This window comes from Pseudomonas sp. PsB, assembly GCF_043658375.1.
Classification (GTDB): domain Bacteria; phylum Pseudomonadota; class Gammaproteobacteria; order Pseudomonadales; family Pseudomonadaceae; genus Aquipseudomonas; species Aquipseudomonas putida_Z.
This window is the reverse complement of record NZ_JBIGLU010000004.1, coordinates 224,713-279,028: the sequence shown is the minus strand read 5'-3', so window position 1 is coordinate 279,028 and position 54,316 is coordinate 224,713. Positions and strand designations below refer to the sequence as shown.

The 54,316-nt window shown below is 63.6% G+C and carries 57 protein-coding genes and 1 pseudogene (2 of these 58 running past the window's edge); 35 read left to right on the top strand and 23 right to left on the bottom strand.

Translation table 11 applies throughout. From position 1 onward, the window contains the following. The 3 genes from ACGLHT_RS09025 to ACGLHT_RS09015 all read right to left on the bottom strand — a co-directional run. Nucleotides 1-348, bottom strand: partial view of a potassium transporter Kup gene (locus ACGLHT_RS09025; protein WP_249352881.1) — the start only. Its footprint begins 1,494 nt before the window's first position; 348 of the gene's 1,842 nt are visible here — the first part of the coding sequence; the start codon lies at nt 346-348; its stop codon lies beyond the left edge, outside the window. 302 nt (nt 349-650) lie between these two features. Further along, nucleotides 651-1,907 carry an MFS transporter gene (locus tag ACGLHT_RS09020; protein ID WP_274119990.1) on the bottom strand — a complete coding sequence of 419 codons (1,257 nt, stop codon included), beginning with the start codon at nt 1,905-1,907 and terminating at the stop codon, nt 651-653. Nucleotides 1,908-2,108: 201 nt separating this feature from the next. Next, nucleotides 2,109-2,954, bottom strand: coding sequence for a DMT family transporter (locus ACGLHT_RS09015; protein WP_084785337.1), 846 nt, complete (start codon nt 2,952-2,954; stop codon nt 2,109-2,111). A 107-nt stretch (nt 2,955-3,061) separates the two neighbouring features. Between ACGLHT_RS09015 and ACGLHT_RS09010 the strand changes: the two genes are divergently transcribed. Beyond that, nucleotides 3,062-3,538: an Lrp/AsnC family transcriptional regulator gene (locus ACGLHT_RS09010; RefSeq protein WP_137164279.1), complete on the top strand. Its 477-nt coding sequence runs from the start codon at nt 3,062-3,064 to the stop codon at nt 3,536-3,538. Between the two features lie 242 nt (nt 3,539-3,780). Here the strand turns inward: ACGLHT_RS09010 and ACGLHT_RS09005 are convergent, their stop codons facing one another. The 3 genes from ACGLHT_RS09005 to ACGLHT_RS08995 form a co-directional block, all read right to left on the bottom strand. Beyond that, nucleotides 3,781-4,656 carry a universal stress protein gene (locus tag ACGLHT_RS09005; RefSeq protein ID WP_137164277.1) on the bottom strand — a complete coding sequence of 292 codons (876 nt, stop codon included), beginning with the start codon at nt 4,654-4,656 and terminating at the stop codon, nt 3,781-3,783. 206 nt (nt 4,657-4,862) lie between these two features. After that, nucleotides 4,863-5,165, bottom strand: a complete 303-nt coding sequence (locus ACGLHT_RS09000) for an AzlD family protein (RefSeq protein ID WP_025339581.1) — start codon at nt 5,163-5,165, stop codon at nt 4,863-4,865. Further along, nucleotides 5,162-5,881, bottom strand: a complete 720-nt coding sequence (locus tag ACGLHT_RS08995; RefSeq protein ID WP_274119987.1) for an AzlC family ABC transporter permease — start codon at nt 5,879-5,881, stop codon at nt 5,162-5,164. The genes ACGLHT_RS09000 and ACGLHT_RS08995 overlap by 4 nt, the downstream gene beginning before the upstream one ends. 119 nt (nt 5,882-6,000) lie before the next feature. On the opposite strand from ACGLHT_RS08995, the gene ACGLHT_RS08990 reads away from it, so the two are divergent. From ACGLHT_RS08990 to ACGLHT_RS08975, 4 genes and pseudogenes are all read left to right on the top strand, one after another. Next, a complete protein-coding gene (locus ACGLHT_RS08990) occupies nt 6,001-6,465 on the top strand; it encodes an Lrp/AsnC family transcriptional regulator (RefSeq protein WP_081742284.1) in 465 nt (154 codons plus the stop codon). Between the two features lie 25 nt (nt 6,466-6,490). Continuing rightward, nucleotides 6,491-6,683 (top strand): annotated as a pseudogene (locus tag ACGLHT_RS08985) (MFS transporter); the annotation flags it as partial. Between the two features lie 244 nt (nt 6,684-6,927). Continuing rightward, nucleotides 6,928-7,713 (top strand): 2-keto-4-pentenoate hydratase, encoded by a 786-nt coding sequence (locus ACGLHT_RS08980; protein WP_085663352.1) that lies wholly within the window; start codon nt 6,928-6,930, stop codon nt 7,711-7,713. A 108-nt stretch (nt 7,714-7,821) separates the two neighbouring features. Next, entirely contained in the window at nt 7,822-8,055 is a 234-nt protein-coding gene (locus tag ACGLHT_RS08975) for a hypothetical protein (protein WP_085588058.1), read from the top strand. A gap of 375 nt (nt 8,056-8,430) precedes the next feature. On the opposite strand, the gene ACGLHT_RS08970 is transcribed toward ACGLHT_RS08975, so the two are convergent. Beyond that, entirely contained in the window at nt 8,431-8,808 is a 378-nt protein-coding gene (locus ACGLHT_RS08970; protein WP_025339576.1) for a hypothetical protein, read from the bottom strand. A gap of 290 nt (nt 8,809-9,098) precedes the next feature. Between ACGLHT_RS08970 and pstS the strand changes: the two genes are divergently transcribed. From pstS to ACGLHT_RS08915, 11 genes are all read left to right on the top strand, one after another. After that, nucleotides 9,099-10,130 carry a phosphate ABC transporter substrate-binding protein PstS gene (gene pstS, locus ACGLHT_RS08965; RefSeq protein WP_025339575.1) on the top strand — a complete coding sequence of 344 codons (1,032 nt, stop codon included), beginning with the start codon at nt 9,099-9,101 and terminating at the stop codon, nt 10,128-10,130. Nucleotides 10,131-10,202: 72 nt separating this feature from the next. Further along, a complete protein-coding gene (pstC, locus tag ACGLHT_RS08960) occupies nt 10,203-11,168 on the top strand; it encodes a phosphate ABC transporter permease subunit PstC (RefSeq protein ID WP_023661148.1) in 966 nt (321 codons plus the stop codon). Continuing rightward, nucleotides 11,168-12,061, top strand: a complete 894-nt coding sequence (gene pstA / locus ACGLHT_RS08955) for a phosphate ABC transporter permease PstA (protein WP_024086822.1) — start codon at nt 11,168-11,170, stop codon at nt 12,059-12,061. The genes pstC and pstA overlap by 1 nt, the downstream gene beginning before the upstream one ends. A 75-nt stretch (nt 12,062-12,136) precedes the next feature. Then, complete coding sequence (gene pstB / locus ACGLHT_RS08950; protein WP_031324478.1) at nt 12,137-12,898, top strand: phosphate ABC transporter ATP-binding protein PstB; 762 nt, start codon at nt 12,137-12,139, stop codon at nt 12,896-12,898. 93 nt (nt 12,899-12,991) lie between these two features. After that, entirely contained in the window at nt 12,992-13,690 is a 699-nt protein-coding gene (locus tag ACGLHT_RS08945; protein WP_085588069.1) for a hypothetical protein, read from the top strand. Beyond that, a complete protein-coding gene (locus ACGLHT_RS08940) occupies nt 13,690-14,289 on the top strand; it encodes a hypothetical protein (RefSeq protein WP_025339573.1) in 600 nt (199 codons plus the stop codon). The genes ACGLHT_RS08945 and ACGLHT_RS08940 overlap by 1 nt, the downstream gene beginning before the upstream one ends. 161 nt (nt 14,290-14,450) lie before the next feature. Beyond that, nucleotides 14,451-15,005, top strand: coding sequence for a helix-turn-helix domain-containing protein (locus ACGLHT_RS08935; protein ID WP_013972148.1), 555 nt, complete (start codon nt 14,451-14,453; stop codon nt 15,003-15,005). A gap of 27 nt (nt 15,006-15,032) precedes the next feature. Next, nucleotides 15,033-16,379 carry a glutamine synthetase family protein gene (locus tag ACGLHT_RS08930; RefSeq protein WP_061550788.1) on the top strand — a complete coding sequence of 449 codons (1,347 nt, stop codon included), beginning with the start codon at nt 15,033-15,035 and terminating at the stop codon, nt 16,377-16,379. A gap of 84 nt (nt 16,380-16,463) precedes the next feature. Then, nucleotides 16,464-17,237, top strand: a complete 774-nt coding sequence (locus ACGLHT_RS08925) for a gamma-glutamyl-gamma-aminobutyrate hydrolase family protein (protein ID WP_085692963.1) — start codon at nt 16,464-16,466, stop codon at nt 17,235-17,237. A gap of 69 nt (nt 17,238-17,306) precedes the next feature. After that, nucleotides 17,307-18,665, top strand: coding sequence for an aspartate aminotransferase family protein (locus tag ACGLHT_RS08920; RefSeq protein WP_274119986.1), 1,359 nt, complete (start codon nt 17,307-17,309; stop codon nt 18,663-18,665). A gap of 252 nt (nt 18,666-18,917) precedes the next feature. Next, entirely contained in the window at nt 18,918-19,472 is a 555-nt protein-coding gene (locus ACGLHT_RS08915; RefSeq protein ID WP_013972152.1) for a helix-turn-helix domain-containing protein, read from the top strand. Between the two features lie 26 nt (nt 19,473-19,498). Here ACGLHT_RS08915 and ACGLHT_RS08910 read toward each other — a convergent pair whose 3' ends face one another. Continuing rightward, nucleotides 19,499-20,269 carry an SDR family NAD(P)-dependent oxidoreductase gene (locus ACGLHT_RS08910; protein WP_274119985.1) on the bottom strand — a complete coding sequence of 257 codons (771 nt, stop codon included), beginning with the start codon at nt 20,267-20,269 and terminating at the stop codon, nt 19,499-19,501. A gap of 158 nt (nt 20,270-20,427) precedes the next feature. On the opposite strand from ACGLHT_RS08910, the gene ACGLHT_RS08905 reads away from it, so the two are divergent. The 3 genes from ACGLHT_RS08905 to ACGLHT_RS08895 are packed head-to-tail and all read left to right on the top strand — an operon-like array spanning nt 20,428 to nt 22,698. Further along, the gene (locus ACGLHT_RS08905) at nt 20,428-20,949 is read left to right on the top strand and encodes a chalcone isomerase family protein (protein WP_023661871.1); all 522 of its coding nucleotides are present in this window, start codon (nt 20,428-20,430) and stop codon (nt 20,947-20,949) included. Between the two features lie 43 nt (nt 20,950-20,992). After that, complete coding sequence (locus ACGLHT_RS08900) at nt 20,993-22,519, top strand: cryptochrome/photolyase family protein (protein ID WP_274119984.1); 1,527 nt, start codon at nt 20,993-20,995, stop codon at nt 22,517-22,519. Next, a complete protein-coding gene (locus tag ACGLHT_RS08895; protein WP_082810517.1) occupies nt 22,516-22,698 on the top strand; it encodes a DUF2256 domain-containing protein in 183 nt (60 codons plus the stop codon). The genes ACGLHT_RS08900 and ACGLHT_RS08895 overlap by 4 nt, the downstream gene beginning before the upstream one ends. On the opposite strand, the gene ACGLHT_RS08890 is transcribed toward ACGLHT_RS08895, so the two are convergent. The 7 genes from ACGLHT_RS08890 to ACGLHT_RS08860 all read right to left on the bottom strand — a co-directional run bounded on the left by ACGLHT_RS08890 (nt 22,636) and on the right by ACGLHT_RS08860 (nt 28,141). Then, nucleotides 22,636-23,124, bottom strand: a complete 489-nt coding sequence (locus ACGLHT_RS08890) for a DUF2878 domain-containing protein (RefSeq protein ID WP_274119983.1) — start codon at nt 23,122-23,124, stop codon at nt 22,636-22,638. The genes ACGLHT_RS08895 and ACGLHT_RS08890 overlap by 63 nt on opposite strands. Further along, complete coding sequence (locus ACGLHT_RS08885; RefSeq protein ID WP_015270035.1) at nt 23,124-24,386, bottom strand: cyclopropane-fatty-acyl-phospholipid synthase family protein; 1,263 nt, start codon at nt 24,384-24,386, stop codon at nt 23,124-23,126. The genes ACGLHT_RS08890 and ACGLHT_RS08885 overlap by 1 nt, the downstream gene beginning before the upstream one ends. Next, nucleotides 24,361-25,170 (bottom strand): DUF1365 domain-containing protein, encoded by an 810-nt coding sequence (locus ACGLHT_RS08880; protein ID WP_274119982.1) that lies wholly within the window; start codon nt 25,168-25,170, stop codon nt 24,361-24,363. Before ACGLHT_RS08880 ends, ACGLHT_RS08885 begins: the two co-directional genes overlap by 26 nt. Continuing rightward, nucleotides 25,167-26,414 carry an NAD(P)/FAD-dependent oxidoreductase gene (locus tag ACGLHT_RS08875; RefSeq protein ID WP_013972159.1) on the bottom strand — a complete coding sequence of 416 codons (1,248 nt, stop codon included), beginning with the start codon at nt 26,412-26,414 and terminating at the stop codon, nt 25,167-25,169. The genes ACGLHT_RS08880 and ACGLHT_RS08875 overlap by 4 nt, the downstream gene beginning before the upstream one ends. Before the next feature lie 6 nt (nt 26,415-26,420). Beyond that, the gene (locus ACGLHT_RS08870; protein WP_013972160.1) at nt 26,421-27,173 is read right to left on the bottom strand and encodes an SDR family oxidoreductase; all 753 of its coding nucleotides are present in this window, start codon (nt 27,171-27,173) and stop codon (nt 26,421-26,423) included. Further along, nucleotides 27,170-27,592, bottom strand: a complete 423-nt coding sequence (locus tag ACGLHT_RS08865; RefSeq protein ID WP_015270038.1) for a nuclear transport factor 2 family protein — start codon at nt 27,590-27,592, stop codon at nt 27,170-27,172. The genes ACGLHT_RS08870 and ACGLHT_RS08865 overlap by 4 nt, the downstream gene beginning before the upstream one ends. A 102-nt stretch (nt 27,593-27,694) precedes the next feature. Next, nucleotides 27,695-28,141, bottom strand: coding sequence for a PAS domain S-box protein (locus tag ACGLHT_RS08860; protein ID WP_013972162.1), 447 nt, complete (start codon nt 28,139-28,141; stop codon nt 27,695-27,697). A 154-nt stretch (nt 28,142-28,295) separates the two neighbouring features. Between ACGLHT_RS08860 and ACGLHT_RS08855 the strand changes: the two genes are divergently transcribed. From ACGLHT_RS08855 to ACGLHT_RS08840, 4 genes are all read left to right on the top strand, one after another. Next, nucleotides 28,296-29,183 carry a MerR family transcriptional regulator gene (locus ACGLHT_RS08855; protein ID WP_137164266.1) on the top strand — a complete coding sequence of 296 codons (888 nt, stop codon included), beginning with the start codon at nt 28,296-28,298 and terminating at the stop codon, nt 29,181-29,183. Nucleotides 29,184-29,400: 217 nt separating this feature from the next. Continuing rightward, entirely contained in the window at nt 29,401-30,585 is a 1,185-nt protein-coding gene (locus tag ACGLHT_RS08850; RefSeq protein ID WP_003257627.1) for a porin, read from the top strand. 269 nt (nt 30,586-30,854) lie between these two features. Continuing rightward, nucleotides 30,855-32,018: a nitric oxide-sensing protein NosP gene (gene nosP / locus ACGLHT_RS08845; RefSeq protein WP_137164264.1), complete on the top strand. Its 1,164-nt coding sequence runs from the start codon at nt 30,855-30,857 to the stop codon at nt 32,016-32,018. Beyond that, complete coding sequence (locus tag ACGLHT_RS08840) at nt 31,987-33,882, top strand: NahK/ErcS family hybrid sensor histidine kinase/response regulator (RefSeq protein WP_274119980.1); 1,896 nt, start codon at nt 31,987-31,989, stop codon at nt 33,880-33,882. Before nosP ends, ACGLHT_RS08840 begins: the two co-directional genes overlap by 32 nt. A 172-nt stretch (nt 33,883-34,054) precedes the next feature. Here ACGLHT_RS08840 and ACGLHT_RS08835 read toward each other — a convergent pair whose 3' ends face one another. The 6 genes from ACGLHT_RS08835 to ACGLHT_RS08810 form a co-directional block, all read right to left on the bottom strand. Further along, complete coding sequence (locus tag ACGLHT_RS08835; RefSeq protein ID WP_013972165.1) at nt 34,055-34,720, bottom strand: response regulator transcription factor; 666 nt, start codon at nt 34,718-34,720, stop codon at nt 34,055-34,057. Nucleotides 34,721-34,777: 57 nt separating this feature from the next. After that, on the bottom strand, nt 34,778-35,338 hold the full coding sequence (locus ACGLHT_RS08830; protein WP_137164261.1) for a PQQ-dependent catabolism-associated CXXCW motif protein: 561 nt from the start codon (nt 35,336-35,338) through the stop codon (nt 34,778-34,780). Between the two features lie 292 nt (nt 35,339-35,630). Further along, complete coding sequence (locus ACGLHT_RS08825) at nt 35,631-36,422, bottom strand: ABC transporter permease (protein ID WP_013972167.1); 792 nt, start codon at nt 36,420-36,422, stop codon at nt 35,631-35,633. Beyond that, nucleotides 36,419-37,159 (bottom strand): ABC transporter ATP-binding protein, encoded by a 741-nt coding sequence (locus tag ACGLHT_RS08820; protein ID WP_274119978.1) that lies wholly within the window; start codon nt 37,157-37,159, stop codon nt 36,419-36,421. Before ACGLHT_RS08820 ends, ACGLHT_RS08825 begins: the two co-directional genes overlap by 4 nt. After that, nucleotides 37,156-38,145, bottom strand: coding sequence for a YVTN family beta-propeller repeat protein (locus tag ACGLHT_RS08815; RefSeq protein ID WP_137164258.1), 990 nt, complete (start codon nt 38,143-38,145; stop codon nt 37,156-37,158). The genes ACGLHT_RS08820 and ACGLHT_RS08815 overlap by 4 nt, the downstream gene beginning before the upstream one ends. A gap of 30 nt (nt 38,146-38,175) precedes the next feature. After that, the gene (locus ACGLHT_RS08810; protein ID WP_137164257.1) at nt 38,176-39,369 is read right to left on the bottom strand and encodes an ABC transporter substrate-binding protein; all 1,194 of its coding nucleotides are present in this window, start codon (nt 39,367-39,369) and stop codon (nt 38,176-38,178) included. A 152-nt stretch (nt 39,370-39,521) separates the two neighbouring features. Between ACGLHT_RS08810 and ACGLHT_RS08805 the strand changes: the two genes are divergently transcribed. Next, nucleotides 39,522-40,796 (top strand): histidine kinase, encoded by a 1,275-nt coding sequence (locus ACGLHT_RS08805; RefSeq protein WP_137164256.1) that lies wholly within the window; start codon nt 39,522-39,524, stop codon nt 40,794-40,796. After that, nucleotides 40,796-41,434, top strand: a complete 639-nt coding sequence (locus ACGLHT_RS08800; RefSeq protein WP_087500778.1) for a response regulator transcription factor — start codon at nt 40,796-40,798, stop codon at nt 41,432-41,434. The genes ACGLHT_RS08805 and ACGLHT_RS08800 overlap by 1 nt, the downstream gene beginning before the upstream one ends. 180 nt (nt 41,435-41,614) lie before the next feature. Here the strand turns inward: ACGLHT_RS08800 and ACGLHT_RS08795 are convergent, their stop codons facing one another. Both ACGLHT_RS08795 and exaA read right to left on the bottom strand, forming a co-directional pair. Beyond that, nucleotides 41,615-42,274 (bottom strand): pentapeptide repeat-containing protein, encoded by a 660-nt coding sequence (locus tag ACGLHT_RS08795; RefSeq protein ID WP_274119977.1) that lies wholly within the window; start codon nt 42,272-42,274, stop codon nt 41,615-41,617. 189 nt (nt 42,275-42,463) lie between these two features. After that, nucleotides 42,464-44,359 carry a quinoprotein ethanol dehydrogenase gene (gene exaA / locus ACGLHT_RS08790; RefSeq protein ID WP_025339558.1) on the bottom strand — a complete coding sequence of 632 codons (1,896 nt, stop codon included), beginning with the start codon at nt 44,357-44,359 and terminating at the stop codon, nt 42,464-42,466. A 254-nt stretch (nt 44,360-44,613) separates the two neighbouring features. Here exaA and pedF point away from each other — a divergent pair, with 254 nt between their 5' ends. From pedF to ACGLHT_RS08740, 10 genes are all read left to right on the top strand, one after another. Further along, entirely contained in the window at nt 44,614-45,075 is a 462-nt protein-coding gene (pedF, locus tag ACGLHT_RS08785; RefSeq protein WP_013972175.1) for a cytochrome c-550 PedF, read from the top strand. A 5-nt stretch (nt 45,076-45,080) separates the two neighbouring features. Beyond that, nucleotides 45,081-45,956, top strand: coding sequence for an ABC transporter substrate-binding protein (locus ACGLHT_RS08780; protein WP_274119976.1), 876 nt, complete (start codon nt 45,081-45,083; stop codon nt 45,954-45,956). A 178-nt stretch (nt 45,957-46,134) separates the two neighbouring features. Next, nucleotides 46,135-46,902: a quinoprotein dehydrogenase-associated SoxYZ-like carrier gene (locus ACGLHT_RS08775; RefSeq protein WP_274078468.1), complete on the top strand. Its 768-nt coding sequence runs from the start codon at nt 46,135-46,137 to the stop codon at nt 46,900-46,902. A 40-nt stretch (nt 46,903-46,942) separates the two neighbouring features. Next, nucleotides 46,943-47,875 (top strand): quinoprotein relay system zinc metallohydrolase 1, encoded by a 933-nt coding sequence (locus ACGLHT_RS08770; protein WP_274119975.1) that lies wholly within the window; start codon nt 46,943-46,945, stop codon nt 47,873-47,875. Between the two features lie 268 nt (nt 47,876-48,143). Then, entirely contained in the window at nt 48,144-49,928 is a 1,785-nt protein-coding gene (gene pedH / locus ACGLHT_RS08765) for a PQQ-dependent alcohol dehydrogenase PedH (protein ID WP_025339553.1), read from the top strand. Nucleotides 49,929-50,092: 164 nt separating this feature from the next. Beyond that, the gene (locus ACGLHT_RS08760; protein WP_025339552.1) at nt 50,093-51,613 is read left to right on the top strand and encodes an aldehyde dehydrogenase family protein; all 1,521 of its coding nucleotides are present in this window, start codon (nt 50,093-50,095) and stop codon (nt 51,611-51,613) included. A 287-nt stretch (nt 51,614-51,900) separates the two neighbouring features. Beyond that, the gene (gene pqqA / locus ACGLHT_RS08755) at nt 51,901-51,972 is read left to right on the top strand and encodes a pyrroloquinoline quinone precursor peptide PqqA (RefSeq protein WP_003253598.1); all 72 of its coding nucleotides are present in this window, start codon (nt 51,901-51,903) and stop codon (nt 51,970-51,972) included. Nucleotides 51,973-52,024: 52 nt separating this feature from the next. Further along, a complete protein-coding gene (pqqD, locus tag ACGLHT_RS08750) occupies nt 52,025-52,297 on the top strand; it encodes a pyrroloquinoline quinone biosynthesis peptide chaperone PqqD (RefSeq protein ID WP_025339551.1) in 273 nt (90 codons plus the stop codon). 89 nt (nt 52,298-52,386) lie between these two features. Continuing rightward, on the top strand, nt 52,387-53,550 hold the full coding sequence (gene ercA / locus ACGLHT_RS08745) for an alcohol dehydrogenase-like regulatory protein ErcA (RefSeq protein WP_025339550.1): 1,164 nt from the start codon (nt 52,387-52,389) through the stop codon (nt 53,548-53,550). After that, a protein-coding gene (locus tag ACGLHT_RS08740; protein ID WP_137164251.1) for a NahK/ErcS family hybrid sensor histidine kinase/response regulator crosses the window boundary here: on the top strand, nt 53,534-54,316 show its 5' portion. It continues 945 nt past the right edge of the window; the window shows 783 of its 1,728 coding nt (coding positions 1-783); it begins with the start codon at nt 53,534-53,536; the stop codon falls past the right edge of the window. Before ercA ends, ACGLHT_RS08740 begins: the two co-directional genes overlap by 17 nt.

Genomic DNA, 54,316 nt, shown 5'->3' with positions numbered 1-54,316 from the left:
CACGGAAATCGCCGGGGTGATCATGCTGTCGCCGTAGAACAGCGCGGCGCCGAACAGGCCGAGCAGCACCAGTATCCTGCCCAGGCGCTGGTAGGGCGCCGCCGCCCGATGCGCCAAGGCGGTCAGGGCCATGATGCCACCTTCGCCCTGGTTGTCGGCACGAAGGATGAACAGTACGTACTTGAGCGACACCACCCAGAGCAACGACCAGAACACCAGTGACAGCACACCCAGTACGCCGGCGGTGTTGGCCTGCACGCCGTAGTGCCCGGCGAACACTTCCTTGAGGGTGTACAGCGGGCTGGTGCCGATGTCGCCATATACCACGCCGACAGCGGCGACGAGCATGCCGATGGGGTTGGACTTGCCGGGAACGGATTGATTTGCGATGACGGTGGACTGGCTCACGAAGGGCTTCTCTGGACTGGCGGGTAGAAATGCATGCCATCCCTGAGCATCGCGCGCCCAGTATTCCTTCTGTCTGTCGGCTCAGCCGTAAAAAGAGCGTAAAAAATCAGCCAGCGCCCCACTGCCTGTCAGTCAGGCAATTCGGGGCCGCTTTGCGGCCCATCGCCGGCAAGCCAGCTCCCACAGGTACAGCGCAGACTTCAAGAGTTACGCGGTCCCTGTAGGAGGCCGGCGATGGCTGCTCAGCCAGGTTGCGCCGCCAGGCTGTTGCTGACATTACGCCCCAGCACCAGCACCGTAGCGAAACCGCAGCCCACCAGGGCCGTGGCCAGGCTCAGCAGCACCGAGCTGCCCAGCTGGTCGACGATCCGCCCGCCGAAGAACGAGCCCAGCGCAATGATCACCTGGAACATGGCGACGAACAGCGGCATGCCGCGTTCGACATCCTTGGGCGCGACGACGAACATCCAGATACTGGCGCAGGCCGGGAACGCGCCGAAGGCGAAGCCCCACAACCCGATCAGCATCGCTGCACCGGTCATGCCGGTGGCGAAATGAGGGAACAGGGCAGTGCTGGTGCCGAAATGAGGGAACAGGGCAGTGCTGGTGCCGATCATCAACGCTACCAGCAGCAGGGTGTGACGTACGCTGCGGTTGGCGGCGAAACCGGCGAAGATATTGCCGAATACCCCGGCCACGCCATAAAGCAGCAGCAACGACCCAATGGTCGGCCCATCGAAGCCGGAGCTTTGTTTGAAGAAGGGCGCGACATAGGTGTACGCGGCAAAGTGCGCCAGGCCAATCAGCAACACGGCAATCAGGCCAACCCGCGCCTGTGGGTTGATGAACAGGGCCGGCAGGTCGCTGATGCGAATGGCCTTGTCCGGGTTGAGCCGCGGGAGCAACAGGATCTGCGCCAGCAGCACCGGTACGCCCAGTAGCGCGGTTACCAGAAAGGTCATGCGCCAGCCCATCAGGCCGCTCAACCAGGTGCCTACCGGCACGCCCAGCACGGTGGCCAGGGTTACACCGACCATGATGATCGAGGTGGCCTGGGCTACGCCCACGCCCTTGGGCGCCAGGCGGCCGCTGAGGGCAATGGCCGTCGCCCAGAAGCCGCCGATACTCACGCCCAGCAGCACGCGGCCGAACAGCAGCAGGTTGAAGTCACTGGCGTAGGCCACCACCGAGTTGGCGATGATCATGATCAGCGTCAGGCCGATCAGCAGGTAGCGACGGTCCAGGGCGCCAATGCCCACCGACAGTAGCGGGGCGGCGAGGGCGGCCATGATGCCGGGCAGGGTAACCATGAGGCCGGCGTGGCCTGCACTGATGCCGAGGTCGCTGGCGACATCGTTGAGTACACCCACCGGCAGGAATTCGCTGGTCACCAGGGCGAAGGCGCCGACGGCGACCGAAAGGATTGCCAGCCACTGCTGGCTGACGCTTTGTTGATCATGTTCGGGGAGGCCGCTAGGGGCCTGGCTGGCACCTGGCATGGTATTGGATTCCAAGAGAGGGATGTCGCCTGAAGCAGGCGCAAGGAGCGGGGGAAATTTGCTGGCGATTATAGGGGGCGCTTTTGCCAGGCCAACATGCGGGTCGCTCGATAGTAATCATCAGCGCAATCGATGAAACGCCTTGCGCAGAGCGCCCGCTGTTGGAGGGAGAGTAATGCTGCAGGTTCCGCAAGCAAGCGTTCAGCGGCGCTGGCCAACCAGCGCAGCGCCTGCGCAGGCCAGGGCAATCGCTGCAATGCCCAGCCACTGGAGCAGCGTCAGCACCTCATTGAGGATCAGCCAGCCGGCTATGGCCCCGGCGGCGGGTGAAGCGCTGAGCAGCACGCCAAAGATGCTCGGCGGCAGGTGCCGCATCGCATACATGTCGAGCAGGAAGGGCACGGTGCTGGAGAGCAGAGCGACGCCCAGGCCTACCGTGAGCACCCAGGGCGCCAGCAGGTCGGTACCTGCCTGGTCAACGCCAAGTGGTACCCCCAGCAGCGCTGCGAACAGCATCCCGGTGGCGACCGCCTGCTTGCCGTGAACCGCCACCTTGCTGCCGAGCATCACATACAGCCCCCAGGCCAGTGCAGCGGCGAGCGAGTACAACACCCCGCGCGGGTCCAGGCCATGGCTATCCGTACCCCAGGGCAGCAAGGTGAGGCCGGCGACCGACAAGGCAATCCAGAGCAGGTCGATTCGGCGTCGGGAAGACAACAAGGCAGCCCCCAGAGGGCCGATCACCTCGATGGACACCGCGATACCAACCGGGATGTAGAGAAATGCCCGATAGATAAGCAGATTCATCAGCCCCATCATCACGCCGTAGCCCAGCAGGTGAAGCATGTTCGCCTGCTGCCAGATGCGCCAGGGCCGCAACACGGCCAGCAGGATCACGGCTGACAGGCCTAGGCGCAGCGCAGCCACGCCCTCGGGGCCGACCAGTGGGAACAGGGTCTTGGCCAAGGCAGCACCGGTCTGCACAGACACCAGGGCGGCGATGGCAGCGCCGACAGGAGCGAATGCTCCAACACTTTTCGAGTCCACGCTCGTCTCCAGCGACATACGAGACGCAATTTTAGGGCTCGGCGTTCGAAGGAATTACTGTGAAAATAGCCCCCTGATGAGCGAACTGCTTTCTTTGGAACCCGAAAATGAGTGACTCCACCAGCCGCCCGCTTGACGGCTTCGATCATGCGATTCTGCGGTTGCTTCAGCGCGACAACAAAACCTCCCAGCGAGCGATTGCCGAGGAAATCGGCCTGTCCACGCCTGCTGTACAGCGGCGTATCGCCCAGATGGAGGCAAGCGAGGTGATCGTCGCCAACACTGCGGTGATCGCCTCGGAGAGCGTCGGCCAGATGATTACCGCCATTGTCGAATCGCGCTTGCGGGACGACCGATCTCTGGTGATGGACCGCGCCAAGCGGTACTTCGCCAATGTCGAGGAGATACAGCAGTGTTACTTCGTCAACGGCGGGGTTTCGTTCATCATCGTCATGCTTGCCCGTGATGTGGCGCATTTCGAAAAGCTGGTCAGGCTGCATTTTGCGGATAACGAGGACATCCTGACCTACCGGACGCTGATTGTTCTGGACAAGGTCAAGGTCGGGTTGTCTGTTCCGGTCTGACCCGCGAAGCAGGCGCCGCGGTGGATGGCACGGGCTTCGCCCGTGTTCGCGGGTGAACCCGCTCCCACAGGTTTTGCGTGGCGCTTGAAGCCAGAAAAAAACTGAGGACGCAACAGTCGTGCCCACAACCTGAAGGCCAGCGCGATCCATGTGGGAGCGAGTTTACCCGCGAAGCAGGCGCCGCGGTGGATGGCGCGGGCTTCGGTGGAGGACACGCAAGCGTCCTCCACAACACCTGCATCCTATGGCGACACCAGCACATCGCATTGGGATTCGTTAAGCACATGCTTGGTGACGCTGCCTATCAGCAGTTCTTCAAGTGCGCTTTCCCCTTGCTTGCCAACCACGATCAGGTCGCATTCCAGCTCTTGTTCCTGCTCGGCAATCCGCCAGCCAGGGTCGCCATGCACCACTATCTGCCGAGCATCTGCCACTCCGGCGGTTTCGCTCAAGGCCGCGAGCTGCTTCACCGCATCCTTGCGGATGACATTGCGGTAGTGTGCAAGCGTGTCATGGTCGATGTGGGCGAAGCGCATGCTGCCTTCGAACGGCGCCTCGTACACATGCAACAGAATGATCTCGGCCTGTGGGGCAATGGCTTTTGCCAGTTCGATGGAGCGCAGTGACGAAGGCGAAAAATCAACTGCAACCAGCAAGGTCCGGTACGCATCGCGTGGCGCCTGCTTGACCACCAGCAAAGGGCAGGGCATGCGGTTCAGCATCTTTTGCACAGTGGAGCCCAGCAGCAGGCGCCGCGCCACGCTCTGGCCCTTCGCCCCGCACACCAGCAGGTCGCTGCGTTTATCCTGCACCACACGGGTGATCTCCGTGCTCACCGAGCCGTGCGCGACCTGCACGCCAGCGGCGATGTCATGGCGCTGGAACAGCATTGCAGCCAGTGCGCGAATTTTTTCGCCTGCGGTATCCAGCACGCGCTTCAGCAGGTCGTCACCCGGTGCCACCAGCTGTTTCAGGCGCTCGAAGGGGGCCGGGTTGGCAACGTACAGCAGGTCCAGCGACGCCTGTTGCTCCTGGCTCAGGTACGCAGCGCGCTCTGCCGCGTTGCGGGCGGAGGCAGACAGGTCGGTGGCTACCAGTACGTGGTTCAGCGGGCTCATGTGGGGCTCCTTGTCCAAAGCCGCGCACGGTGATCGATGGCGATGGCCCTTGAGCACAATGCGCATGGCGGTTTTCGATTCGTTCCTTGCTGACAGCCATCGTCGCGCGAACCAGGGGCGGCGGCTTGATTTGCGTCAATGGAGTGAGGGTGACGAGGTGAGTACCGTCACCGCTCTTGAGTTGACCGCATCCATGTCCAGGTGAGTCACCCTGGCAACAGCCCCCGCAACACCCCCGTCACGACAATGGCAAACACCACCACTGGCAGGATGGAATACCGTGAAGCCGCATACACGGTAAGCCCCAGCGCAATCAGGTCAGCCGGATGGCCGGAAACGAACTTGGGTGCGATCACGGCGATCAGTACGCAGCCTGGCGCGGCGTTCAGCACCTGGGTCAGTTGCGGCCCTGGCGTTCGGTTGCGCAACAGCAGAAAGCCCAGCGCACGGGTGAGGTAGGTGGCCACCGCCATGCCCACAATGGTGACCAGCGTAGCGACGTCGATCATGGCTTGGCCCACAGGTAAGCGCTGACCAGGCCAGCCACGGTGCCCGCGAGCACGTACCATCCGCCGGGGATCAGCAGGTAGAACAGCGCCGCGGTGACCAGGCTGAACAGCCAGGGCAGGGCGGCGTGCACGCCTTTCCACATGCCTTTGAGCAGCACCAGGAAGACGGCGGCGAAGGCCATGTCGAAGCCATAGCTGCGCAAATCGCCAAGCAACGGCCCGACCTGCGCGCCAAGGCTGGTGAAGCCGACCCAGGTCACCCACAGGCACAGCGACACCCCCATGAAGTAGCGCAGGCTGAAACTACCGCGCTGGCGCGCATCGGCCAGGCCCATGGCCCAGCTCTCATCGCACATGAAGAACAAGGCACCGAGCGCTTTTGGCAACGGCAGGTGGCGCAGGTACGGCGCCAGGGTCGCGCCCATCAGCAGGTGGCGGCTGTTGACCAGCAGGGTCATGGCGACAATCACCAGGACCGCCGGCGGCGAGGTCCATAGCTCGATGGCGGCGAACTCCGAGCCACCGCCGAAGTTGAGCCCGGTCATCAGCGCCACTTCGCCTGCCGCGAGCTGCTGCCGGGAAGCCTGGGCGCCGAGCACCAGGGCGAAGGGGATGAAACCCAGCAGCACCGGCAAGGCGGCCGTGGCGCCACGACGCAGTTCGCTTTCCGGCGTGGCGGTGGGGGGATCGTTCAGTACAGGTTCAAGGGTATTCATGGGCACCTCCAGTGGAGGTAAATTATTCCAATGTATTGCTGGAATTGGCTTGCGTAGTTGCACCGGAGCTTGGAAGATTTGGCATCTGCTACTGGCAACTGGCAATTTGAGGTTCTTCAATGCCAATCAAGCTCGACGCTATCGATCGACGTATCCTGCGAGCACTGCAGCGCGATGGCAGGCTACAGAACCAGGAACTGGCCAAACAGGTTGGGCTGTCTGCCTCGCCGTGCCTCAGGCGGGTGCGCCTGCTGGAAGAGGCCGGGGTGATCGAGCGCTACGTGGCGCTGGTGGACCCGGCCAAGGTGGCGCTGGGTCTGACCCTGTTCGTGCGGGTGTGGCTCAAGCGCCAGGACCAGGAAACCACCGACGAGTTCGTCGAGGCGGTGCGCCAGTTGCCCGAAGTGGTGGAGTGCCATGTGATGGCGGGTGACTGCGACTTGCTGTTGCGGGTGGTGGCGGCGGACCTGGAGGCCTATCGGCGCTTTCAGATCGCGCACCTGACCAGCCTGAGCGTGGTGCAGAACGTCAAGACCGAAGTGCCGATGGAGAAGATCAAGCTGACCACCGAGCTGCCGGTGTAGTAGCCAGGGCCGCTCGCATCACGACCCCGCGCTGTTCGGCAGCGGCTTCATGCTCAGCGTGGCCCTGCTGTGCTGCGCGTTGTTCAGCGTGAACATGGCCAGCTCCACCGCAGACCGGGTCGTTTGCCTCGGCGTTCCTGATCAGTGCGGCGGTCGCGGCGGTGGCGGCGATGGCCTACGTATTGCTGCTGAAGCAGCCAGTGTCTGCTGACAGGTAATCCTGTAGGAGCGGCCTTGTGTCGCGATGGGCCGCAACGCGGCCCCGGGGTTTCAGCGCAAATGCACACATTGCCGGGGGCCGCTTTGCGGCCCATCGCGACACAAGGCCGCTCCTACACGGGATTGCGTCAGGCAGGGTCATAACGGTTTGTGATGCCAGGCATCATGACAATTTATTTATCCTTATCAATGCCACGCTCTAGCATCTGTTGCCCGCCATCGCCCATCAATCACGAGGTCTTGATGAACAATTCGCTCTTCATTCCCCAGCGTACCGCGGCATTGTTGCTGCAGCACTGGCTTAGCGGTGAGCTGCTGGCGGAACTGCCCGCCAGCCTCAAACCCGAGACGTTGAAACAGGGCTATGACAGCCAGGACGAGTTGTTTGCGGCCGCCGCAGGCCAGCGTGCCGGGTGGAAGCTGGGTGTCGGCAGCCCCGCAGCCATGCGGGCGGCCAATTTGTCCCGGCCCTTGATTGGCCAGTTGGAGGCGGGGCGCTGTCATGCTGGTGGTGTGCACATTCGGTTGCCGGCCGTTACGCCGGTAACCATCGAATGCGAGGTCGCCTTCGTGCTGGATCGCGATATTCCACCCCAGGTTGGGCGGGTGCCGGCCAGCGAAGATATTCGCGCTACCTGCGTCACCTTCGAAGTGGTGCGCTCGCGCTTCGTCGATCGCAAGATTGTTGGGTGGCCAAGCTTCGTGGCGGACAACGTTGGGTTTGAAGCGCTGGTGATTGGCAACAGCCTGGCAGCAGGCATCGATGTGCCGTTGCTGGCTGACCTGGCCGAAACCACCGAGGTATACGTAGACGGCCAGTTGCGGGCGCGGGGCTTGTCTGGCGATGCGGCGACCGACCCGTTGGCATCGCTGGCCCACCTATATGCGCATGCCGCCGAACGTGGCCAGACCCTGAAGGCAGGCGATGTGGTGACTACAGGGGCCATGTGCCAGCCATTCGACCTGAACGAAACAGGGCATCAGGTTAGCGCCAGGTATCTTGGCCAGGAGCTGTTGTTTACGCTGTAGCGATGCCCCAGCCTTTTCGCGGGTAACCACGGCGTTGCGATTGTTTGTATGAGTCACCTTGATGCTTTCCCTTAGCGGTACTAATACTAAGAGACTGCCGGGAGGGGGATGAACATGCAGACGCGCTTTGTTGTGGTTCCCGCTGTGCCGCTCAAGAAAGAGATTTACCCGCGTAGTCTTGGCTTTCCCGCGACGTTAGGGGAGGGTTATGACCTTTATGACACACAAGAAAAGCTGCGCCTGACCTTCAACTACCCGACACGCGCCGAGGCGGAGTTCGTATGCGCGTCCCGCAACAGTTGCCGGGATGCCGATGCGGCGGATATCGCCGGGATTGGTTGATGCAGTTAAAGCTTCGCGGACCATGAGTGCGATGCGCTCCCACAGGGATCGCGCTTGGTTCAGGGTTGGCGCCATTCCTGTAGAGGCCATGGCCTTGCCCAAGGATCGTGAAGCCTGCACGGGTCGATGTAGGAGCGGGCGTGCCCGCGAACACCGGCGTAGCCGGTGCCATGCACCGCGTTGCATTCTTCGCGGGCACGCCCGCTCCCACAGGAATCGCGTCTGGCCCAGGGTTGGCGCCATTCCTGTAGAGGCCATGGCCTTGCCCAAGGATCGTGAAGCCTGCACGGGTCGGTGTGGGAGCGGGCGTGCCCGCGAACACCGGCGTAGCCGGTGCCATGCACCGCGTTGCATTCGCCGGGCCGGGGGCTTGTGTCATGCGTGTTTGAGCGCTTCCACCAATTGCGCCTTGGTCATGGTGGAGCGCCCCTTGATGTCTTTGCTGCGCGCTTCCTTCATCAGGCTTTGCTTGCTCTGGGTTTCCAGGGAACTGCCCGATGTGCGGGAATGACCCTGGCGTGACTTCGCCGCCCGTTTGGCCGAGTCCGAGCGGGCAGTTTTCTTCTCGCTGGAAGAGGTGGCCTTGCCCGAGCCGCCTTTCTTCTCGCCACCCCCGGACTGTTTGTTGACGGTGGCCCAGGCGCGCGCTTCGGCCTGGTCTTTCGGCACGCCTTTGTGCTCGTAGCTTTCCTCGATATGTTCGGCCTTGCGCTTCTGCTTGTCGGTGTATTTGTCCTTGTCGCCGCGTGGCATGGCATTCACTCCCGTCTTGGTTTGCATGAACGGTTGAATGCCGCGGCAACGCCCGAGTGCCCGGTAATCGACCAGCGGTGCCAGGAAACCTGTCGCCCACTCGAAACAGTCATTCAACCGACACATCGAGGCCTTAGGGTTGAGACAGGAACCCGTCCAGAGCTCTGCTCACTGATGTTGCCGTGATGGCGCCGCCAGACGGCTCTACCGTGCGGCTTGCCATTCATTGGTCACAAAGCTGTAACATTGCTGCTGCAAAGTGTGCCGGCCATCACACGGAGCGCTTTTCGATGATACGCCTGATGAAGTCTGCTGCACTCGCCGTTGCCGTTTCGCTTTGCGCCACTTCGGCATCCTTCGCCGCAGAGAACGTCCGCCTGACCGGTTCCGGCGCCAGCTTCCCGGCACCGATCTACCTGACCTGGTTCAAGGCCTTCAGCAAGGAAACCGACGGTGTCACCGTTGACTACCAGTCCAAGGGGAGCGGGGCGGGTGTTCAGGACTTTCTGAACAAGACCGTCGACTTCGCCGCCAGCGACTCGGCAATGAAAGCCGAAGAAATCGCCAAGGTCGGCGAGGGCGTGCAGTTGCTGCCAATGACCGCCGGTGAAATCGTCCTGGCTTACAACCTGCCGGGCAACCCTAAAGGGCTGAAGCTGCCGCGCGATGTGTACTCCAACATCTTCCTCGGCAAGATCACCCAGTGGAACGACCCGCAGATCGTCGCGGCCAACCCTGAGCTGAAACTGCCAGCTACCCCGATCACCGTGGTCGTGCGTGCCGACTCCAGTGGTACCACTGCGGTATTCACCAAGCACCTGTCGGCCATCAACGCTGACTTCAAGCAAGCGCTGGGTGAAGGCAACACCGTCAACTGGCCGGCCAGCGACAAGTTCATCAAGTCGCCGAAGAACGACGGCGTAACCGCCACCGTCCGCCAGACCCCAGGCGCCATCGGCTACATCGAATACGGCTTCGCCAAGCTGGCCAAGGTCGACTTCGCCCAGCTGCAGAACAAGGCCGGCCAATATGTCGTGCCGAACGCCGAGAGCGGTGCCGAGGCGCTGGCTGCGGTGCAGATGCCGGAGAACCTGGTGGCCTGGCTGCCTGACCCTGACGGTGCCAAGTCCTACCCGATCACCTCCTACACCTGGATGATCTTCCGCAAGGACAACGGTAACCCGGCCAAGGCCAAGGCCATGCGCGAAATGGTCGAATACAGCCTGACCGAAGGCCAGAAGATCGCCGACTCGATGGGCTACATCCCGCTGCCAGCGTCGGTTGTCGATCAGGTACGCAAAGCGTCCGCCAACATCCAGTAACACGCCCAGGCGCTCCCGGTGTGGTCTGGCGGCCATGCCGGGTGTGTTTGCCCTCTGTCCCGGAACTTGCCAATGAACACTCCTTTTGCCATCCCGGCTAACCCCGACTCCGCGTGCCAGCCACCGTCTGCGAAAGACTTCCTGGTTGATCGCACCTTCCGTGCGCTTGCACGCATCGGTGTGGTGCTGGTGCTGGCGCTGGTCTTCGCGCTGGTCTACGAAGTGGGCCGCAAGGCACTGCCAGGCATCGAGAAGCACGGCTTTGACGTGCTGTTCGGCAGTGTCTGGGACGTCAACCAAGGCAAGTACGGTATTCTGCCAGCGATCTGGGGCACGCTTTACAGCGCCCTGATCGCCCTGTTGATCGCCGGTTTCTTCGGCGTCAGCATGGCCATTTTCCTGACCCAGGACTTCCTCCCGGCCCGGCTGGCGGCGGTGTTCCGCACCATCGTCGAGCTGCTCGCTGCCATCCCCAGCGTCGTCTACGGCCTGTGGGGGATCTATGTGGTCATCCCGGCCATTCGCCCGCTGACCACCTGGCTGAACAGCGAGCTGGGCTGGATTCCCTTTTTTGGTACTTCCCTGAGCGGCCCAGGGCTGCTGCCTGCCGCGCTGGTACTGGCGATCATGATTCTGCCGACCATCGCCGCCGTTTCGCAGGACGCCCTGACCAGCGTGCCGATGAAGACCAAGCAGGCCGCCTACGGCCTGGGCGCCACCCATTGGGAGGCCATCCTCAAGGTAATGGTGCCATCGGCAGCCACCGGCATCTTCGGTTCGCTGGTGCTCGGCCTGGGCCGTGCGCTGGGTGAAACCATGGCGCTGGCCATGCTGGTGGGTAACGCCAACAACATTTCCCTCTCCTTGTTCGCCCCGGCCAACACGCTGGCGGCCTTGCTGGCCCTGAACTTCCCGGAGGCCGGCCCGAACGAGATCGAGGTGCTGATGTACGCGGCACTGGTATTGATGTTCATCACCCTGGCGGTGAACGTGCTCGGCTCGATGATCATGCTCTACGCCCAGCGGGGTAACAAATGATGACCAACCTCACCACCCCTGCAAACGCGTTGCCCAGCCTGCAGCGCAAGCTGGAAGGCCGTTCCCTGCGCAGCCTGGTATTGACCACGCTGGCATGGTTCGCGGCGCTGGTGGCCAGCGTGCCGCTGATTTCCGTGCTGTACATGCTGATCACCCGCGGCGGCGCACGCCTCAACCTGGAGGTGTTCACCGAGTTGCCGCCCACCGGCTTCGAGATGGGCGGGGGCTTTGGCAACGCCATGGCCGGTACTTTCGTCATGGTCGGCATTGCTGCCGCCATCGCCGTACCGGTCGGTATCCTGGCCGCGGTGTTCCTGGCCGAACTCGGCCCGGACAGCAAGCTGGCCAACGCCGCGCGCTTCGCCGCCAAGATGCTCACCGGCCTGCCGTCGATCCTGGCCGGCGTATTCGCCTATGCCCTGGTGGTGATGACCACCGGCACCTACTCCGCCCCGGCAGGTGGTGTGGCCCTGGCGGTACTGATGCTGCCCATCGTCGTGCTGACCGCTGAAGAGTCGATGAAGATGGTGCCCAAGATCATGAAGGATGCCGCCTACGGGATGGGCTGCACCCGTGCCCAGGTGATCTGGAAAATCGTCCTGCCCACCGGCCTGCCGGCCATCCTGACCGGCGTCATGCTGGCCGTGGCCCGTGCCGCCGGCGAGACCGCGCCGCTGCTGTTCACCGCGCTGTTCAGCAACTACTGGATCCTGCATGACGGCGACCTGGCAGTCATGAACCCGACGGCCTCGCTGGCCGTACTGATCTACAACTTCTCCGGCATGCCATTCGACAACCAGCTCGAGCTCGCCTGGGCGGCCTCGCTGGTACTGGTGATGATCGTGCTGGTAATCAACATTCTGAGCCGAGTATTCGGCAAGCCCAAGTATTGAGAAAGGGAGCATCCGACCTTGAACGTATCCACTGCGCCAAAAGCCGCTCCCGTGGTCAGCGAAGCCCCCATCGTCATGGACTGCAAGCTGGACAAGATCTTCTACGGCAACTTCATGGCCGTTCGCGACAGCCATGTGCCGATCCGCAAGAACGAGATCACCGGTTTCATCGGGCCGTCCGGCTGCGGCAAGAGTACCGTGCTGCGTAGCCTCAACCGCATGAACGACCTGGTGAAGGGCTTCCGCTTCGAAGGCCATGTGCACTTCCTGGGCCAGGATGTCTACGGCAAGGGCGTCGACCCTGTGGTGGTGCGCCGCTACATCGGCATGGTGTTCCAGCAGCCCAACCCGTTCTCGATGAGCATTTTCGACAACGTCGCCTTCGGCCTGCGCCTGAACCGCTACAAGGGCGACATCGGCGACCGCGTCAAGCACGCGCTGCAGGGTGCCGCGCTGTGGGACGAGGTGAAGGACAAGCTCAAGGTCAGCGGCCTGGCCCTGTCCGGCGGCCAGCAACAGCGTCTGTGCATCGCCCGCGCCATCGCCACCGAGCCGGAAGTGCTGCTGCTGGACGAACCCTGCTCGGCACTCGACCCGATTGCCACCCGCCGGGTGGAGGAGCTGATGGTCGAGTTGAAGAAGGACTACACCATCGCCCTGGTGACCCACAACATGCAGCAGGCGATTCGTGTGGCCGACACCACTGCGTTCTTCTCGGTCGACATCTCCAAGGGCACCCGTACCGGTTACCTGGTCGAAATGGGCCCGACCACGCAGATTTTCCAGAACCCGCGTGAGCAGCTGACCGCCGACTACATCAGCGGCAAGTTCAGCTGAGGCCGTACCTGCCAAGGTGGCCGGGTGTTGCAGTCAGGAAGGCTGCAACACCCGGCCGGATTACCTTCCGCCAAGTGTTACCAGGGATTTCCAATGCCAGCGACGCGTCGTCTTGATCTGCCAGCGGTAGAGCGCGCACTGCGTGAGGTGCAGGCCCGCTTTGCCGAACTCAGCCAGCATTTCACCGAACCGCGGGACCCATTCACCGACGAGGTGCTGCTGAATGTGGTTGAAGGCTATGCCCTGATTGACGACTATGTCGCCCGGGGTGTCGACCTTTTCGACCTTCAGCAACTGAACCTGATGCTGGAGATCAACGCCACCGTGCTGTGCGGCAGCGACCCGGCACGCAGGCTGGAATTTGCCCCGCACCTGGCGGCGACCGAGGCGCACTTTTTCAATAATGTGGAGGGCGGCATCAAGGACCTCTACAACTGGTATTGCTCGTATGGCAGCGACTCGATCTGGAAGCGTGCGGCGGGTGTCTATGTTCGAATTCTGAGCAAGCCGCAGCTGTTCATCGAAGGCAACAACCGCACAGGGTCGCTCATTGTCAGCTACTTGCTGATGCGCGCGGGGCTACCACCATTCGTGCTGTCGCTGGACAACGCCGAGGGTTACTTCAACCCGTCCTCGGTCATACGCAACTCCGCCAAGCATGGGGTCAAGGCTTTGTACGAACTACCCAAGATCAAGAAAAAGTATGCAGCTTTCCTTGAAGCGCACGCGCCCGAGCCCGGCAAGTTCTTCCTGGGCGGCACATCCATGCCTGCGCGCGAGAGGTGCCGCTGATGCAAAGCCCTTCTCTGTTCCAGCGCGGGCGGCAAGCCATCGAGCGCACGTTCAATCGCCCGCAGGTACGCATTTCGTTCGATATCGACGACACGCTCGCCTGCCAGGCCGACCACGCCGCCGCCGAGCACAGCAAGCTGCCGGCGTTCGTCCACCGCTGGTTGGGTGAACCCCTGCGCAGTGGCACGCGCTCGCTGATCCGCGACCTGCGCCGCCAGGGTTGCAGCATCTGGATCTACACCTCGTCGGGGCGCACGCCGTCCTACATCCGCCGTTGGTTGATGCTCTACGGTATCCGCGTCGATGGCGTGGTCAACAGTGACCGGCACCAGCATATCCTGGCCGTGAACGGGCTTGAGAATGCGCCCTCGAAGTTGCCGTCGGCCTTCGATATCGACCTGCATGTCGATGATTCCGAGGGCGTGCGGCTGGAAGGCGTCGACCACGGTTTTCGCGTGGTGGTGGTGTGCCCCAAGGATGAGAACTGGGCGCAAAAAGTGATGGATGCGGCGGTCGATGTCCAGGCACAGCTGGCCTGGCAGCAACCGCACCGCTATGAAATGCCGGTACGACAGCGTTCGCAGGCCCTCGCTTCCTGAGGGCTTCAAGGTACTTTTCTGGTTACGCCTCTACGCTACTTGTTGCCCCCCCCACATCTCCATTCGCGGCTTCCCATTTTCAGCTTCGGCTTGACTCGTGAAATTTTTCATGTAATTTTTCATGAAAAATAACTCTAAAAATTTCACGGCAGTCTCAAACGATGAAGATGCACGAAGAGGTTGAAGCCCTCGCGATCCTTATTCACGACCTGCGCAAATTCAAGAACCTGACCCTGGGCGAACTGGCCGAGCGCATCAACCGCTCGGTCGGCTTCCTGTCCCAGGTCGAGCGCGGTGTTTCGCGCCCTACCGTGGCCGACCTCACCGCCATCAGTGAAGCGCTCGGCGTATCCACCGCGTACTTCTACAACCTGAGCAAGCCCCGCAGTGTCAGCTGGGTCACGCGCCCCCACGAGCGGCGCACGCTGTACCTCGAGTCGGGCATTACCGATGTGCTGGCTTCGCCCACCATCGGCGGCGCGTTCTCCATGCTCGACAGCCATCTCGAGCCAGGCGCCAGCAGTGGCGAGCTGTACCTGACTGACCGTTCCGAGCAGGGCTGTTTCGTGCTCGAAGGCGAACTCACGGTCTGGCTGGACCACGGCGACGCCGTGACCCTGCAGGCCAACGACTGCTTCCAGCTGCACCCCCACGCGCAGTTCCGTTACGCCAACCTGACGGAAAAAACCACCCGCGTGCTCTGGGTCTTCAACTGAATTCGTTCACCTCACAAGGACAAGAAGATGAGTGTCGTCTTTCCGGATCTGCTGACTGAAGTGCGCTCGTTCCGAGCGCAGCACCCAGAAATACGTTATGTCGACCTGATTGCGCTGGATATTCCCGGGCACTTCTACGGCAAGCGCTACCCCATGGACATGCTGGAAAAAGTCGCAGCCGGCGCGCCGCTGAAGTTGCCGCAGAACTGCGTGCTGCTGGGCACCCAGGGTGGCCTCTACCCGATCGGTGACTACTGCTTCGCCGACGGCGACCCGGATGCCGCCCGCCGCCTGGTGCCGGGTACCCTCAAGCCGGTGCGCTGGGAAAAGGAACCGATCGCGCAGATGCTCATCACCTCCGACGGCACTGCCAAGCCCATCGAGTTCGAGCCCCGTGAAGTGCTGGCCCGGGTGATCCAGCGCCTGGCCAGGCGCGGCATTCGCCCGGTGGTGGCCTTCGAATTGGAGTTCTACCTGTTCGACCGCAAGCTCGACAACGGCCTGCCACAGTACCCACGCGACAAGGCGACCGACGACCACGACGACCAGCCGAACATGCACATCGAGCGGCTGTCGCGTTTCGCACCGGTGCTGCACGAGATGGTCGATGGCGCCAACGAGCAGGGCGTGCCGGCGAACGTCATCACCGCGGAGCTGGGCCCAGGCCAGTTCGAGATCAACTTCTCGCACAGCGACGATGCCATGAGCGCGGCGGACTGGTCGGCGCTGTTCTGCCGCAGTACCCGCGGGATCGCGATGAAGCACGGCTACCGAGCCAGCTTCATGAGCAAGCCGTACCTCGACGCGCCGGGCAGCGGCATGCATGTGCACGTCAGCCTGTACGACAACGCCGGCAACAACATCCTGGCCGGCGATGACCAGCGCAAGCTGCGCCATGCGGTGGCAGGGTGCCTGGAGCTGCTGCCGCACTGCATGCCGATCTTCGCCCCCAACCACAATGCCTACCGCCGTTACGGCGCCATGGTCAACGCGGCGAGCAAGGCTAGCTGGGGTTTCGAAGATCGCGATGCGTGTATTCGCATCCCCGAGTCCGACCCGCGCAACCTGCGCATCGAACACCGCCTCGCCGGTGCCGACGCCAACCCGTACCTGGTGCTGGCGGCCATCCTGACCGGGATGGAGCATGGCCTGGAACGTGGCGTCGAGCCCATTGCCCCGCTGAACGACAACCGCCAGAGCGGCATCGAGTTCCCCAAGGATGCCTTCAGTGCCCTGGCGGCCATGCGTCACCACCCGGAGGTGAACGAGGGCCTGGGCAGTGAATTCGTGATGGTCTACTGCGAAAACAAATACCAGGAGCAACTGGACTTCATGCGCCACATCGATGCCCGCGAATACCGCTGGTTCCTGTAGGTGCCGGGGTTGGGGCAGCGCCGCTGCACCCTGCCTTTCTACCGTTTCAATACAACGCGCAATATGGATTTGCCGGAGGAAGATATGCCACGTGTGCCCGTTATCGGCATTACCGCATGCACCAGCATGATCGAGCTGCATGCAACCCAGACCATCAGCGAGAAGTACGCGCGCGCGGCGGCCAAGGCAGCGTGCGGGCTGCCCATCGTGATACCCAGCCTCGCAGACCTGATGGACAGCGCCGATATTCTCGACGTGGTGGATGGGCTGATCTTCACCGGTTCGCCGTCCAACATCGAACCGTTGCACTACAACGGCCCGGCCAGTGCAGCGGGCACCCATCACGACCCGCTGCGTGATGCCACCACCTTGCCGCTGATGCGTGCGGCCATCGCCGCCGGTGTGCCGGTGCTCGGCATCTGCCGTGGCTTCCAGGAAATGAACGTGGCGCTGGGCGGCACGCTGCACCAGAAGGTGCATGAGACCGGCATGTTCATGGACCACCGCGAAAGCAAGGGTGAGCCCATCGAAAAGCAATACGGCCCGCGTCACGCCCTGCATATAGAACCCGGCGGCATGCTCGACCGCATGGGCTTGCCGGCGGTCATCGAGGTCAATTCCATCCACGGCCAGGGCATTGATGTACTGGCCCCCGGGCTGAGGGTGGAGGCGCTGGCACCCGATGGCCTGGTGGAAGCAATTTCGGTCGAGAACAGCAAGGGTTTTGCCCTGGCCGTGCAATGGCACCCCGAGTACCAGGTCATGGACAACCCGCATTACCTGACCATCTTCCAGTCCTTTGGCAAGGCCTGTCGGCATCGCTCGGTATTGCGCCAGATGCTGTTGAAGTCCGCCTGACAGCGATCTATCCCAATTACAAAAAAGTACCTGCGTGGCACGGCTGCGCAACGTGATGGAGTGAAGTCAATGAGTGAGCAGAATTCCCAGACCCTCGCCTGGCAAGCCATGAGCCGCGACCACCACCTGGCCCCGTTCAGCGATGTTCGGCAACTGGCCGAGAAAGGCCCGCGCATCATCACCTCGGCCAAGGGCGTGTACCTCTGGGACAGCGAAGGCCACAAGATTCTCGATGGCATGGCGGGGCTGTGGTGCGTGGCGGTGGGCTATGGGCGCGATGAGCTGGCCGACGTCGCCAGTCAGCAGATGAAGCAGTTGCCGTACTACAACCTGTTCTTCCAGACCGCGCACCCGCCCGCGCTGGAACTGGCCAAGGCGATCGCCGATGTGGCCCCGCAAGGCATGGACCATGTGTTCTTCACCGGCTCCGGCTCCGAAGGCAACGACACCGTGCTGCGCATGGTCCGCCATTACTGGGCGCTCAAGGGCCAGAAGAGCAAGAAGGTCATCATCGGCCGCATCAACGGTTACCACGGCTCCACCGTGGCCGGCGCGGGCCTGGGCGGCATGAGCGGGATGCACCAGCAGGGCGGGCTGATCCCGGATATCGTGCATATCCCGCAGCCATACTGGTATGGCGAAGGCGGCGACATGACCGAGGCCGACTTCGGCGTGTGGGCGGCCGAACAGTTGGAGAAGAAGATCCTCGAAGTTGGCGTGGACAACGTTGCCGCCTTCATCGCCGAACCGATCCAGGGCGCTGGCGGGGTGATCATTCCACCGCAGACCTACTGGCCGAAGGTGAAGGAGATCCTGGCCAGGTACGACATCCTCTTCGTCGCTGACGAAGTGATCTGCGGCTTCGGCCGTACAGGCGAGTGGTTCGGTAGCGACTACTACGACCTCAAGCCCGACCTGATGACCATCGCCAAGGGCCTTACCTCCGGCTATATCCCCATGGGCGGCGTGATCGTGCGAGATGAAGTGGCCAAAGTCATCAGCGAAGGCGGCGACTTCAACCACGGCTTCACCTATTCCGGCCACCCGGTGGCGGCTGCGGTGGGCCTGGAGAACCTGCGGATACTGCGTGATGAAAGGATCATCGAGCAGGTGCACGACAAGACCGCTCCGTACTTGCAACAGCGCCTGCGCGAGCTGGCCGACCACCCGCTGGTAGGCGAGGTACGCGGCCTGGGCATGCTCGGTGCGATCGAGCTGGTGAAGGACAAGGCCACCCGTGCGCGTCATGAAGGCAAAGGTGTCGGCATGATCTGTCGCCAGCATTGCTTCGACAACGGGCTGATCATGCGTGCCGTGGGCGACACCATGATCATCGCGCCGCCGCTGGTGATCAGCATCGAGGAGATCGACGAACTGGTGGAAAAAGCCCGCAAGTGTCTGGACCTGACGTACGAGGCTGTTCGCTGAGCGTCTGGGTCTGATACCTGTAGGAGCGGGTTTACCCGCGAAGCAGGCGCCGCGGTGGATGGCACGGACTTCGTCCGTGTTCGCGGGTAAACCCGCTCCCACAGGGATCGCACAAACTTCTGGAGTCTGGGCTAGACAGTCGCAGGCATATCGTCGCCGGCATCTTGCAATGCCGCGAAGCATCTTGCTTTGTGAAATGAATCATGTACTTTTCAGGGCATCAATTTTCCCATCCGTAGTCGCGATTCAACCATGAAAGTGCACGAAGAGATCGAAGGCCTGGCCGTACTGATTCGCGACCTGCGCAAGTTCAAGGGCCTGACACTGGGCGAACTGGCGCAGCGCATCGGCCGTTCGGTGGGCTTTCTGTCCCAGGTCGAACGGGGCGTATCCCGCCCAACCGTGGCCGACCTCACGGCTATCAGCGAAGAGCTCGGCGTCTCCACGGCCTATTTCTACAAGCTGGACCAGCCCCGCGAGCTCGACTGGGTCACCCGCCCTCACGAGCGTCGTACCCTTCACCTGGCCGGTGGCATCACCGATGTGCTGGCATCCCCCACGATAACGGGCGCGTTCTCCATGCTCGACAGCCACCTGGAGCCGGGGGCCAGCAGTGGCGAGGAGTACCTGGATGACAGCTCGGAGCAGGGCTGCTTCGTGCTCGAAGGCGAACTGACCGTCTGGCTGGATGGCGGCGAGCCGGTAACGCTGCGCGCCAATGACAGTTTTCAGCTGCAACCCCACGCGAGCTTTCGTTACGCCAACCTGACAGACAAGCTCACCCGCGTGCTCTGGGTATTCAGCTGAGAGGGGAATCCAGGCTGGCTCTGGAGTCACCAGGCAATCGGTGTCCCGTCCCACGCCCAGAATGTACCGCTCTGTTCCGGGCCGTGTCGGCTCACCAGCGCTAGGATGCATGTCGCTGCAAACGCCGGCGAGAACAGTTTTCCTGGCGCCACATTGCCCTGAAAGGGTTGGGAAAGGCGGGTGTCGGTGGTCCCGGGATGCAGCAACAGTACCGTGGAAGCAGGGTTCAGTCGCTTGAGCTCGATGCTCGCGGTAAGCATAAGCTGGTTGAGCGCGGCCTTGCTGGCGCGATAGCTGTACCACCCGCCAAGATGATTGTCGCTGATCGACCCGACCCGCGCCGACAGCGCCACATAGGTCATCGGTTGCTGTCGCAACAAGGGCAGCAAGTGCCTGAGCAGCAGGACAGGGGCGAAACAGTTGGTCGTGAAGCTGGCCAGCAGCCCCGCCATATCTACCTGTGTCAGCGCTTTTTCGGCCCGCGCGGGCGGCGCTTGCAGCACCCCAAGCGTGCAAAATACAAGGTTCAAGTGGTTGCAGCAGGCTCCCACCCGCGCCGCCAGTGTTTGCAGTGCCACTTCGGAACACGCGTCGCAGTCGATGCGAACCAACTGTCGTGGGTGCTCGGCGAACAAAGCATCCAGCGCAGGGCTGCTGGTGGCATGTCGCGAGACGGCAAACACCCGTCCGATGTCGTCGCGCGCCAGCAGCTGGGTGCACAGTGCAAGGCCGATCCCCTGGCTGGCTCCGCAGACCAGCACGTTGGCGGGGGTATGAAGGTTATTGATAAGGCTCACTGAACTGCCTCCTTTGCCGGCGCCGACGCTGGTATGCCACTGTCACTGGCTCTGCCGAAACAAGGCCCTGAGACCCGCAAGTAAAAGTTGTACAACCTCATAAAAAACTGTACATAGTTTCTAATATTGTATAGGTATTTCACGTGCTCGAGGTCAGTATGGGGCACACAACTCGTTGGGCCTGGCTTTGCCTGCTATTGACTGCCCTGTCGGAGGCGGCGGACTGGCGAGCGGAGCTGCCGGCAGCGCAACGGCTGGGCGTCGGTGAGTTCAGCTGGTTTGGCTTGCGCCTTTACACCGCACAGCTCTGGGCGGCAGGTCCGGTCCAGGACTGGAGCCGGCCTTTTGCCCTTGAGCTCGCCTATCACCGAAGCCTGTCCAGGGACACGCTGGTACAGGCCAGCCTCGAGGAAATGTACCGGCTGGCACCTGAAAACGTGACGCCGCAGCGGCGCGCGGCGTGGTCCCAAGCCATGCAGCAGGCGTTTGTGGATGTACAGCCAGGCATGCGCATCACCGGCTTGTACATGCCGGGGCAGGGCTGCCGCTTCTACGTCGATGGCAAACTCAGCCGGGCGGTCGCCGACCCCGTTTTTGCACGGGCGTTCTTCGCCATCTGGCTCGATCCGCGGGCCAGGGATCAACAACTGCGTCAGCGTCTGCTGGGGGGCATGCCATGAATCTGCATAACGGTAACGCTGACCAGCCAGGGGTAGCCTGAAGATGCGCCTGGGTCTGGTACTGGGTGACCAGCTGTCCTTCGACCTGGCAAGCCTCAACGCCCTCGATCCTGCCCGCGATGCTGTGCTGATGGCGGAAGTGGAAGGGGAGGCCAGGTACGTGCCGCATCATCCGCTGAAGATCGTCCTGATCTTCAGCGCCATGCGGCACTTCGCACTGGCACTGCGCGAGCGCGGTTGGCAGGTGCATTATGTGCAACTCGATGATGACGGCAACAGCGGAACCATCGTTGGCGAGTTGCGGCGCTGGCAGCAGGCCCTGGGAGCCACGCATATTCACCTGACCGAGTGCGGAGAGTGGCGCCTGGAGCAGGCGTTGCGCGATGCCGCACTGCCGCTTGTGTGGCATCGCGACACGCGATTTCTATGCTCTCGCGAAGCTTTCGCGCGCTGGGCCCGGGAGCGCGGCCAACTGCGCATGGAACACTTCTACCGTGGCATGCGCAAACGCACCGGCCTGCTGCTGGAGCCTGACGGCAGCCCGGCAGGTGGAACCTGGAATCTCGATGGCGACAACCGCAAGGCCTTGCCTCGCCAGCTACGTGGCCCCTTCGCCGCACATTTCGCACAGGACGACATCACAGCTGCAGTCATAGCCCTGGTACGGCAACGCTTCAGCGACCACTACGGAGCCATCGACGGTTTCGACTACCCGGTGACCCATGCCGAGGCACAGCAGCTCTGGCAACACTTTCTGGATTTCGGCCTGGCGGCTTTCGGTGACTACCAGGATGCGATGGCCGAGGGCGAGCCGTACCTGTTCCATGCGCGCATCAGTGCAGCACTCAACATCGGGCTTCTTGATGTGCGTTTTCTATGCGACGGGGTCGACAAGGCCTGGCGCGAGGGGCGAGTGCCGCTCAATGCAGCAGAGGGCTTCATCCGCCAGCTGATCGGCTGGCGTGAGTATGTACGCGGCATCTATTGGCTGCGCATGCCGGAGTATGCCGCGCTCAATTACCTGGGTAACGAGCGAGCGTTGCCGGAATTCTACTGGACCGGTCGCACCCGCATGCGCTGCATGGAGCAGGCCATCGGGCAAACCCTTCGCTTGGGTTACGCTCACCATATCCAGCGCCTGATGGTCACCGGCAACTTCGCCTTGTTGGCCGGTATCGCGCCCACCGCAATCTGTGAGTGGTACCTGGCTGTCTACATGGATGCCTTCGACTGGGTCGAACTGCCCAACACGCTTGGTATGGTGATGTACGCCGACGGCGGCTACCTGGGCTCCAAGCCTTACTGCGCCAGCGGTCGCTACATCCAGCGCATGTCCGATCATTGCAAGGCCTGCAGTTACAGGGTTGACCAGGTGGCCGAGGAGGACGCCTGCCCGTTCAATGCCCTGTACTGGCATTTTCTCATCCGTCATCGCCACCTGCTTTCGGCCAACCCGCGTCTGGCGCTGGTCTATCGAAACCTCGATGGCATGTCGGCTGACCGTCGCGATGCCATCTGGCAGCGTGGCCAGTCACTTTTGGCGCGACTCGATGCGGCGCAGCCGGTATGAAAAAGGGTCTTTTGCCCAGCAAGGTCTGCGTGGTGTGTGGGCGGCCGTTCAACTGGCGCAAGCGCTGGTCACGTTGCTGGGAGCAGGTGCGCTACTGCTCCGAACGATGCCGCAAGTCAGCACCGCACCGCAAGGCGCACGAGCAGGGGGAGGGTAACGGCCCATATCGGCATCAGTAGCAGGCCGGTTACCAGTGGGCCCATGGGCAAGTCGACATTTGCCAGCCCCGCTCCGCCTACATAGGCCAGCGGGCCGCCAACTGCACCCAGCAGTGCACCGAGCTGCCAGTGCCTGTCGGCCCATGCCAGGCTGTGGCGCATGCCGCTGGCCAGTACCAGCCACAGCAGCGCAAGCCACAGCGGCAATGGCCAGGTGTCGAAGCTGAACACGCCCAGCGCGCCCAGCACGCTATCCAGCACACACCCGACCGGCGTTACCAGCAACAGCGCCTTGACCTCTGCGTGGACGGCCGGGCACAGGCTCAGATGCACCGCCAGGCCAGCAATCACCAGCATCGACAGGAAGGGCTTTTCGGCCCCCAGTACGCATAGCCACCAGCCAGCCTGTAGCCACAAGGCATTGGCGAGCAGCCAGCCACGGCTCATCAGGCACTGCCAGGCAAGGGCGCGCGCCGTGCCTGGGGCGCTGCCCAGAGCAGATGCGCGACACCGATGGTGCGCTCCTCGAAACCGCCTTGGCAGTAACACAGGTAGAACTCCCACAGGCGCTGGAACATGTCGTCGTAGCCAAGGTCCGTCAACGCTGCGCGTGCCTGGCGCAGGTTTTCTCGCCAATGCCGCAATGTGTGGGCATAGTCCTGGCCGAAATCTTCCATGTGCAAGAGGTTGAGTGCGGTGTGCCGGCTGGCAGTTTCCAGCATCACGCTCAACGAAGGCAGGGCGCCACCGGGGAAGATGTAGCGCTGGATGAAATCGACCGACCGCCGCGCCTGCTCATAGCGCTGGTCGCGTATGGTGATCGCTTGCAACAGCATCAGGCCGTCGGGCTTGAGTAGCGAGGCGCACTGGCGGAAATACACCGGCAGGTAACGGTGGCCGACAGCCTCGATCATCTCGATCGAGACCAGTTTGTCGAAGGTGCCTTGAAGATCGCGGTAGTCTTCGCGAAGCACTTTCACGCGCTGCTCCAGCCCCAGGGCCTGAACGCGTTGCAGAGTATGGCTGTACTGCGCCTCGGAAAGCGTGGTGGTGGTGACCTTGCAGCCATATCGGGTGGCGGCGTGGATTGCCAGGCTGCCCCACCCGCAGCCGATCTCCAGCAGGTGGTCGGCAGGGCTCAGCTCCAGCTTCTGGCAGATGCGCTCCAGCTTGTGCAGCTGTGCTTGCTCCAGTGTCTGCCCCGGGTGTTCGAACTGAGCTGCCGAATACATCATGGTGGGGTCGAGCAGCCGCTCGAACAGGGCATTGCCCAGATCGTAGTGCGCCAGAATATTGCGGCGGGCACCACGCCTGTTGTTGCGGTTGAGTTTGTGCTGCAACCGCAGGGCAGGGCGGCCGAAGCGGGCCAGGCCCCCCTCGAGGGCGTCAAGTACCTCAAGGTTTGCGACGAACAGACGAGTCACCAGCGCCAGGTCGGGACTGCGCCAATAGCCGTGAATGTAGGCTTCGCCAGCACCGATCGAGCCATTGCCGGCTATCAGGCCCCAGGTGATGTCATCAAGGATCTCCACCTCGGCCTGCAACGGGCTGTGGGCGTCACCGAAACTCCACTGCTGCCCGTGGCTGAGCAGGCGCAGGTGGCCATGGCGCAGCCTGCCCAGCCGGGCGAGCACGGCATTTCGTGCCAGCCCGCCGAACAATGGCCCGAGGCCTGCGAACTTGCTAACGCTCAGGGTGGGGTTCGACATCATCAGGGTCCTCGCAGGAATGGCCGAGCGCCAGGTCACGCTGGCTGGCCGTGTGGTCATGGACGGGTGTGCGTTTGAACAGCAGGCGCAATGCCTGCCAGTAAATGGCCGAGACGGTGCGCAGGCTCATCCATGGGAAGGCCAGTACGTATCGGTGCACAGCGGCTCTATCCAGCGCCTGGCGTTGCAAGGCCAGGTCGGCCTCGAACACCTTGCTATCGCCTTGCCAGTTCTCCATGTGGATGCGCACATGTTCAGCGTCCAGGGCGAAGCGCAAGCGATAGTCCATGTGCAGTGGCATGAACGGCGACACATGGAAGGCCTTGGCGACGGTGAAGGGCCCGGCAAGGTTTCCGCGCACCGGCAGCACGTAATGGAAGCGTTCACGCCATGGTGTGTTTCGCACCTCCAGCAGGATTGCCGTCAGCCGTCCGTCGCGGTCATGGCAGAAATAGAAACTGACCGGGTTGAACGACAGCCCCCAGCAACGCAATTGCGTGAGCAGGTGCACCGGCCCCTCAGGCATTTCTCCCGTCGCGCTGCGCACCAGCAAGCGTGCAGCCTGGGCCAGGGACTCGCCCCGGCGGGTCTGGGCTGGCAGGTAATCTGCCTGGTTCCAGCTGAGCGGCGCCAGGCGCCAGCGCCACAGCCAGCGTGACAGGCCTGTCAGCAAGGCTTGCTCGTCCAGGTCTAGGTAGAACATGCCGATCCTGTAGCGGAAGGCGTGGGGGCGCGGCGCCAGGCGCCGGTGGCTGACCCAGCCCACGCAAAGGCTGCTGTTCACAGGTGCTCTCCGAAATGCGCGGCCACCTTCAACGCACTGACTACGCCATCCTCGTGAAAGCCGTTGCCCCAGTAGGCGCCGCAGAAGTAACTGTGGCGCTGGCCCTGCAGCTGCGCCTGGCGCGCCTGCGCGGCGCACGCCGCAAGGCTGTATTGCGGATGGTCGTACTGGAAGCGGGCAATGATCTGCGCCGGATCCACCAGCGCGGTCTGGTTGAGGCTCACGCAGAAGGTCGTCGGTGCCTGGATACCTTGCAGAATGTTCATGTTGTAGGTCAGCGCGGCAGGCGCCTGCTGCGGCCCGCCGAGACGGTAGTTCCAGCTGGCCCAGGCGCGCTTGCGGCGGGGTAGCAGACGGGTATCGGTGTGCAGCACCACATCGTTGCTGGCATAACCGATGGCGCCGAGCACTTCCCGTTCCTGCACGCTCGGCGCTTCGAGCAAAGCCAGGGCCTGGTCGCTGTGGCAGGCGAACACCACATTGTCGAAACGCTCGGTACCGGCAGCGCTCGTCAGGGTGACGCCACCTTCGTCGCGGCTGACCCGGAAAACCTTGCAGTCGAGGCGGATGCGCCCGGCAAACGGCCGGCACAGCGGACTGACATAGCTGCGCGAACCCCCTTCGATCACGCGCCACTGTGGACGTTGGTTGACCGACAACAAGCCGTGGTTGCGACAAAACCGCACAAAGAACGCAAGTGGGAAGCCGAGCATGTCCGCGCGGGACATCGACCAGATCGCCGACCCCATCGGTACGATGTAATGGTCGATGAAGCGCTGTCCATAGCGCTGAGCCCGGAGGTAGGCGCCCAGGGTCGCGTTGGCATCGATACGCTGGTTATCCAGGTCGGCGAGTGCCTGACGATTGAAACGCAGAATATCCCGTAGCATCCCCCAGAACCCCGGGGACACCAGGTTGCGGCGTTGGGCGAACAGGGTATTCAGGTCGTGCCCGTTGTATTCCAGGCCAGTGACCGGATCATGCACCGAGAAACTCATTTCGGTCGGCCGTGAGGCGACCTTCAGATGGTCGAGCAAGCGGATGAAGTGCGGGTAGGTCCAGTCATTGAAGACGATGAAGCCGGTATCTATTGCATGGCGTTCACCCTGCCAGATCACATCGAGGGTATGCGTGTGGCCCCCGATCCATTTCTCGGCTTCGAAAACCGTCACCTCATGCTTGCGTGACAGCAGATGAGCGCAGGACAGCCCTGCAATGCCGCTGCCGATGATTGCTATACGCATGGATCATCATTCCTGTTCATGACGGGCAAGGCGTTGCCCAAGCCCCAGGCGCAGGCGCGCGGGCAGTGCGCCAAGCAGGCGCAATACCAGGATGAAAAGCCGGGGGAAGTTGATTTCCAGCGGGCGCTCGGGAAGGCGTTTGGCAATATGGCTGGCTGCGCGCTGCGCCGACCACAGCTGCGGCATGGGGAAATCGTTGCGACGGGTCAATGGCGTGTCGACAAAGCCCGGGTTGACGAGGGTGACGGCGATGCCTTCGCGGGCCAGGTCGATGCGCTGCGATTCCACCAGATAACGCACGGCTGCCTTGGACGCGCCATAGGCGCCGGCACGGGGCAAGGCCAGCCAGGTCACCGAACTGCCCATGACCACCAGATGAGGGCGTTGACCGGCGCGAAGCAAGGGCAGGGCCGCTGCCAGGCAGTAGCTGACAGCAAGGAAATTGGTACGGACCACACGCTCGACCAAGGCAGGGTCGAAATGGTCCGGCTCCAGGTACTCGCAGGTGCCTGCATTGAGGATCACCCTGTCCAGCGCTCCCCAGGCCTGCTCGATACGGGTTGCGATCCCGGCGACCTGTACGGGGTCGTCCAGGTCGCCAATGGCCAGCAGCACCTGCCCGGGAAAACGTTCAGCCAACGGGGCCAGACGATCTGCATGCCGTGCGCCCAAGGCGACCTGGTGGCCTTGCTCCAGCAGGCATTGTGCAAGTGCGGCACCGATACCGCTGCTTGCGCCTGTCAGCCAGCAGCGGCTCATGCCATCCGGCCTTTGAGCCATCGAATCGCACCGCCCATGACTGGAACATGTTCGTAGAGCAGGGCTGCTGCGTCGAAATAGTCCTGGTGAAAATGGACCCGGTCATGCCATTGCAGGTAACTGCATCCCTGCAAGCTGATCTGCTGACCGCGGGCCAGGCGTGGGTGGCGAAACTGCAGGGTCCAGCGCAGGTAACCTTGCCCGGGCATCACTTCGTCGATGCTGGAAAAGGCATAGCGAATGTCGTGAGCGTTGGCGTACAACTGCGCGAAATAGGTTCGCAGAGCCCGCAGCCCCTGGATCTGATGCAACGGATCGCGAAAAGTGACATCGTCGCTGTACAGCTTTTCAAGGGTGCCGAGGTTGCCCCCGTCGAGTCTGCTGAAGTGCTCGGCGAATTGCTGCAGATACGCTGACATGCTGGACTCCAGGAAATCCTGTACAGAAATGGCTTGTTGTACAGGTATATCTGAAGTCTAAGCGTAAATCTATACAAGTCAACGATCTTGTATAGGTTTTGTTCAGCGCTCCGCCTGGCCCAGTTGTCGGCGCAATTCAGCCACCTCGGCCTCCAGCTCGCGTAGTTTCTCCTCAGCGAAAATCTGCGCTGTGACATCGCGCTGGATGCCGATGTAGTACGTCAACTGGTCCGCCTCGTTGTACACCGGCGTGACGGACAACTCGTTCCAGAACAAGCTCCCGTCCTTGCGGTAATTGCGCAGCACCTGGCAGCACGGCAGGCCTCCACGGATCGCCTCGCGGATGTTGGCAAGGCCTGCCTGGTCATGATCGTCGCCCTGCAGAAAACGGCAGTCCTGATACAGGATGTCCTCGGCGCGATAGCCGGTCAGGCGCTCGAAGGCGGGGTTGGCGTAGATAAGGATGCTGTCGTCGCCCTCCTGCTCTGCGACGACGATGCCATCGTTGGAATGCTCGACCATCAGTTGCATGAGTTTCGCGTTGATCATGGGGCCCACCTACAGGCATTTAGGATGCGAAGTGCGTAGCCTGGCCTGCGTGCAGAAGGCCTCGGCGCCGTTTGTTGCATGATGACCCAAGGAGGCTCGCCGCAGAAGGTGCATATGGGTTTAGAATGTGCCACCCCCCAGATAAACCCTCATCATGACTGACGCCACCCCAGCCGATTTGCTACCCATGCGCGATGTGGTCAGCCTGACCGGCATCAATCCGGTGACCTTGCGGGCATGGGAGCGGCGCCATGGGTTGATAAGCCCGCAGCGCACCGAGGGCGGCCATCGCCTTTATAGCGCTCGCGATGTCCAGCGCATACGCGACATCTTGCGCTGGACCGGCAATGGGGTGCCCATCAGCAAGGTAGGCGGCATGCTCGCAGGCCAGCCGGATGCGCCGGTGCAGCAGCACTCGGCGTTCGACGACTGGCGCGCTGCCGTGGAGCGTGCAACCAAGGCATTCGATACACAAGCGCTGGAAAGCATCCATGGGCAGTTGTTCACCGTCCTGCCCAAGGCCACCGTGCTGCGTGATGTGCTGATGCCAGTCTGGCATGGCCTGGCCTCAGGCATTGCGCCGGGCCAGCGTAGCCAATGGCTGTTTCTGGACATGTTCCTGCGCGCCCGCCTGCTGATGCGCCTGCAGATGAACCAGGCCGATGCACCGCGCGTGCTGCTGGCAGGCACCGAGGGGCAAGCCGAACTGCAGGTGTTGTGCACCGGGCTGCTGTTGAGCAGCGAGCAGCAACGCATCGAAGTGCTCGGTTGCAGGCAGCCGCTGGAAGAAATACCCATGCTGTGTGCAGCAATGCAGCCCGCGGCAGTGGTGATCAAGGTCCAGGTGCCGGTGGACCCTGCCTTGGCCAGGCGGCTGCGTTCGCTGCAAATGGCAATCGTTTGTCCGCTGGCCTTGATTGGCGAGGGATTGGCCGATTTACAACCAGCCTGGCAAGGCCTCCCGCTGTGTCTGCTGGACGAGCAGCGCGCTGACGTCGCACCCATGCTGAACGCCTTGCTCAGTGGTGCCCTGGACCTTTGACAGGGGCCCGCCGTAGTCTGCCGTACTGATCCTCGCCTGCTCCTGTGGGTTACGCCAGAAGTCTTGCCTCTGGGCGTAACCCGGTCCTGGGCCGGAATCATCACGCCGCGCGCGCAGGCCCAAAGCATCTGGCAGCCCCCTCCAAGGCAGCGTTTCTGGCTGTTTGCCAGCTTCTGATAATCGCCTCCGACATCCCGTCCCCGTTTCGGAGCGCGCCATGTACAACAATAAGAATCTGTCCCCACGTTTGCTGGCGGCTGTTACCGTCAGCCTGTCGACCCTTTGCCTGAGCAGCCTGGCCCAGGCCGAGATCATGCTGTACGACAAGGACCAGACGACGTTTTCCACCGACGGCTATATCAACGCCTTCTACGTCAACAGCGATGTCGATCGGCAGGGCGAGCAGTTCGATCGCCGCCAGTCACGGGTGAAGATGGGCTTTCTGCCCAACTACCTGGGCTTCAACATGGGCAAGCAGGTGGATGACCTGAAGCTCGGCGCGCGAGCCTCGTTCTGGGTGACCATCAACGACAGCGAAACCAACGGTACCGACACCGCCATCGACGTGCGCCAGTTCTACGGCACCGTGGCCAACCCCGAGTGGGGTGAGGTGCTGATCGGCAAGGACTTCGGGCTGTTCGCCCGTTCCAATATCCTGCTCGACGAACTGCTGGCCGGTTATGGCCAGGTCAGTGACACCCTGGGGCTGGTTGACGGCGGCGGGGTCTCGTTCGGCAACATCGGTAGCGGCTACCCGTACCCGTTCCCCACCTCGCAGATCACCTATCGCACCCCAGTGATGGACGGCCTGCGGGTGGCGGTGGGCATCATGGACCCGGTGGACACCAACGACAGCAGCCCGACCGGCAAGGCCTACCAGGAAAACCCGCGTACCGAAAGCGAGATCACCTACCAGTTCGACCTGGGTGGGGCGCAGATCTACAGCTGGCTCAACGGCAGCTACCAGACCTCCGACAACACCGACCCGGCGGTGCAGTCGGTCACCTCCAAAGGTGTCGGCTACGGTGTGCAGGCGAAGATGGGGGGGCTGTCGCTGACCGGCTCGGGGTTCCAGGCCAAGGGCATCAACCCGTTCTTCACCAACAACGCTGGCGAACCGACCTTGCGCAATGTCGACAGCGACGGCTACCTGCTGCAGGGCTCCTACAAGGTCGGCAAGAACCGGGTGGCGCTGTCGTATGGCAAGACCAAGGACGATGGCAACGGTGCGGTGGGCAGTGGTGCGGATTATGAAACCCGTGGCGTGGCGCTGTTCCATGACGTCAACGACAACCTCAAGCTGGTTGCCGAGTACAACCAGTTTTCCATCGACGGCCATGAAACCAGTGACCAGAACGAAGACACCGATACCTTTGCGGTGGGGGCGGTGTTGACCTGGTAAGCCTTGCCAGACCGGGCAACACGGTCAATTGTAGGAGCGGCCTTGTGTCGCGAAAGGGCCGCAAAGCGGCCCCAGGATTTCAGCAGCGATGCACAAATTGCTGGGGCTGCTTTGCAGCCCTTTCGCGACACAAGGCCGCTCCTACAAGGTCCCGCGCATGCCGGTGATATTACGTCCATCGAACCGCCCACCCGCTACCCAAGTAGCATTCGTCGTCGATGATCGCCTTCGTACACTCATCACTCAGCCACCCCGCGCCGGAGACCACGATGCAGCAGGCTCACAACGACGGTGTGGTCAGCGCCATGTCCCAGGCAACCGACGCCCGGCAGGCAGCCCAGGAGCTGGCGGCGCAGTTGCTGCACCCGCACCTGGGCTTCGTGCTGTTCTTCTGCTCCGCCGAATACGACCTGCAGGCCTTGGGCGAAGCCCTGGAGCAGGGTTTTGGCGGCATCCGCCTGGTCGGTTGCACCAGCGCCGGCGAAATCACCCCACTGGGCTACGGCCGCAATTGCATAACGGCAGTCGGGTTCGATCATCGGCACTTTTCCATCGCCACCGAGCTGATCGATGAAATGGAGCGCTTCAGCCTGATCGACGCCCAGCAGATGGTCGAGCGCCTGGTCGGCACCTGCCGCAGCAATAACCTGGCGCCGATCAAGGGCCACAGCTTTGCCCTGACCCTGCTCGACGGCTTGTCCAGCCGTGAGGAAATGGTGCTTGCCGCCCTCAGTGCGGCCCTGGGCGACATCCCGCATTTCGGCGGCTCGGCCGGCGACGACAACTACCTGACCCGCACCCACGTGTATTTCGGCGGCGCGTTCCACCACGGCGCGGCGGTGGTGGTGCTGGTCAATACCTGGCTCGACTTCGAAGTGTTCACCACCCACCACATCCTGCCGCGCCAGGAAAAGCTGGTGGTCACCGGCGCCGACAGTGCCCAGCGCCGGGTCTTCGAACTGAATGCCGAGCCAGCTGCCGAGGAATACGCCCGGCACATCGGCGTGCCGGTGGCCGAGCTCGATCATCGTGTGTTCGCTGCCCATCCGCTGGCCGTGCGCATCCACGACCAGTATTACGTGCGGGCGATACAGCAGGTGCACCCGGACCTGAGCCTGAGTTTCTACTGCGCTGTGGAAAACGGCATCGTGCTTACCGCCATGACCCCGGGCCCGCTGTTGCCGAACCTGCACCAGTTGTTCGACGGCTTGCAGCAGCGCCTCGGCCCGCTGCTGCTGACCATCGGTTGCGATTGCTTCCTGCGGCGGCTGGAGCTGGAAGCCCGGGACGGGCTGGAAGCGGTCGGTACGTTCCTGCGCGAGCAGCGGGTGATCGGCTTCAACACCTACGGAGAACAGTTCGATGGCATGCACATCAACCAGACCTTCACCGGAGTCGCCATTGCCCGCAACCGGCCTCCTGTCGGTCGCTGAACTGCAGGCCGAGGTCGCCCGGCTGCAGCACCAGAACCACAAGCTGCAGCGTATCAACGGCGCCCTGATCGAGCGTATCGAGTCCGGCGTCACGCGTGGCAACGACCCTTATGCCGCGTTTCAGCATTCGGTGGTGCTGGCCGAGCAGGTGCGCGAACGCACCGAAGCGCTGAACCAGGCCATGGCCGAGCTCAAGGCCGTCAACCACCTGCTCAGCGAGGCCCGGCAGCGGGCCGAGACGGCACACCAGCACCAGATCCGCCTGATCACCGACCATGTACCGGCGCTGATCGCTTACCTGAATGCCGACCTGGTCTACGAATTCACCAACAAGGTCTATGAAGAATGGTATTGCTGGCCTCGTGGCGTGATGCTGGGCCAGAGCCTGCGCGAAGCCCACAGCGAGCAGCATTACCAGCGCCTGGAGGCCTACGTGGCGCGGGCGCTGGCGGGGGAGAGCGTAACCTTCGAGTTTGCCGAAACCAACATCAACGGCCAGGAACGCTACATGCTGCGCTCCTACGTGCCGAACCGCCTGGCCAATGGCGAAGTGGTGGGCATCTTCGTGTTGATCCGCGATATCACCGAGCGACGCAATACCGCACAGGCGCTGCACCAGGCGTATCAGCACCTGGAGCAACGGGTACGCGAGCGCACGGCCGAGCTGACCAGCCTCAACGAGCAGCTGCTGCGCGAAATCGAGGAGCGTAGCCGGGTGGAATCGCGCCTGCGCGAGGCCAAGCGCGAGGCCGAGCAGGCCAACCTGTCGAAAACCAAGTTCCTTGCCGCCGTCAGCCATGACTTGCTGCAGCCACTGAACGCGGCGCGGCTGTTCACCAGCGCCTTGCTCGAACACCGCGAGCCGCACAACAGTGCTCACCTGGTGCGTAATGTCAGCAACTCGCTGGAGGATGTGGAGAACCTGCTAGGTACATTGGTGGATATTTCCAAGCTCGATGCCGGCGTGATCAAGGCCGATGTCGCCCCGTTCGCCCTGCGCGAACTGATGGACAACCTCGCTGCCGAATACGCCCAGGTGGCGCGCAGCGAAGGGCTTGAGCTGCATTTCGTGGGCTGCTCCGCCGTGGTGCGCAGTGACATTCAGCTGCTGGCGCGGATCCTGCGCAACCTGCTCAGCAATGCCATCCGCTACACCCGCAGCGGCCGCGTGGTGCTGGGCTGCCGGCGCCAGCGTGGCGGCTTGCGGATCGAGGTATGGGACAGTGGGATCGGTATCGCCGAAGAGCACCTGGAAGAAATGTTCCAGGAGTTCAGGCGCGGCGATGTGCAGCGCCCGGACCAGGACCGTGGCTTGGGCCTGGGCCTGGCGATCGTGGAAAAGATCGCCGGCATTCTTGGCCACCGGATTCGGGTGCGCTCATGGCTTGGCAAAGGCTCAGTGTTCGCTGTCGAAGTGCCGCTGAGCACCACCGCGCCCAAGGCCCAGCCGAGCCAGGCAATCAGCGAGCCGATGCTCGAACGCCTGCGCGGGGCGCGGGTGTGGGTACTGGATAACGATGCGGCGATTTGCGCTGGCATGCGCACCCTGCTGGAGGGGTGGGGTTGCCGGGTGGTCACCGCGCTGTCGGAGGAGGACCTGGCGCGCCAGGTGGACAACTACCATGCCGAGGCCGACCTGCTGATCGCCGACTACCACCTGGACAACGACTGCAATGGCGTCGACGCCGTGGCGCGGATCAATGCCCGCCGCGCCCAGCCCTTGCCGGCGATGATGATCACCGCCAACTACAGCAACGAGCTCAAGCAACAGATCCGCGAGCTGGGCCACACCCTGATGCACAAGCCGGTGCGGCCGATGAAGCTGAAGGCGGCGATGAGCCATTTGCTGGGCAGCCAGGCCTAGCCGTGATGCCAGACAATCGGACCCAAAGGCTGCTCAGTACGTGTAGGAGCAGCCTTGCGCTGCGAAGAGTCCATTACTGCTAGAGAAGATTATTGCCTTGCCGGCCTCTTCGCAGCACAAGGCTGCTCCTACAGGGCAATGAGGTAGCCTGGGCAATGGAGCAGGGACCAGGTCAACGCCGCAGGTAATCACCGAAATCGATATCACCGGCACTTAGGATGGCCTGCACCCGGTTGTGCACGTTGAGTTTGCGCAGGATTGCCGAAACATGGGCCTTGACCGTAGTCTCGGCGATATCCAGGGTGTAGGCGATCTGCTTGTTCGACTCGCCCTTGGTCATGCGCTCGAGCACCAGCAGCTGCTTGCGGGTCAGGGCCTGGAGCATCTCCGGCGGGAAACTCGGGGCATCGTTCAGGCGCCGGCTGGTGCTGCTTTTCTGGGCACGGATGATGTCGGGCGGCAGGTAGACGTTGCCATTGAGGATCTGCTCGATCGCCTCGATCATCTGTGAGCGGGGCGAGGACTTGGTGATGAAGCCCACCGCACCATAAGTGATGGCCTGCAGCACGATCTGCTTTTCCTGCTCGGCCGAGACGATCACCACCGGCGTGGTCGGTGCCTCGTTGCGCAGGGTGATCAGGCCATTGAGGCCATGCATGCCGGGCATGTTCAGGTCGAGCAGGATCAGGTCGAGGTCGTCGTGCTCGTGGGTCAGCGCCAGGGCGCTGTCCAGGTCGGCAGTTTCCATGACTTCGCTGCCCTGGAAGCCATCGCTGATAACGTTGTGGATGGCTTCGCGAAACAGGGGGTGATCGTCGGCAATCAGAATTTTGTACATGGCCTTTTCACCTCGTTTTTATTGGATGGAGCGGGCACGCGTTCGCAGGCGATGAATTCAGGGGAAGGGTTCTGGCTGCGCCGGCTGCAGCGGCAGGTTGGCCTGCTGCCAGGCGTCCAGGCCGTCGCGGTACCAATACAGATTCTTATAGCCCAGGGCTTTCGCGCGTTTTACCGCGTTCCAGCTTAACCAGCAATCGGAGCGGCAGTAAAAGACCAGCGGTTGCTCCGTGCGCCCCGCGGTGGCTTGTTGCAGGTTGCGCACGAAGTAATCGTGCCACGCCGGGCTCAGCTCACCGTCGCCGGTGTTGGCCAGCCAGCGGCTGCCGGGGATGTTGGCGTGGGGTTCATCTTCGATGAAGCGGCCTTGCAGCCATTGGCGGCGGTAGACGTCGATCAGCACCGGCTGGGGGGTGTGCCCCAGCAGGCCTTGCAGGGTGGCAGTGTCGATGACCTGGCCGCCCTCGACCTGTTGTGGGGTCGGGCTGCGGTAGAGGGTGGTGCGATAGCCGTCGGCGGAGAATAGCGGCGTGGTGTCGGCCTGGGCGATGCCCAGCGTCAGGCTCAGGGAAAGCGCCGCCAGCAATGGGCGTGGCAGCCGGGGCAGGGCATGTGGCATGGGGTTTGTCCTTTTTGTTATAGGCCCATTACATGCCAGTGGCGGTGCATTGTGAATGCGACGATCAGACAGCAAAGGCAGTACCAAAGTAGTAGAAAGCCGGGCGCCTCTGGCCTGATCCTGCCCAATATCTGAATGCATGCGCGATCCCTGTGGGAGCGGGTTTACCCGCGAACACCGGCGAAGCCGGTGCCATGCACCGCGTTGTCTTCTTCGCGGGTAAACCCGCTCCCACACGGACCGTGTTCCTTCAACGGGTTCGGCGAAGGGTCCGGAGGGAGACAGCTGCCAATCAGCGCGGCTTGCGCAGCGCCGCATGCTGGGGGTTGAAGGTAAGGATCGCCAGCAGGGTGAACAGCACGGTCAGCCCCAGGCATACCGCCAGCGCCAGCGGGTTGAAGCGCTCATACAAGGCAAAGCGCACCAGCTCCACGGCATGGGTGAACGGGTTCACTGCACACAGCCAGTACAGCCACTGGCTGGCCTCACGCATCTTCCACAACGGGTACAGCGCCGAGGACAGGAAGAACAGCGGGAATATCACGAAGTTCATCACCCCGGCAAAGTTCTCCAGCTGGCGAATCGCATTCGACAGCAACAGCCCCAGGGCGCTGAGCATCAGCGCCACCAGCAACAACGCCGGTAGCGCCAGCAACAGGCCCGCAGCCGGTGGCTGCACGCCATACAACCAGGCAATGGCAAGGAAGGCGTACACCTGCAGCAGGGAGATCAACGAGGTTGCCAGCAGCTTGCTGCCGAGCAGGAAGGGCCGCGGCAATGGGCTGGTCAGCAACACGCGCATGCTGCCCATCTCCCGGTCATAGACCATCGACAGCGAGCCCTGCATGCCGTTGAACAGCAGGATCATGCAGGCAAGGCCCGGGATGATGTACACCTCGTAGGGGATGTAGGTGTCGTAGGGCTCGATGATCGCAATGCCCAGGGCCGCGCGAAAGCCGGCGGCGAACACCAGCAGCCACAGCAGCGGGCGCACCAGGGCGCTGAGAAAACGGGTGCGCTGCAGGACGAAACGCAGGCACTCGCGCAGGAGAATGCCGTTGAAGCACTGCCAGTAAGCGTTCATCGGGCATTGGCTCCTGTGGGGGCGCTGGTCAGGCAGGCAAAGGCATGGTCGAGGTCACCGCCGTGCTCCAGGCTCAGGGCGTCGGCCGTGCCGCTGGCCACCAGGCGCCCTTCATGCAGGATCAGCAGGTCATCGCTGGGCTGCACTTCGTCCAGCAGATGGGTGGTCCACAGCACACTGAGGCGCTGCTCGCGGCACAGCAGCCGCAGGTGCTGGTTGAGCGCCAGGCGGCTGGCCGGGTCGAGGCCGACGCTGGCCTCGTCGAGCAACAGCAAACGCGGCTCATGCAGCAGCGCGCGGGCAATTTCCACCCGGCGCCGATGGCCGATGTTCAGCGCCCGGACCGGTTCGCTTCGCCGCTCATCGAGGCCCTGGCGGGCCAACTCGGCATCGACCCGAATATTGCCCTGGCGCCGCGACAGGCCGTGCAGCGAGGCGTGGTAGCGCAGGTTCTGCTCCACGCTCAGGTCCAGGTCGAGGGTGCTTTGCTGGAACACCACGCCCAGCTGGCGCAAGGCCGGGCGTGTGGCGTTGCGCAGCGAGCAGCCGCACACGCGGATGTCGCCATGCTGCAGGTCGTACAAGCGGGTGAGCAGGGCGATCAAGGTCGACTTGCCGGCGCCATTGGGGCCCAGCAAGGCGGCAAAGCGCCCGGGCGCCAGGCTGAAGCCGACTTGCCTGAGCGCCTCGCGCTGGCCGTAGGCAAAGCTCACGTCACTGACTTCGAGGGTATTCATGGCGTCACCACCACGCCCCAGGGGTAGCGGCCGACCTTCACCGACTTGAGCACCTTGAGGTTTTTTGCATCGATCACCGAAACGTCGCCACTGACCCCGTTGGTGGCCAGCAAATGGCTCTGGTCCGGGGTGAACGCCAATTGCCAGACCCGCCGGCCCACCAGCAGGTAGTCGAGTACTTCGTAGGTCTTGGCATCGACCACCGCCACATGGTTGGCCGGGCCCAGGGCGACGAACGCGTACTTGCCATCGGCGCTGAGCTTGATGCCTACCGGCTGGACCTTGTCCGGGTGCACGCCCTTGATCTGGAAGTTGAGGGTTTTCAGCACCTGGCGGCTGGCCACGTCGAGGATGGTCACCGTGCCGCCGATTTCTGCCGAGGCCCACAGCCGCGAGCCGTCCTGGCTGAACTCGACGAAGCGCGGTCGCTGGTCCACCGGGGTGCTGTCCGCCAGGGTCTGGGTGCTGGTGTCGATCCAGTGCAGCATGTTGGTGGTTTCGCTGGTGTTGACCGCCCACTTGCCATCCGGGCTCACCGCCATGCCTTCGGGCTCGATGCCGACGTCGATCTGCCCGAGCACCTTGTCGGTCTGGGTGTCGATCACTGTCACCAGCGCGTCGTCCTCGTTGGACACGTACAACCAGCGGTCGTTGGGGTGCAGGGCGAACTGCTCGGGGTCCTTGCCGGAGGGCAGCTCCTTGATGATCTTGCGGGTGGCCACGTCCATCACCTGCACCCGGTCCGAATCGCTGGCGCAGATGTACAGCAGCGTGTTGTCGTGGGACAGCAGCAGGCCGCGCGGGCGCTGGCCCACCGGCAGGGTCTCGGTGACTTGCAGGGTGTGCATGTCGATCAGGCTGAGGCTGTTGTCCTTCTCGTTCGACACCCAGGCGGTGGCGGCCACGGCATGCCCGCCGGCAAGCGCCAGGGCGCCCGACAGCAGGCTGGGGTAAAGCAGTGCCCGGTGAAACGGGGAGCGACGCATGGCGAAATCCTTTTTGTTGTGGTTATCGGGTCAGGGGTAGCCGCAGGTCACTTCGGGCTTGTCGTAGCCCAGGCTGTCCATTTCGTTGAACGGGTGCAGGAAGCCCTCCTGCGGCGAGGTGCTGACCAGGGCCCGCGGCTGCACCAGCGGGATTGGCTGGCGCAGCTCGCCGTTCCACGGGCGGTAGCTGAGCTTGCGGCCCTTGAAACCGTCCAGCGGCAACTGCTCGCTGAGCAGCAGTTGCTGCAGGGCGCGGGGCTCGGCCTGGCGCAGTTTGCTCACTGCGCTGGCGACGCTGCGCACGGCCATCCAGGCGGCGAAGTCGCGGTCGTTCATCCAGCGCCCGGCCTGGGCTTCGAAGCGCTTTTGCAACTGCGCCGCGCCGAAGGTTTCCACGGTCTTGTGCCAGCCGGTGGGGGTCAGGCCCTGGGTGCCGGCCACTGGGCGCGGGTACCAGGTCTGGTAGGGCAGGTACTCGCCGAAGTCGCCGCGCTCGTCGGCCACCAGCACCACATCGTACTCGGCGGTTTGGGTGAACAGCGGCATGTCGGCCTGGGCGCTGCGGCGCTGGTCGTTGTCGAATGTCCAGGCTTTCTCCGCGACCAGCTGCATGCCAAAGCGCTTCATGGACCGGCGCAGGGCAGCCGCGTAGGCGCGGTCGTCGTCGGTCTGGCCGACGATCAACAGCGCTCGCTGCCATTTGCGCAGTACCAGAAATTGCGCCAGGGCATCGGCCAGCATGGCGCGGCTGGGCAGGCTGTGCAGCACATTGCCCAGGCACTGGCTGCTGCGCAGGCTGTCGTCCGGGCTGCCGGCGTTGAACAGCAGGCTGTCGGGCAGGGCGGCAGACAGCGCGCGCAGGCTGGCGGCGGGGGCATTCACCACGAACAGCCGCAGGCCCTGGTCATGCTGGGCCTTGGCGGCTTGCAGCAGGGCTTCGGGGCTGTCGACGCTGGCATTGGCCAGGTGGAATTCCTGCTTGAGAAAACGCCCGCTGCTGTTGCTGTCGACAATCGCCAGTTCGGCGCCCTGCAGCCCGGCATCGGTGGGCTCGGGAAGGATGTTGGACAGCAGCGGGCCGGGATCGGGGCGATAGCCGAGGTAGCCGATGCGCACCTGCAACGGTTCCGCGGCCTGGGCCTGCGCGGCGGGCGCCGGGCTCGCAGAAAGCGTCGCGGCCAGGGCCAGCAGGCAGGTCAGGGCAAGGTGGGCAGGCTGGCGCATAAGGCAACTCCACGGCAGATGGCGCCAGCATAGGAAGCCCGCCGGGGAGGGGGAAATATGCAGAAAGTAGCGCTCGGCCGGTACCAAGGTAGTAATTCACCACACGGGCCCGGGTTTTACGATGAACCGCAGCCCCTGGAGGAGAATTGCCCATGCGCCTTGTCAACCTGTCGGCCCTGTGGCGAATCAACCTCTGGGTCACCTGTTGCTTCGCGCTGGTGACGCTGGCCTGTGCCGGGGTGCTGTTGCGCCAGGCGGTGGCTGATGTGGAGCGGGAGTTGCAGTCGGCGCAAGCCGTGGTGGCGTACCTCGGCGACACCGCCGAACGCGCCCCGCAGAGCCTGCAACCACGGCTGACGCAAAGCCTGCGCCATGTGCGGGTGCACTGGCTGGCGGCGGATGAAGCCGCGCAGCTGCCGCAGGAGGCCGGCCTGGATGGCTGGCTGGGCCGCCAGCTGCTCGGCCAGCGCCATGACAGCAGCCGGCTGCTGGAGCTGGGTGACGGCCGCCGGGTAATGATTGCCGTGGATGCGCGGGATGAAATCGACGAGGTCCGCGACTCCCTGCAGCAGCTGTTGGTCCTGTGCGGCCTGGCGTTGTTGCTGAGCTTGTTGACCATCCGCTGGGCGGTGCGGCGGGGCATGGGCCTGTTGGACGAGCTGCTGCAGGCCTTGCGCCAGGTCTCGGGTGGGCAATTGACCGCACGCCTGCGCGAGGCCGGCCTGCCGGAGGCGCGCCAATTGGCGGAGCACTTCAACCGCATGACCGCGTCTCTGGAGCAGGCCCGCTGCGACAATACCCAACTTACCCAGGCCCTGCTGGCGGTGCAGGAGCAGGAACGCACCCAGCTGGCGCAGACCCTGCACGACGACCTCGGGCAATACCTGGCGGGTATTCGGGCCCAGCTCTGCCTGCTGCGCATGGTCGCCGACCAGCCCACCGCGGTGGCGCAGACGACACGCACCCTGGAGCTCGATTGTGAACGCCTGCAGCAAGGTTTCCGCGCCCTGGTACATGACCTGTACCCGCTGGCGTTGCAGCACATGCCGCTGGCCGAAGCCTTTGGCCTGCTGGTGAGCCAATGGCAGGCCAGCCAGGGTATCGATTGCCGCCTGCGGGTCGGCGAGCAGTTGCCGGCGCTGCCCGGGCCGAGCAGGACGCATCTGTATCGCTTGCTGCAGGAGGCATTGACCAACGTCGCCCGGCACGCCGGCGCCAGCCAGGTGCGGGTGCGCCTGCAACGCAGCGCCAAGGGCTTGCGCCTGCTGGTTCGCGACAACGGTTGCGGTGCCAGCCAGCCCCAGCGCCCCGGGGTAGGCCTGCACTCGATGGCCGAGCGCGCCCGCAGCCTGGGCGGTGAACTGCGCATCCTCAGCCGCCCTGGGGCCGGCTGGGCGCTGGACCTGAACATTCCCATGGAGGTGTGATGAATATCGTGTTGGTCGATGACCACGCCGTGGTCCGCCAGGGCTATGCCAGCCTGTTGCGGGCAGTGCTGCCGACAATACAGGTGCGTGAGGCTGCCAGTGGCGAAGAGGCGCTGGCCCGGGTTCAGGAGCAGGTGCCCAACCTGGTGATCATGGACTTCGGCCTGCCAGGCATCAGCGGCCTGGAAACCACCCGGCGCCTGCGCCAGCGCCTGCCGCAATTGCGGGTGCTGTTCTTCAGCATGCATGACGAACTGCCGCTGGTGCGCCAGGCGCTGGATGCCGGGGCCTCGGGCTACCTGACCAAGAACTCGGCGCCCGAAGTGCTGATCGAGGCGGTGCAGCGGGTGTTGGCCGGGCATGCCTATATCGAACAGCCCCTGGCCACCCAGCTGGCCTGCACCTCACAGCACAATGCCAGCGACCCGCGCCTGCAGCGCATGACCCAGCGTGAGCTGGAGATTTTTGTGATGCTTGCCAAGGGCACACCGGTGCGGGGGATTGCCGAGCAGCTGTGCATCAGCGCCAAGACCGTGTCCAACCACCTGACCTTGCTAAAGAGCAAGTTGCAGGTCAGCTCCCATGCCGAGCTGGTGCACCTGGGGATTGATCTGGGGGTGGTGCGGGTGGCGGGGTGAGGTGTTCTGCTATCTGGACTCTGCGCAGAGCCTTGTAGGAGCGGCCTTGTGTCGCGATGGGCCGCAAAGCGGCCCCCAGGGGCTTCAGCGTCAACGCAGCAATCGTCGGGGCTGCTTTGCAGCCCATCGCGACACAAGGCCGCTCCTACAGGGGGGCTGCGCAAGGCGGGAATATCGGGCTCAATTGTCCCAGGTCTCGGGGCACCCCTTGCACCCCTCCATGTTGGCCTCTTGAAAATTCCCGTAGTGCTGCCGCGCCCCGCGCAAGTCGGCGCGGGCCAGGTTGCTCTGGCCAAACTTGGCCTCCTGCAGGTTGGCATCGCCAAGGTCGGCCCCTTGCAGATCAGCCTTGCTCAGCCAGGCCATTTCCAGGTCCGCCGCGCGCAGGTTGGCCTGCTGCATCTTTGCCCCTGACAACCTTGCGAACTGCAGGTAGGCCGCGCTGAGGTCGGCCTTGGCAAATTGCGCACCCTGGGCAAACAGGCCCCAGCCCTGAATCGCAACGAGCCGGCCATGGCTCAGGTCGGCCAGGCGCAGGTTGCTCTGCTGCAGGCTGGCGCGGGTCAGGTTGGCGCCTTGCAGGTTGGCCTTTTCCAGGTTGGCCAGGTCCAGCCGGGCATGGCGCAGGTCGGCATTGCGCAGGTCGGCGCCGGCCAGGTTCATCTTGCGCAGGTTCTGGTTGGCCAGGTTGGCGCCCCGCAGGTCGGCCCCCGGGCACTGGCTGGCTTCGGCAATCACGCAGCCGTTGATGGTCAGGGGGGTATCGTTGCCAACGTCGTCGGCATTCTCGGCCATGGCAGGGGCCAGCACGATCAGCAAGGCAAGTGGCAGGTAGTTCATGGCGAAAGGCTCTCAATGTGAAGTCGGGTATGCACCCTGGGGCCGCTTTGCGGCCCATCGCCTGTAGGAGCAGCCTTGTGCTGCGAAGAGGCCAGCAAGGCAACAGATCTGCTTCGGCTGTAATGGCCTCTTCGCAGCACAAGGCTGCTCCTACAAGCAATAGGCTGCACTGCAGGTCAACTCATGCAGTCAACGCTGTGCAGTCTTGTTGTCCCAGCTGGGGATCTTGAACACCCAGAACGAACCACCCTGGGCCACCGGCTTGGTCAGTTCGGCCATGTCGCCGCCCCACAGCGGCACCGCGCCGCCGTAGCCCACGGTCACGCCGATGTACTGCTCGCCGTCCTGTTCCCAGGTGATTGGCGGCGAGACGATGCCGCTGCCGGTCTGGAACTTCCACAGCTCCTTGCCCGTCTTGGCGTCGAAGGCCTTGAAGAAGCCGTCGCCGGTGCCGGTGAACACCAGGTTGCCCTTGGTCGCCAGCACGCCGGCCCACAGCGGCAACTGCTCCTTGTGCTCCCACACCAGCTTGCCGGTGCTCGGGTCCATGGCGCGCAGGGTGCCGACGTGGTCGTCATACATGCGCTTGATGCGGAAGCCCATGCCCAGGTAGGCCGAGCCCTTCTTGTAGTTCACTTCCTCGGTCCAGTACTCCTCCTTCCACTGGTTGCCAGGGATGTAGAACAGGCCGGTGTCCTGGCTGTAGGCCATGGGGTTCCAGTTCTTGCCGCCAAGGAAGGGTGGCGAGACCTCCACCGGCTTGCCCTTGGTTTCTCCCGGCAGCGGTTTGGCCGGGCGCTGCCCGGGGTTTTCCACCGGGCGCCCGGTCTTGAGGTCGATGTGGCTGGCCCAGGTGATGTTGTCGACGAAGGGGAAGGCGTTCTGCAGTTTGCCGTTGCTGCGGTCCACCACGTAGAAGAAACCGTTGCGGTCGGCGTGGCCGGTGGCCTTGACCAGCTTGCCGTCCTTGCCCTTGTAGTCGAACAGCACCAGCTCGTTGTTGCCGGAGAAATCCCAGGCATCGTTGGGCGTGTGCTGGTAGAACCACTTCACCTCACCGGTGCTCGGGTCGACGCCGACCTGCCCTGAGGTATACAGGCTGTCGTAGTCATGCGGGTTGCCGTCCTTCGAGGTGCGCGCCCAGGTGTTCCAGGGGCCGGGGTTGCCAGCACCGACAATGATGGTGTTGGTCTCGGGGTCGAAGCTGGCGCTTTGCCAGGGCGCGCCGCCGCCGTGGCTCCAGGCTTCGACCTTGCCGGTTTCGGTGGTGGGGTCGTCCGGCCAGGACGGTGCCTTGACGTCACCGGTCGGCGTGCTGTCCTTGCCGTTCAGGCGGCCCATGTGGCCCTCGACGAAGGGCCGCATCCACACCTCTTCACCGGTGTCCGGGTCGCGGGCGAACAGTTGGCCGACCACGCCGAACTCATCGCCGGAGCTGCCGTGGATCAGCAGTACCTTGCCGCTGGTCTTGTCCTTGATCAGCACCGGGGCGCCGGTCATGGTGTAGCCGGCGGCGTGGTCGCCGAACTTCTTGTTCCACACCACTTTGCCGGTGCGCTTGTCGAGGGCGATGACCCGCGCGTCGAGGGTGCCGAAGTAGATCTTGTCGCCGTAGATCGCCGCGCCGCGGTTGACCACATCGCAGCAGGGGCGAATGTTGTCCGGCAGGCGGTGGTTGTAGGTCCACAGGCGCTTGCCGGTTTTCGCATCGAGGGCGAACACCCGCGAATAGGAGCCGGTGACGTAGACCACACCGTCACTGACGATGGCCTGGGATTCCTGGCCGCGCTGCTTTTCGTCGCCGAAGGAATAGGACCAGGCCGGGGTCAGCTTGAACACGTTCTGGTCATTGACCTGGGCCAGCGGGCTCCAGCGCTGGGCGTTGGTGCCCATGCCGTACTGCAGCACGTCCTGGGTGGTCAGGTGGTCGTTGGCGATGTCTTCCCAGGTCACGTTCTTGCCGGCAGGTGCGGCTGGGGCGGTGGCGGCTATTGCCGCGTTGCTCAGGGCCAGGCTACCGGCCAGCAGCAAGGCCCGCACGCTCAGGGCCAGAGGGGAAAGGGCGGGTAGCGTTCTTGTTGTCATGGTTGCAGTTCCCAGTGGAGGTTTTGGCCTGCACAGGGTGGGACGGGGCGGGCATCGCCGGATACGGAAAATGTCCCGCCCTTGCCGGGAATAGTTCCCGCAGGGCACCTCATTTGGCCCTTCGCCACAAGCCCTACTACCAAGGGAGTAAGGCGCGGCCACCAAAGCAGCATTCGGCCGCCTGCGGGCTGTTTCTAAGATGGCGACACGGCCTCTGTGGTTGAGGCCTTGCGTGCAATCGTGAGGGCATAAAAATGACAACAAAACGCAACGTCTTGCTGGCTGCCGGGCTGCTTGCCAGTGCAGTGCTGACCGGCACTGCCTGGGCACATGGCAATGTGGTGCCCCAGGCCGTGGAAACCAAGGGCCTGACCCCGATCAAGGACGCTGGCGTAACCCTGGACGGCGATGGCTGGGCGGCGGTCAACCCGTACCGCAGCTCTCCCGAGCATGACAAGGCCGTGGAAATCGGTGCCTCGGCCTACAACCAGAACTGCGCCGCCTGCCATGGCCTGGAGGCCAAGTCCGGGGGCATCGCCCCGGATTTGCGCATGCTCGATGCCGGCGAGGCGGGGGATGAATGGTTCGTCGAGCGGGTACGCCACGGTGCGGTCCGCGACGGCCGGGTGTACATGCCGAAAATGGCCGACTACCTGAGCCAGGAAGCCCTGTGGGCGGTGCGCACCTACCTGGACAGCGTGCACGTCGAGGAGTGACGGCCATGCGTCTGTTGGCGGTGCTGTTGAGCGGCCTGCTGCTGTGTTGCGCGGCGGCGCAGGCGCAGGTGCGCAGCTACGACGCGATCATCGCCGCTGGTGAACTGAAGGTGGCGGTGTACAAGGACTTTGCGCCCTATAGCTTCGAGGACCACGGCCAGCCGCGCGGTGTCGACGTGGAACTGGCGCAGGCCCTGGCCACGGCGTTGGGGGTGCGTTTGCAGCTGATCTGGGCGCCACCTGGGGAGAAGCTCGACGACGATCTGCGCGACTACATCTGGCGTGGCAGCCCGCTGCGCCACCAGCAGCTGGCCGACCTGATGATGCGGGTGCCGTACGACCATGCCTACGCGCAGCGGCGCAACGAGGTGGGCGAGCTGGAAAACGCCCAGGTGGTGATGTTCGGCCCCTATCAGGAGGAGCGCTGGCAGGTCGCCTACGATCGCCGCCGCCTGGCCTCGGTGGCCAGTGTCGCGGTGTTCCGGCAGCACCCTATCGGGGTCGAGGTGGACAGCGTGCCGTCGTTCTACCTGACTTCCGTGTTCAACGGCATGCTCAGCGCCAGGACCCATCATTACCCCAATGTGCAGCAAGCTTTCGGCGCCATGCAGGCCGGCCAGGTGGACGCGGTGATGGCGATGCGCGGCGAAGTTGACTGGCAACTGCATCAAGCCGCCGACCCGCAGCTGGCCCTGGCGGAAAACGCCTACCCGAACCTTGGCAAGCAGGCCTGGGAGATCGGCATGGCGGTGCATGAAAGCAACCGGCAGCTGGCCTATGCGCTGGAGGAGGCACTTGAGGGGTTGATTCGTGATGGGCGGATGAAGGCGATTTATGCCAGTTACGGCCTGCGTTACCAGGTGCCGGAAATGTATCAGTAACAAGCTTCGCAGGCTTGTGAGTTTGTAAAAGCAACACATCCCCCTGTGGGAGCGGGTTCACCCGCGAAGAATGCGACGCGGTATATGGCACCGGCTTCGCCGGTGTTCGCGGGTGAACCCGCTCCCACAAGGACCGTGCACTGTCAGCCAGGTTTGCGTTGATCAAAAGGAGTGGGCGATGAACTGGCGAGCAACTTTGCTGCTGGCCTGCTGGATGCCCTGGGCCGCACAGGCCCAGGCCAGCGAGCCGAGTAACCACAAGGACCCGGTGCCGTCGGTGATGTGGGACTTCTACCACAAGCAGTTGCTGGGCCAGGCCGCATTCGTGTTCGATGACCGGGTCAAGCTGCTGGCGCCGCCGTTTGCCGAGGACGCCCGCCAGGTGCCGCTGGAGATCGACGCCCGGGCGTTCAGCGGCGAGGTGGTGCGGATTCTCGCCTGGGCAGAACTCAACCCGCTGCCGCGCATTATCGACTTCCAGCCCGGCGAGCGCGTGCTGCCCTGGTTGTCGATCCGCATCCGCATCGAGCAGGCCACACCACTGCGCGCTGCGGTGCTGACGCGCGACGGCGTGTGGCATGTCGGCTCGGCCCTGATCGACGCCGCTGGCGGCGGTTGTACCGCGCCCAGCGTGGTACGTACCCAGCCCGGCTGGGAGGAGCACCTCGGTGAAGTCCTGGGCGGGCGCTACCCGCGCGGCGACAGCAGCCGCTTGCGCCTGCAGGTGGCCCACCCGATGGACAACGGCCTGGTCAGCGGCATTCCCGAATTCTTCCTCAACCATGCCGAGCTGCAAGGCGCGGACGGCCAGCGCCTGGCCAGCCTGGAACTGTACCCGGCGGTCAGCGAAAACCCCAACCTGGGCTTCGACATCCAGGGCCCCGGGCCGACCCGGTTGGTGTTGCAGGACAACAGCGGCAACCAGTTCGAGGCGGCAGTGCCCTGAACGCCTTGCCCGACTCCATCCCTGACCAGAGGCGCCCGTCATGCGTTGCATTCTGCTGTTGCTGCTGTGCCTGGGCCTGCCGGCCTGGGCAGACCTGGACTATCGGCTCAAGCCCCGGCAGATCGCCGAGGGCACCTGGCTGCTGGAGGGCAGCACCGACAATTTCGCCAAGGACAACGGCGGCAATATCGTCAACACCGCGTTCATCGTCACCGACAACGGGGTGGTGGTGATCGACAGCGGGCCGTCGAAACGCTACGGCGAAGCCTTGCGCCAGGCCATTGCCGCCACCACCGACAAGCCGGTGGTCGAAGTGCTGCTGACCCATCATCACCCTGACCATGTGCTGGGCAACCAGGCCTTTGCCGATGTGCCCATCGGCGCCCTGGCCGGTACCGGCGAGCTGTTGCGCCAGCAGGGCGAGGCCATGGCCGAGAACATGTACCGCCTGGTCGGCGACTGGATGCGCGGTACCGAGGTGGTGCTGCCGACCCGGGTGCTGGAGCCGGGTATTCATGAGGTGGGTGGCCACCGCCTGCGGCTGCTGGCGCTGGGCGGGCATACCGGTGCCGACCTGGCGATTCTGGATGAAAACACCGGCGTGCTGTTCGCTGGCGACCTGGTGTTCCACGAGCGCGCATTGACCACGCCCAACAGCCCGGGGCTGGAGGTGTGGCTGAAGGACCTGGACACCTTGCAAGCGCTGCCCTGGAAGCAGCTGGTACCCGGTCACGGCCCGCTGGCCAGCGATGCCCGGCCGTTTGCGCAGATGCGTGATTACCTGAGCTGGCTGGATGGGCTGATGCGTGATGGCGCAGCGCATGGCGATGACATGGCCGAGATGATCCGCAGCCCGATACCCGAGCGGTTTGCCGGTATCAGCCTGACCCGATACGAGCTGATTCGCAGTGTCAGCCACCTGTACCCCCGCTACGAACGCCAACAGCTGCGGCGCGTCGACAGCAAGGGCTGACACGGTCCCTGTAGGAGCGGCCTTGTGTCGCGAAAGGGCTGCAAGGCAGCCCCCGGCAATTTCAGCCATGGGCACAAATCCTGGGGCCGCTTCGCGCCCCTTTCGCGACACAAGGCCGCTCCTACAGGGGACCGCGCAGGTTCACTGATACCAAGGAACTAGAAAACTCCGCACTGCGGGCAATTGTTGGCAAGCAGGTCGGGACCAAGAATTCCCGACACACCGGGAAGTTTTCCCGGATACAACAAAAAAACCAAAGGTAGCCGTCATGACCCGATCCACACGTCGTCCCGTGTTCGCCTTGAGCCTGGTGCTCAGCGCCATGCTGCTTGCCGGTGCAGCCCACGCCGCTGTCAGCAATGAAGAAATTCTCCAGGACCCGAAGAACCCGCAGCAGATCGTGACCAATGGCCTGGGCGTGCAGGGCCAGCGCTACAGCCCGCTGAACCTGCTCAATACCGACAACGTCAAGGACCTGCGGCCGGTCTGGGCGTTTTCTTTCGGTGGTGAGAAGCAGCGCGGCCAGCAGGCCCAGCCGCTGGTCAAGGACGGGGTGATGTACCTGACCGGCTCCTACTCGCGGGTGTTCGCCGTGGACGCCCGTACCGGCAAGAAGCTGTGGCAATACGATGCGCGCCTGCCCGATGACATCCGCCCGTGCTGCGACGTGATCAACCGCGGCGTGGCGCTGTACGGCAACCTGGTGTTCTTCGGCACCCTCGATGCCAAGCTGGTGGCGCTGAACAAGGACACTGGCAAGGTGGTATGGAGCAAGAAGGTGGCCGACCACAAGGAAGGCTACTCCATCAGCGCCGCGCCAATGATCGTCAACGGCAAGCTGATCACCGGCGTTGCCGGCGGCGAGTTTGGCGTGGTGGGCAAGATCCAGGCCTACAACCCGGAAAACGGCGAGCTGCTGTGGATGCGCCCGACCGTGGAGGGGCACATGGGCTACGTGTACAAGGACGGCAAGGCGATCGAGAATGGCATTTCCGGCGGCGAGGCGGGCAAGACCTGGCCCGGCGACCTGTGGAAGACCGGTGGTGCGGCGCCTTGGCTGGGCGGCTACTACGACCCGGAAACCAACCTGATCCTGTTCGGCACCGGCAACCCGGCACCGTGGAACTCGCACCTGCGCCCGGGCGACAACCTGTATTCCTCGTCGCGCCTGGCCCTGAACCCCGACGATGGCACCATCAAGTGGCACTTCCAGAGCACGCCGCACGACGGCTGGGACTTCGACGGCGTCAACGAGCTGATCTCGTTCAACTACAAGGACGGCGGCAAGGAGGTCAAGGCCGCCGCCACCGCTGACCGCAACGGCTTCTTCTACGTGCTGGACCGCACCAACGGCAAGTTCATCCGCGGCTTCCCCTTCGTCGACAAGATCACCTGGGCCACCGGCCTGGACAAGGACGGCCGGCCGATCTACAACGAGGCCAGCCGGCCGGGGGCGCCGGGTAGCGAGGCCAAGGGCAGCTCGGTGTTCGTGGCGCCGGCGTTCCTCGGTGCCAAGAACTGGATGCCGATGGCCTACAACAAGGACACCGGGCTGTTCTACGTGCCGTCCAACGAGTGGGGCATGGACATCTGGAACGAAGGCATCGCCTACAAGAAGGGCGCGGCGTTCCTTGGCGCCGGCTTCACCATCAAGCCGCTCAACGAAGACTACATCGGCGTGCTGCGCGCCATCGACCCGGTCAGCGGCAAGGAAGTGTGGCGCCACAAGAACTTCGCGCCGCTGTGGGGCGGGGTGCTGACCACCAAGGGCAACCTGGTGTTCACCGGCACGCCGGAAGGCTTCCTGCAGGCGTTCAACGCCAAGACCGGCGACAAGGTCTGGGAGTTCCAAACCGGCTCCGGCGTGCTCGGCTCGCCAGTGACCTGGGAAATGGACGGCGAACAGTACGTTTCGGTGGTTTCCGGCTGGGGCGGTGCGGTGCCGCTGTGGGGCGGCGAAGTGGCCAAGCGGGTCAAGGACTTCAACCAGGGCGGCATGCTCTGGACCTTCAAGCTGCCCAAGCAGCTGCAAACGGCAAGCGCCAGTCGCTAAGCCGATAACCTGCCGCTTGCTGCAGCAGACCCTGCGGCAGGCGGCCCTACTACCAAATGACGAGAGCCCCGCTGCCAACGATGCATTCGCCCGGCAGGCGGGGCTTTTTACCATCGGTCCATCGCCTGTCGCCGGACAGGCATCGACCCCCGCAGAGGCTCAGCATGATCTACGCACAACCCGGAACCCCAGGCGCCATCGTGTCCTTCAAGCCACGCTACGGCAACTTCATCAACGGTGAATTCGTGCCGCCGCTGGGTGGCCAATACTTCACCAACAGCTCGCCGGTCAACGGCCAGCCGATTGCCGAGTTCCCGCGCTCCGGCGCCCAGGACATCGAGCAGGCCCTGGACGCCGCGCATGCCGCTGCCGAGGCCTGGGGCAAGACCTCGGTGCAGGACCGCGCCCTGGTGCTGCTGAAGATTGCCGACCGCATCGAACAGAACCTCGAAGTACTGGCCGTTACCGAAAGCTGGGACAACGGCAAGGCCGTGCGCGAAACCCTCAACGCCGACGTGCCGCTGGCGGCGGACCACTTCCGCTATTTCGCCGGCTGCATCCGCGCCCAGGAAGGCGGCGCCGCCGAGATCAACGAAGGCACCGTGGCCTACCATATCCACGAGCCGCTGGGCGTGGTCGGGCAAATCATCCCGTGGAACTTCCCGCTGCTGATGGCCGCCTGGAAGCTCGCCCCGGCCCTGGCCGCCGGCAACTGCGTGGTGCTCAAGCCGGCTGAGCAGACGCCACTGTCGATCACCATTTTCGCCGAGCTGATCGCCGACCTGCTGCCGGCAGGCGTGCTGAACATCGTCCAGGGCTTTGGCCGTGAAGCCGGCGAAGCCCTGGCCACCAGCAAGCGCATCGCCAAGATCGCCTTCACCGGTTCCACCCCGGTGGGCTCGCACATCATGAAGTGCGCGGCCGAGAACATCATCCCGTCCACCGTCGAACTGGGCGGCAAGTCGCCGAACATCTTCTTCGAAGACATCATGCAGGCCGAGCCCGCGTTCATCGAAAAGGCAGCCGAAGGCCTGGTGCTGGCGTTCTTCAACCAGGGCGAAGTGTGTACCTGCCCGTCGCGGGCGCTGATCCAGGAGTCGATCTACGAGCCGTTCATGGCCGAGGTGATGAAGAAGATCGCCAGGATTACCCGTGGCAACCCGCTGGACACCGCGACCATGGTCGGTGCCCAGGCCTCGGAGCAGCAATACGACAAGATCCTTTCCTACCTGCAGGTTGCCCGGGAGGAGGGCGCGCAGTTGCTCACCGGTGGCGCTGCCGAACGGCTCGACGGCGACCTGGCCAGCGGTTACTACATCCAGCCGACCTTGCTCAAGGGCAACAACAAGATGCGCGTGTTCCAGGAGGAGATCTTCGGCCCGGTGGTGGGCGTGACCACCTTCAAGGACGAAGCCGAAGCCCTGGCGATCGCCAACGACAGCGAGTTTGGCCTGGGTGCAGGGCTGTGGACCCGTGACATCAACCGTGCCTACCGCATGGGCCGTGGGATCAAGGCCGGGCGTGTGTGGACCAACTGCTACCACCTGTACCCGGCGCATGCCGCGTTCGGTGGCTACAAGAAGTCCGGGGTGGGCCGCGAGACGCACAAGATGATGCTCGATCACTACCAGCAGACCAAGAACCTGCTGGTGAGCTACGACATCAACCCGTTGGGCTTCTTCTAAACCAAGGATCAGCTTGACGCGATACCTGTAGGAGCGGCCTTGCGTCGCGAAAGGGCCGCATGGCGGCCCCAGCAATCTGTGCCGCATGGCTGAAAACCTGGGGCTGCCTTGCAGCCCTTTCGCGACGCAAGGCCGCTCCTACAGGTATCGCGCAAGCTTTTGAGTTTTTTTTGCTCCCCCTACCAACGCACCCCGCAAACCTGTCCCAAAGTAGCATTCGGCCCCGCCGCTCCTCGTGCATTAATGCCTCTACCGGAATCGCCCGGCACCAAGAAGAGGAATGCCCCATGTGGACTAAACCCGCCTTTACCGACCTGCGCATCGGCTTCGAAGTGACGATGTACTTCGCCAATCGTTGATGCCTGTCCGGCCATCACCGCGATGGCCGGGTCTTCATTGAGCAAGCCTGTTGTGAACCTGATCGATCGTGAACAAGCCCTGGCCTTGCGCAAGGGCTTTCGCCTGCGCTGGGAGCCGCGCCAGGCGTGTCATGTGCTGCTGTACCCCGAGGGCATCATCGAGCTCAATGCTAGTGCCGGCTGGGTGCTCGAGTTGCTGGACGGCCAGCGCAGCGTGGCGGCTGTCATCGACCGCCTGGCACAGCGCTTCCCTGGTGTGCCGGGGCTCGACGAGGACATCCTGGCGTTCCTGGAGGTGGCCCGTGCCAAGTACTGGATCGAATGAGCCATGGTCACGCTTTGGTCTGGTTGCTTTCGCTACGGGATGCTTTACGCTGGCGGTTACCTTCCAGAACAATAAGAACAGGCTTCCCGATGAGCCAGAGTTTCAGCCCGCTTCGCAAGTTCGTTTCGCCCGAGATCATCTTTGGTGCCGGCTGCCGGCACAATGTCGCCAATTACGCCAAGACCTTCGGTGCGCGCAAGGTGCTGGTGGTCAGCGACCCCGGTGTGATTGCCGCCGGTTGGGTGGCGGACGTGGAGGCCAGCCTGCAGGCCCAGGGCATCGACTACTGCCTGTACAGCGCCGTATCACCCAACCCACGGGTCGAAGAGGTGATGCTCGGTGCCGAGATCTACCGGCAAAACCACTGTGATGTGATTGTCGCGGTCGGCGGCGGCAGCCCGATGGATTGCGGCAAGGCCATCGGCATCGTGGTCGCCCACGGGCGCAGCATCCTCGAATTCGAAGGCGTGGACATGATCCGCGTGCCCAGCCCGCCGCTGATCCTGATCCCGACCACGGCCGGCACTTCGGCGGACGTGTCGCAGTTCGTGATCATTTCCAACCAGCAGGAGCGCATGAAGTTCTCCATCGTCAGCAAGGCGGTGGTGCCGGACGTGTCGCTGATCGACCCGCAAACCACCCTGAGCATGGACCCGTTCCTGTCGGCCTGTACCGGTATCGATGCGCTGGTGCATGCCATCGAAGCCTTCGTTTCCACCGGCCACGGCCCGCTGACCGACCCCCATGCGCTGGAGGCCATGCGCCTGATCAACGGCAACCTGGTGGAAATGATCGCCAACCCCACCGATATCGCCCTGCGCGAGAAGATCATGCTGGGCAGCATGCAGGCGGGGCTGGCGTTTTCCAATGCGATCCTGGGTGCGGTCCACGCCATGTCGCACAGCCTGGGCGGGTTCCTCGACCTGCCGCATGGCCTGTGCAATGCGGTGCTGGTGGAGCACGTGGTGGCGTTCAACTACAGCTCGGCACCGGAGCGTTTCAAGGTGATTGCCGAAGTGCTGGGTATCGACTGCCGCGGCCTCAACCACCGGCAGATCTGCGCGCGCCTGGTGGAGCACCTGATCGCCCTGAAGCATGCCATCGGCTTCCACGAAACCTTGGGCCTGCACGGGGTGCGCACGGCCGATATCCCGTTCCTGTCGCAACATGCGATGGACGACCCGTGCATCCTCACCAACCCGCGTGCGTCGAGCCAGCGTGATGTCGAGGTGGTCTATGGCGAGGCCCTCTGACGAGCAGCAACGGGCGCTGGCCGGGCTGCTGGGGCTGGGCGACCACTCGGCGCGCAAGAGCCATTACCCGGAGCTGGCGGCGCGCCTGGACGAACTGGAGGCCGAACGCAACCGCTACAAGTGGCTGTTCGAAAACGCCGTGCACGGGATTTTCCAGGCCAGCCTGCAAGACGGCATGCGTGCCGCCAACCCGGCGTTGGCACGCATGCTGGGTTACGACAACCCGCAAGCGTTGCTGTTTCCGCTGACCGACCTTGCCGACAACCTGTTTGTCGGCGGGGCCGAAGAGTTGCACGCCATCACCGCGACCCTCGCCCGTGAACGCAGCCTGCACGGCTATGAAACCCGCTTGCGGCGCAAGGATGGCAGCCACCTCGATGTGCTGATGAACCTGTTGCTCAAGCCAGGCCAGGAAGGGCTGGTGGAAGGGTTTGTCGCCGACATCACCGAACGCAAGCTGGCCCAGCAGCGCCTGCAGCAACTGAATGACGAACTCGAGCAACGGGTGGCCGCCCGCACCGATGAACTGCTGGAGGCCAACCGCAACCTGCAACAGCAGATCGCCGAGCGCAAACAGATTGCCCGCGCCCTGCGCGATGCACGCGACGCCGCGGAAACCGCCAACCGCAGCAAGGACAAGTACCTCGCTGCCGCCAGCCATGACCTGCTGCAACCGCTGAATGCCGCGCGGCTGCTGATCTCGACCTTGCGCGAAAGGCCACTGCCAGAAGCAGAAAAGGTGCTGGTGGAGCGTACCCACCAGGCC

Excerpts from the sequence above, each read along its gene's own strand:
- ACGLHT_RS09020 (WP_274119990.1), bottom strand. The coding sequence starts at position 1,907 with ATGCCAGGTGCCAGCCAGGCCCCTAGCGGCCTCCCCGAACATGATCAA.
- ACGLHT_RS09010 (WP_137164279.1), top strand. The coding sequence starts at position 3,062 with ATGAGTGACTCCACCAGCCGCCCGCTTGACGGCTTCGATCATGCGATT.
- ACGLHT_RS09005 (WP_137164277.1), bottom strand. The coding sequence starts at position 4,656 with ATGAGCCCGCTGAACCACGTACTGGTAGCCACCGACCTGTCTGCCTCC.
- ACGLHT_RS09000 (WP_025339581.1), bottom strand. The coding sequence starts at position 5,165 with ATGATCGACGTCGCTACGCTGGTCACCATTGTGGGCATGGCGGTGGCC.
- ACGLHT_RS08995 (WP_274119987.1), bottom strand. The coding sequence starts at position 5,881 with ATGAATACCCTTGAACCTGTACTGAACGATCCCCCCACCGCCACGCCG.
- ACGLHT_RS08990 (WP_081742284.1), top strand. The coding sequence starts at position 6,001 with ATGCCAATCAAGCTCGACGCTATCGATCGACGTATCCTGCGAGCACTG.
- ACGLHT_RS08980 (WP_085663352.1), top strand. The coding sequence starts at position 6,928 with ATGAACAATTCGCTCTTCATTCCCCAGCGTACCGCGGCATTGTTGCTG.
- ACGLHT_RS08975 (WP_085588058.1), top strand. The coding sequence starts at position 7,822 with ATGAACATGCAGACGCGCTTTGTTGTGGTTCCCGCTGTGCCGCTCAAG.
- ACGLHT_RS08970 (WP_025339576.1), bottom strand. The coding sequence starts at position 8,808 with ATGCCACGCGGCGACAAGGACAAATACACCGACAAGCAGAAGCGCAAG.
- pstS (WP_025339575.1), top strand. The coding sequence starts at position 9,099 with ATGATACGCCTGATGAAGTCTGCTGCACTCGCCGTTGCCGTTTCGCTT.
- pstC (WP_023661148.1), top strand. The coding sequence starts at position 10,203 with ATGAACACTCCTTTTGCCATCCCGGCTAACCCCGACTCCGCGTGCCAG.
- pstA (WP_024086822.1), top strand. The coding sequence starts at position 11,168 with ATGACCAACCTCACCACCCCTGCAAACGCGTTGCCCAGCCTGCAGCGC.
- pstB (WP_031324478.1), top strand. The coding sequence starts at position 12,137 with ATGGACTGCAAGCTGGACAAGATCTTCTACGGCAACTTCATGGCCGTT.
- ACGLHT_RS08945 (WP_085588069.1), top strand. The coding sequence starts at position 12,992 with ATGCCAGCGACGCGTCGTCTTGATCTGCCAGCGGTAGAGCGCGCACTG.
- ACGLHT_RS08940 (WP_025339573.1), top strand. The coding sequence starts at position 13,690 with ATGCAAAGCCCTTCTCTGTTCCAGCGCGGGCGGCAAGCCATCGAGCGC.
- ACGLHT_RS08935 (WP_013972148.1), top strand. The coding sequence starts at position 14,451 with ATGAAGATGCACGAAGAGGTTGAAGCCCTCGCGATCCTTATTCACGAC.
- ACGLHT_RS08930 (WP_061550788.1), top strand. The coding sequence starts at position 15,033 with ATGAGTGTCGTCTTTCCGGATCTGCTGACTGAAGTGCGCTCGTTCCGA.
- ACGLHT_RS08925 (WP_085692963.1), top strand. The coding sequence starts at position 16,464 with ATGCCACGTGTGCCCGTTATCGGCATTACCGCATGCACCAGCATGATC.
- ACGLHT_RS08920 (WP_274119986.1), top strand. The coding sequence starts at position 17,307 with ATGAGTGAGCAGAATTCCCAGACCCTCGCCTGGCAAGCCATGAGCCGC.
- ACGLHT_RS08915 (WP_013972152.1), top strand. The coding sequence starts at position 18,918 with ATGAAAGTGCACGAAGAGATCGAAGGCCTGGCCGTACTGATTCGCGAC.
- ACGLHT_RS08905 (WP_023661871.1), top strand. The coding sequence starts at position 20,428 with ATGGGGCACACAACTCGTTGGGCCTGGCTTTGCCTGCTATTGACTGCC.
- ACGLHT_RS08900 (WP_274119984.1), top strand. The coding sequence starts at position 20,993 with ATGCGCCTGGGTCTGGTACTGGGTGACCAGCTGTCCTTCGACCTGGCA.
- ACGLHT_RS08895 (WP_082810517.1), top strand. The coding sequence starts at position 22,516 with ATGAAAAAGGGTCTTTTGCCCAGCAAGGTCTGCGTGGTGTGTGGGCGG.
- ACGLHT_RS08890 (WP_274119983.1), bottom strand. The coding sequence starts at position 23,124 with ATGAGCCGTGGCTGGCTGCTCGCCAATGCCTTGTGGCTACAGGCTGGC.
- ACGLHT_RS08885 (WP_015270035.1), bottom strand. The coding sequence starts at position 24,386 with ATGTCGAACCCCACCCTGAGCGTTAGCAAGTTCGCAGGCCTCGGGCCA.
- ACGLHT_RS08875 (WP_013972159.1), bottom strand. The coding sequence starts at position 26,414 with ATGCGTATAGCAATCATCGGCAGCGGCATTGCAGGGCTGTCCTGCGCT.
- ACGLHT_RS08870 (WP_013972160.1), bottom strand. The coding sequence starts at position 27,173 with ATGAGCCGCTGCTGGCTGACAGGCGCAAGCAGCGGTATCGGTGCCGCA.
- ACGLHT_RS08865 (WP_015270038.1), bottom strand. The coding sequence starts at position 27,592 with ATGTCAGCGTATCTGCAGCAATTCGCCGAGCACTTCAGCAGACTCGAC.
- ACGLHT_RS08860 (WP_013972162.1), bottom strand. The coding sequence starts at position 28,141 with ATGATCAACGCGAAACTCATGCAACTGATGGTCGAGCATTCCAACGAT.
- ACGLHT_RS08855 (WP_137164266.1), top strand. The coding sequence starts at position 28,296 with ATGACTGACGCCACCCCAGCCGATTTGCTACCCATGCGCGATGTGGTC.
- ACGLHT_RS08850 (WP_003257627.1), top strand. The coding sequence starts at position 29,401 with ATGTACAACAATAAGAATCTGTCCCCACGTTTGCTGGCGGCTGTTACC.
- nosP (WP_137164264.1), top strand. The coding sequence starts at position 30,855 with ATGCAGCAGGCTCACAACGACGGTGTGGTCAGCGCCATGTCCCAGGCA.
- ACGLHT_RS08835 (WP_013972165.1), bottom strand. The coding sequence starts at position 34,720 with ATGTACAAAATTCTGATTGCCGACGATCACCCCCTGTTTCGCGAAGCC.
- ACGLHT_RS08830 (WP_137164261.1), bottom strand. The coding sequence starts at position 35,338 with ATGCCACATGCCCTGCCCCGGCTGCCACGCCCATTGCTGGCGGCGCTT.
- ACGLHT_RS08825 (WP_013972167.1), bottom strand. The coding sequence starts at position 36,422 with ATGAACGCTTACTGGCAGTGCTTCAACGGCATTCTCCTGCGCGAGTGC.
- ACGLHT_RS08820 (WP_274119978.1), bottom strand. The coding sequence starts at position 37,159 with ATGAATACCCTCGAAGTCAGTGACGTGAGCTTTGCCTACGGCCAGCGC.
- ACGLHT_RS08815 (WP_137164258.1), bottom strand. The coding sequence starts at position 38,145 with ATGCGTCGCTCCCCGTTTCACCGGGCACTGCTTTACCCCAGCCTGCTG.
- ACGLHT_RS08810 (WP_137164257.1), bottom strand. The coding sequence starts at position 39,369 with ATGCGCCAGCCTGCCCACCTTGCCCTGACCTGCCTGCTGGCCCTGGCC.
- ACGLHT_RS08805 (WP_137164256.1), top strand. The coding sequence starts at position 39,522 with ATGCGCCTTGTCAACCTGTCGGCCCTGTGGCGAATCAACCTCTGGGTC.
- ACGLHT_RS08800 (WP_087500778.1), top strand. The coding sequence starts at position 40,796 with ATGAATATCGTGTTGGTCGATGACCACGCCGTGGTCCGCCAGGGCTAT.
- ACGLHT_RS08795 (WP_274119977.1), bottom strand. The coding sequence starts at position 42,274 with ATGAACTACCTGCCACTTGCCTTGCTGATCGTGCTGGCCCCTGCCATG.
- exaA (WP_025339558.1), bottom strand. The coding sequence starts at position 44,359 with ATGACAACAAGAACGCTACCCGCCCTTTCCCCTCTGGCCCTGAGCGTG.
- pedF (WP_013972175.1), top strand. The coding sequence starts at position 44,614 with ATGACAACAAAACGCAACGTCTTGCTGGCTGCCGGGCTGCTTGCCAGT.
- ACGLHT_RS08780 (WP_274119976.1), top strand. The coding sequence starts at position 45,081 with ATGCGTCTGTTGGCGGTGCTGTTGAGCGGCCTGCTGCTGTGTTGCGCG.
- ACGLHT_RS08775 (WP_274078468.1), top strand. The coding sequence starts at position 46,135 with ATGAACTGGCGAGCAACTTTGCTGCTGGCCTGCTGGATGCCCTGGGCC.
- ACGLHT_RS08770 (WP_274119975.1), top strand. The coding sequence starts at position 46,943 with ATGCGTTGCATTCTGCTGTTGCTGCTGTGCCTGGGCCTGCCGGCCTGG.
- pedH (WP_025339553.1), top strand. The coding sequence starts at position 48,144 with ATGACCCGATCCACACGTCGTCCCGTGTTCGCCTTGAGCCTGGTGCTC.
- ACGLHT_RS08760 (WP_025339552.1), top strand. The coding sequence starts at position 50,093 with ATGATCTACGCACAACCCGGAACCCCAGGCGCCATCGTGTCCTTCAAG.
- ercA (WP_025339550.1), top strand. The coding sequence starts at position 52,387 with ATGAGCCAGAGTTTCAGCCCGCTTCGCAAGTTCGTTTCGCCCGAGATC.